Source organism: Cohnella sp. (genome assembly GCF_041640265.1).
GTDB lineage: Bacteria > Bacillota > Bacilli > Paenibacillales > Paenibacillaceae > Cohnella.
Genome location: NZ_JBEQAP010000031.1, coordinates 1 through 57,671 on the forward strand (window position 1 = coordinate 1; position 57,671 = coordinate 57,671).

48 protein-coding genes, 2 tRNA genes and 1 pseudogene (1 of these 51 running past the window's edge) are annotated in these 57,671 nt (G+C 48.0%); 11 read left to right on the forward strand and 40 right to left on the reverse strand.

The genetic code is table 11. From position 1 onward, the window contains the following. Positions 1-308: 308 nt before the first annotated feature. From ACESLK_RS19550 to hemL, 15 genes are all read right to left on the reverse strand, one after another. The gene (locus tag ACESLK_RS19550; protein ID WP_373231382.1) at positions 309-1,454 is read right to left on the reverse strand and encodes an FtsW/RodA/SpoVE family cell cycle protein; all 1,146 of its coding nucleotides are present in this window, start codon (positions 1,452-1,454) and stop codon (positions 309-311) included. 7 nt (positions 1,455-1,461) lie between these two features. Further along, on the reverse strand, positions 1,462-2,256 hold the full coding sequence (minD, locus tag ACESLK_RS19555) for a septum site-determining protein MinD (protein WP_373231383.1): 795 nt from the start codon (positions 2,254-2,256) through the stop codon (positions 1,462-1,464). Positions 2,257-2,260: 4 nt separating this feature from the next. Beyond that, on the reverse strand, positions 2,261-2,923 hold the full coding sequence (locus ACESLK_RS19560) for a septum site-determining protein MinC (protein WP_373231384.1): 663 nt from the start codon (positions 2,921-2,923) through the stop codon (positions 2,261-2,263). A 77-nt stretch (positions 2,924-3,000) separates the two neighbouring features. After that, complete coding sequence (gene mreD / locus ACESLK_RS19565) at positions 3,001-3,531, reverse strand: rod shape-determining protein MreD (RefSeq protein ID WP_373231385.1); 531 nt, start codon at positions 3,529-3,531, stop codon at positions 3,001-3,003. Further along, entirely contained in the window at positions 3,531-4,376 is an 846-nt protein-coding gene (mreC, locus tag ACESLK_RS19570; protein ID WP_373231386.1) for a rod shape-determining protein MreC, read from the reverse strand. Before mreC ends, mreD begins: the two co-directional genes overlap by 1 nt. Positions 4,377-4,432: 56 nt before the next feature. Then, positions 4,433-5,464, reverse strand: coding sequence for a rod shape-determining protein (locus tag ACESLK_RS19575; protein WP_373231387.1), 1,032 nt, complete (start codon positions 5,462-5,464; stop codon positions 4,433-4,435). Positions 5,465-5,548: 84 nt separating this feature from the next. Next, positions 5,549-6,244: a RadC family protein gene (gene radC / locus ACESLK_RS19580; RefSeq protein WP_373231388.1), complete on the reverse strand. Its 696-nt coding sequence runs from the start codon at positions 6,242-6,244 to the stop codon at positions 5,549-5,551. 44 nt (positions 6,245-6,288) lie between these two features. Further along, complete coding sequence (locus tag ACESLK_RS19585; RefSeq protein WP_373231389.1) at positions 6,289-6,900, reverse strand: Maf family protein; 612 nt, start codon at positions 6,898-6,900, stop codon at positions 6,289-6,291. Between the two features lie 21 nt (positions 6,901-6,921). Continuing rightward, complete coding sequence (locus ACESLK_RS19590) at positions 6,922-7,164, reverse strand: DUF4321 domain-containing protein (protein WP_373231390.1); 243 nt, start codon at positions 7,162-7,164, stop codon at positions 6,922-6,924. A gap of 144 nt (positions 7,165-7,308) precedes the next feature. Then, positions 7,309-8,538 (reverse strand): SPOR domain-containing protein, encoded by a 1,230-nt coding sequence (locus ACESLK_RS19595; protein WP_373231391.1) that lies wholly within the window; start codon positions 8,536-8,538, stop codon positions 7,309-7,311. A 166-nt stretch (positions 8,539-8,704) separates the two neighbouring features. Next, entirely contained in the window at positions 8,705-10,087 is a 1,383-nt protein-coding gene (gene murC, locus ACESLK_RS19600; protein WP_373231435.1) for a UDP-N-acetylmuramate--L-alanine ligase, read from the reverse strand. A gap of 7 nt (positions 10,088-10,094) precedes the next feature. Next, complete coding sequence (locus ACESLK_RS19605) at positions 10,095-11,480, reverse strand: bifunctional folylpolyglutamate synthase/dihydrofolate synthase (protein ID WP_373231392.1); 1,386 nt, start codon at positions 11,478-11,480, stop codon at positions 10,095-10,097. A 19-nt stretch (positions 11,481-11,499) separates the two neighbouring features. After that, positions 11,500-14,166 (reverse strand): valine--tRNA ligase, encoded by a 2,667-nt coding sequence (locus tag ACESLK_RS19610; protein WP_373231393.1) that lies wholly within the window; start codon positions 14,164-14,166, stop codon positions 11,500-11,502. A gap of 546 nt (positions 14,167-14,712) precedes the next feature. Next, positions 14,713-15,897 (reverse strand): LysM peptidoglycan-binding domain-containing protein, encoded by a 1,185-nt coding sequence (locus tag ACESLK_RS19615; RefSeq protein ID WP_373231394.1) that lies wholly within the window; start codon positions 15,895-15,897, stop codon positions 14,713-14,715. Between the two features lie 299 nt (positions 15,898-16,196). Further along, positions 16,197-17,498 (reverse strand): glutamate-1-semialdehyde 2,1-aminomutase, encoded by a 1,302-nt coding sequence (gene hemL / locus ACESLK_RS19620; RefSeq protein WP_373231395.1) that lies wholly within the window; start codon positions 17,496-17,498, stop codon positions 16,197-16,199. Between the two features lie 107 nt (positions 17,499-17,605). Between hemL and ACESLK_RS19625 the strand changes: the two genes are divergently transcribed. After that, positions 17,606-18,268 (forward strand): Crp/Fnr family transcriptional regulator, encoded by a 663-nt coding sequence (locus ACESLK_RS19625; protein ID WP_373231396.1) that lies wholly within the window; start codon positions 17,606-17,608, stop codon positions 18,266-18,268. Positions 18,269-18,298: 30 nt separating this feature from the next. On the opposite strand, the gene hemB is transcribed toward ACESLK_RS19625, so the two are convergent. The 17 genes from hemB to ACESLK_RS19710 all read right to left on the reverse strand — a co-directional run bounded on the left by hemB (position 18,299) and on the right by ACESLK_RS19710 (position 40,507). After that, a complete protein-coding gene (gene hemB, locus ACESLK_RS19630; protein WP_373231436.1) occupies positions 18,299-19,288 on the reverse strand; it encodes a porphobilinogen synthase in 990 nt (329 codons plus the stop codon). Positions 19,289-19,291: 3 nt separating this feature from the next. Beyond that, complete coding sequence (gene cobA / locus ACESLK_RS19635) at positions 19,292-20,845, reverse strand: uroporphyrinogen-III C-methyltransferase (RefSeq protein ID WP_373231397.1); 1,554 nt, start codon at positions 20,843-20,845, stop codon at positions 19,292-19,294. A gap of 4 nt (positions 20,846-20,849) precedes the next feature. Next, positions 20,850-21,788 carry a hydroxymethylbilane synthase gene (gene hemC, locus ACESLK_RS19640; RefSeq protein WP_373231398.1) on the reverse strand — a complete coding sequence of 313 codons (939 nt, stop codon included), beginning with the start codon at positions 21,786-21,788 and terminating at the stop codon, positions 20,850-20,852. A 4-nt stretch (positions 21,789-21,792) separates the two neighbouring features. Further along, positions 21,793-22,449 carry a precorrin-2 dehydrogenase/sirohydrochlorin ferrochelatase family protein gene (locus ACESLK_RS19645; protein ID WP_373231399.1) on the reverse strand — a complete coding sequence of 219 codons (657 nt, stop codon included), beginning with the start codon at positions 22,447-22,449 and terminating at the stop codon, positions 21,793-21,795. Positions 22,450-22,501: 52 nt separating this feature from the next. Continuing rightward, positions 22,502-23,323: a cytochrome c biogenesis protein CcsA gene (gene ccsA, locus ACESLK_RS19650; protein ID WP_373231400.1), complete on the reverse strand. Its 822-nt coding sequence runs from the start codon at positions 23,321-23,323 to the stop codon at positions 22,502-22,504. A 27-nt stretch (positions 23,324-23,350) separates the two neighbouring features. Further along, a complete protein-coding gene (hemA, locus tag ACESLK_RS19655; RefSeq protein WP_373231437.1) occupies positions 23,351-24,760 on the reverse strand; it encodes a glutamyl-tRNA reductase in 1,410 nt (469 codons plus the stop codon). A gap of 216 nt (positions 24,761-24,976) precedes the next feature. Then, a complete protein-coding gene (gene speD / locus ACESLK_RS19660; RefSeq protein WP_373231401.1) occupies positions 24,977-25,378 on the reverse strand; it encodes an adenosylmethionine decarboxylase in 402 nt (133 codons plus the stop codon). Positions 25,379-25,662: 284 nt separating this feature from the next. Continuing rightward, positions 25,663-26,253, reverse strand: coding sequence for a non-ribosomal peptide synthetase module (locus ACESLK_RS19665; protein WP_373231402.1), 591 nt, complete (start codon positions 26,251-26,253; stop codon positions 25,663-25,665). Positions 26,254-26,406: 153 nt separating this feature from the next. Further along, positions 26,407-27,051, reverse strand: coding sequence for a ribosome biogenesis GTP-binding protein YihA/YsxC (gene yihA, locus ACESLK_RS19670; protein WP_373231403.1), 645 nt, complete (start codon positions 27,049-27,051; stop codon positions 26,407-26,409). A gap of 18 nt (positions 27,052-27,069) precedes the next feature. Beyond that, entirely contained in the window at positions 27,070-29,514 is a 2,445-nt protein-coding gene (gene lon / locus ACESLK_RS19675) for an endopeptidase La (RefSeq protein WP_373231404.1), read from the reverse strand. A 122-nt stretch (positions 29,515-29,636) separates the two neighbouring features. Then, complete coding sequence (lonB, locus tag ACESLK_RS19680) at positions 29,637-31,400, reverse strand: ATP-dependent protease LonB (protein ID WP_373231405.1); 1,764 nt, start codon at positions 31,398-31,400, stop codon at positions 29,637-29,639. Positions 31,401-31,519: 119 nt separating this feature from the next. Then, positions 31,520-34,792, reverse strand: coding sequence for a DEAD/DEAH box helicase (locus ACESLK_RS19685; protein ID WP_373231406.1), 3,273 nt, complete (start codon positions 34,790-34,792; stop codon positions 31,520-31,522). A gap of 42 nt (positions 34,793-34,834) precedes the next feature. Further along, positions 34,835-35,932 carry a flavodoxin-dependent (E)-4-hydroxy-3-methylbut-2-enyl-diphosphate synthase gene (ispG, locus tag ACESLK_RS19690; protein WP_373231407.1) on the reverse strand — a complete coding sequence of 366 codons (1,098 nt, stop codon included), beginning with the start codon at positions 35,930-35,932 and terminating at the stop codon, positions 34,835-34,837. A 119-nt stretch (positions 35,933-36,051) separates the two neighbouring features. Further along, positions 36,052-37,308 carry an ATP-dependent protease ATP-binding subunit ClpX gene (gene clpX / locus ACESLK_RS19695; protein WP_373231408.1) on the reverse strand — a complete coding sequence of 419 codons (1,257 nt, stop codon included), beginning with the start codon at positions 37,306-37,308 and terminating at the stop codon, positions 36,052-36,054. Positions 37,309-37,320: 12 nt separating this feature from the next. Then, positions 37,321-37,920 (reverse strand): ATP-dependent Clp endopeptidase proteolytic subunit ClpP, encoded by a 600-nt coding sequence (gene clpP / locus ACESLK_RS19700; RefSeq protein ID WP_373231409.1) that lies wholly within the window; start codon positions 37,918-37,920, stop codon positions 37,321-37,323. A 179-nt stretch (positions 37,921-38,099) separates the two neighbouring features. Then, complete coding sequence (gene tig, locus ACESLK_RS19705; RefSeq protein WP_373231410.1) at positions 38,100-39,389, reverse strand: trigger factor; 1,290 nt, start codon at positions 39,387-39,389, stop codon at positions 38,100-38,102. 110 nt (positions 39,390-39,499) lie between these two features. Continuing rightward, positions 39,500-40,507, reverse strand: coding sequence for a hypothetical protein (locus ACESLK_RS19710; protein WP_373231411.1), 1,008 nt, complete (start codon positions 40,505-40,507; stop codon positions 39,500-39,502). A gap of 130 nt (positions 40,508-40,637) precedes the next feature. Between ACESLK_RS19710 and ACESLK_RS19715 the strand changes: the two genes are divergently transcribed. Together ACESLK_RS19715 and ACESLK_RS19720 are read left to right on the forward strand one after the other, a co-directional pair. Beyond that, positions 40,638-40,711, forward strand: a tRNA-Gly gene (locus ACESLK_RS19715). Positions 40,712-41,279: 568 nt separating this feature from the next. Continuing rightward, positions 41,280-41,356 (forward strand) — tRNA-Arg (locus ACESLK_RS19720). A 112-nt stretch (positions 41,357-41,468) separates the two neighbouring features. Here the strand turns inward: ACESLK_RS19720 and ACESLK_RS19725 are convergent. After that, positions 41,469-41,795, reverse strand: a pseudogene (locus ACESLK_RS19725) (Gfo/Idh/MocA family protein); the annotation flags it as partial. A gap of 275 nt (positions 41,796-42,070) precedes the next feature. Here ACESLK_RS19725 and ACESLK_RS19730 point away from each other — a divergent pair. Continuing rightward, entirely contained in the window at positions 42,071-42,961 is an 891-nt protein-coding gene (locus ACESLK_RS19730; protein ID WP_373231412.1) for a YihY/virulence factor BrkB family protein, read from the forward strand. 267 nt (positions 42,962-43,228) lie between these two features. On the opposite strand, the gene ACESLK_RS19735 is transcribed toward ACESLK_RS19730, so the two are convergent. Both ACESLK_RS19735 and ACESLK_RS19740 read right to left on the reverse strand, forming a co-directional pair. After that, complete coding sequence (locus ACESLK_RS19735) at positions 43,229-43,579, reverse strand: hypothetical protein (protein ID WP_373231413.1); 351 nt, start codon at positions 43,577-43,579, stop codon at positions 43,229-43,231. Between the two features lie 24 nt (positions 43,580-43,603). After that, positions 43,604-43,933: a hypothetical protein gene (locus ACESLK_RS19740; protein WP_373231414.1), complete on the reverse strand. Its 330-nt coding sequence runs from the start codon at positions 43,931-43,933 to the stop codon at positions 43,604-43,606. Positions 43,934-44,070: 137 nt separating this feature from the next. Between ACESLK_RS19740 and asnB the strand changes: the two genes are divergently transcribed. Continuing rightward, on the forward strand, positions 44,071-45,927 hold the full coding sequence (gene asnB / locus ACESLK_RS19745) for an asparagine synthase (glutamine-hydrolyzing) (RefSeq protein ID WP_373231415.1): 1,857 nt from the start codon (positions 44,071-44,073) through the stop codon (positions 45,925-45,927). Between the two features lie 60 nt (positions 45,928-45,987). Here the strand turns inward: asnB and ACESLK_RS19750 are convergent, their stop codons facing one another. From ACESLK_RS19750 to ACESLK_RS19760, 3 genes are all read right to left on the reverse strand, one after another. Continuing rightward, a complete protein-coding gene (locus tag ACESLK_RS19750; protein ID WP_373231416.1) occupies positions 45,988-46,623 on the reverse strand; it encodes an XTP/dITP diphosphatase in 636 nt (211 codons plus the stop codon). Further along, positions 46,620-47,366: a ribonuclease PH gene (gene rph, locus ACESLK_RS19755; RefSeq protein ID WP_373231417.1), complete on the reverse strand. Its 747-nt coding sequence runs from the start codon at positions 47,364-47,366 to the stop codon at positions 46,620-46,622. Before rph ends, ACESLK_RS19750 begins: the two co-directional genes overlap by 4 nt. A 136-nt stretch (positions 47,367-47,502) precedes the next feature. Next, on the reverse strand, positions 47,503-48,570 hold the full coding sequence (locus ACESLK_RS19760) for a GerMN domain-containing protein (RefSeq protein ID WP_373231418.1): 1,068 nt from the start codon (positions 48,568-48,570) through the stop codon (positions 47,503-47,505). 159 nt (positions 48,571-48,729) lie between these two features. Here ACESLK_RS19760 and ACESLK_RS19765 point away from each other — a divergent pair, with 159 nt between their 5' ends. Continuing rightward, positions 48,730-49,278: a phosphatidylglycerophosphatase A family protein gene (locus ACESLK_RS19765; protein ID WP_373231419.1), complete on the forward strand. Its 549-nt coding sequence runs from the start codon at positions 48,730-48,732 to the stop codon at positions 49,276-49,278. 381 nt (positions 49,279-49,659) lie between these two features. Here the strand turns inward: ACESLK_RS19765 and ACESLK_RS19770 are convergent, their stop codons facing one another. Continuing rightward, entirely contained in the window at positions 49,660-50,682 is a 1,023-nt protein-coding gene (locus ACESLK_RS19770; protein WP_373231420.1) for an MBL fold metallo-hydrolase, read from the reverse strand. Continuing rightward, a complete protein-coding gene (locus ACESLK_RS19775) occupies positions 50,679-51,440 on the reverse strand; it encodes a class I SAM-dependent methyltransferase (protein ID WP_373231421.1) in 762 nt (253 codons plus the stop codon). The genes ACESLK_RS19770 and ACESLK_RS19775 overlap by 4 nt, the downstream gene beginning before the upstream one ends. A gap of 197 nt (positions 51,441-51,637) precedes the next feature. Here ACESLK_RS19775 and ACESLK_RS19780 point away from each other — a divergent pair, with 197 nt between their 5' ends. The 5 genes from ACESLK_RS19780 to ACESLK_RS19800 form a co-directional block, all read left to right on the forward strand. Next, positions 51,638-53,005 carry a YheC/YheD family endospore coat-associated protein gene (locus tag ACESLK_RS19780; RefSeq protein ID WP_373231422.1) on the forward strand — a complete coding sequence of 456 codons (1,368 nt, stop codon included), beginning with the start codon at positions 51,638-51,640 and terminating at the stop codon, positions 53,003-53,005. Next, positions 52,980-54,152: a YheC/YheD family endospore coat-associated protein gene (locus ACESLK_RS19785; RefSeq protein WP_373231423.1), complete on the forward strand. Its 1,173-nt coding sequence runs from the start codon at positions 52,980-52,982 to the stop codon at positions 54,150-54,152. The genes ACESLK_RS19780 and ACESLK_RS19785 overlap by 26 nt, the downstream gene beginning before the upstream one ends. Continuing rightward, positions 54,133-55,509 (forward strand): YheC/YheD family endospore coat-associated protein, encoded by a 1,377-nt coding sequence (locus ACESLK_RS19790; protein ID WP_373231424.1) that lies wholly within the window; start codon positions 54,133-54,135, stop codon positions 55,507-55,509. Before ACESLK_RS19785 ends, ACESLK_RS19790 begins: the two co-directional genes overlap by 20 nt. Next, positions 55,509-56,678 (forward strand): YheC/YheD family endospore coat-associated protein, encoded by a 1,170-nt coding sequence (locus tag ACESLK_RS19795; RefSeq protein ID WP_373231438.1) that lies wholly within the window; start codon positions 55,509-55,511, stop codon positions 56,676-56,678. Before ACESLK_RS19790 ends, ACESLK_RS19795 begins: the two co-directional genes overlap by 1 nt. A gap of 78 nt (positions 56,679-56,756) precedes the next feature. After that, positions 56,757-57,671 carry the 5' portion of a YheC/YheD family endospore coat-associated protein gene (locus tag ACESLK_RS19800; protein WP_373231425.1) on the forward strand. It continues 273 nt past the right edge of the window, so 915 of the gene's 1,188 nt are visible here — the first part of the coding sequence; its start codon is at positions 56,757-56,759; its stop codon lies off the right edge, out of view.

Below are 57,671 nucleotides of genomic sequence, written 5' to 3' on the forward strand. Positions count from 1 at the left end.
CTCCATAGTCGCTTTTTGCGACAATGAACGGTGGTTTGCTGGTCTTTGGCTCTCCATAGTCGCTTTTTGCGACAATGAACGAAAAAGAAGCAGAACAGGTCGTTTTACTCCTGTTCTGCTTCTTTACTTCTCTACCACTAATTCGCGAATAAAGGAGTAAGGGTAAGAGAGTATCTCCTGGAAGAGTGTAACGTCCGCCTCTCGAAAACCTTTGCCACCTTTCCTCGGGTTAATCTAATCAGGCAAAGGTTTTCGTCCAGCGGCTGGAAGGAGATATCCTCGTCCCTAATCGATAATATTCGCCGAACCTAGCTATCCATCTGATACTTTTCCTGATGTGCCCGAATACTAAAGATCAATCCGATCGACATCATGTTCAGCAACAGAGAGGTCCCTCCATAACTGATAAACGGCAGAGTAATACCCGTGATGGGCATAATTCCGATCATCATCCCAATGTTCTGGAAGATTTGGAACACCATCATGGTGGCGATACCAATAATAATGAAGGAGCCTCTCAAATCGTAACACTGATAAGCGATTAAGATCATCCTATAAATAAAAAGGAAATACAGTAACAGCAACACGGCCGCGCCCTGAAACCCGAATTCTTCACCAATGACGACAAAGATGGAATCTGAATAAGCATAGGGTATGAATTTGCGGTTCTTGGATTCTCCTTGCATATATCCATCACCGGCAAGCCCGCCAGATCCAATAGCGATTTTTGCATTATCAGATTGACGCCGTTCATCGGCGGAAGCTTCCTCGGGATGAATATAAGTATTGATCCGTTCGTACCAATGACCCTTACCCTCACCATTCAGATACTCGCGTATATCCGCGTTATACGTATTAAAGAGGGTCACGAATAATATTAATCCTCCAACAACCGCAGCCATTCCAATCAGGACATACATATACCGCACATTACCGATCCACAGCATTCCGAGGACGATGAACACATATATGATGGCGTTGCCTAAATCGGGCTGAATCATGACGAGTACAAACGGCACGAAAGCAAATATGGCCACCACCAGAACGTCACTGCGCATCTTGAGCGGATCGCCCTGTCGTCTTCCAAGGATAGCCGCAATTGCAATGATGAGAAACAGCTTCATCATTTCAGCTGGCTGGAACGATAGCGGACCCAATTCAAACCAGCTACGAGCACCGTTCTTCTCCTCAGCTAGAAAGAAGACAAGTACGAGCATGATTAATCCAAGAGCATACCAAACATACCATATCTTTAAAATAAGACGATAATCCACAAGCGTAGCGATTATGATCACGAAAAACCCAAGCCCGTAGAAGATAAGCGTCATCATATCAAGATTTACATACATAGGGTTATTATACGTTGCACTTCGAACGACAATGGTGCTAATAGCCATGAACAAGCCCAGGATAATCAGCATCATCCAGTCCATCTTCTTCAATCGGTTTAACAAGCTCCGATCATCCCATTCCTAAGAACTTCTTTACTTTGCCAAACATCCCAGACTTCTCATCCAACTGTGACAAAGGAACTGTCTCTCCCAATATGCGCCTAGCAATGTTACGATATGCAATAGCAGCGCGGGAATTAACATTCATTACTGTCGGCTCACCCGTATTAGCTGCTCTTATAACGAGCTCATCATCAGGAACAATACCGATCAAATCTATTGCTAGAACCTGACAAATATCATCAATCTCAAGCATATCCCCATTCTTCATCAGGTTCGGACGAATACGGTTGATTACCAGCTTTGGCGATGGGAAATGACTCTTCTCCAGCAGGCCGATCACCCGGTCAGCGTCTCTGACTGCAGCATTCTCCGGAGTGGTAACAACAATCGCTTGATCAGCACCAGCGATGGCATTGCGAAAGCCTTGCTCGATTCCAGCAGGGCAATCAATAATAACATAGTCAAAATCCGGCTTTAAACCTTCAATGATTTGGCGAACCTGCTCAGGCGAAATGTCATTCTTGTCTTTCGTCTGTGCAGCTGGAAGCATATAGAGCTCGTCGAAGCGCTTGTCTTTAATAAGCGCCTGGTTAACTCGGCAGCGACCTTCGGCAACATCAATAAGATCATAGATGATTCTATTCTCCAGTCCCATTACGACATCCAGGTTGCGCAAGCCAATATCGGTATCAACCATGCATACCTTTTTGCCCATTATCGCCAATGCTGTGCCCAGATTGGCTGACGTTGTCGTTTTGCCGACACCGCCCTTACCCGAGGTAATAACGATCGCTTCTCCCATCATTCTACACTCCTTTGAACTGCATGACTTCCTTGCGGTAACGGCTAAGACTTGTCATTTTATCAATGGCCATTGTACCTTCACGTAGAAACGCATACTCCATCCAGGGCTCTGCAGAAGTCCACTCATCCGGTGGACGACTGATTACGTCCGCGATACGCAGCTGGGTAGGCTTCATCAACGAAGCGGCAATTATCGCGCCATGATCTCCTGCAGACCCTGCATGAACTGTTCCCCTAAGGGCACCTAGCACATATACATCTCCGGTGCATCTGATCGCTCCCCCAGGGTTTACATCGCCAAGCAGCAGAAGATGTCCCTCAAATTCCAATGTCTGCCCGGATCTCACAATACCGGACATCGTATGTAAGCTGGGAACAACCTTCTGATCGGGGCCGACTTCCGGAGGATCGCTTTCGATAGATTGGATAATCAAGTTACCTTGTCTGCGTAAGATGAGGCGAATCCGTTCCTTATCTTCTTCTTCCAGCTGCCTTGCACCGAGCTTTATAAATATGTGCACGATTGGACCCGTGAATTGCTGTACGTGCTTGTCCAGTTTCGCATTCAATTCGTCCAGCAGAGCAATGAAGTCACATTGATCGTCTAATAGAAATACAAGTCCTTCTTTAATTCCTTTTATCGTAATGTGTGATTTGCCGGTCACTTTTGTCCGCTCCTCCCTACGGTAAATGAAATTCTGCTTAATGGAGCTGAATTCCTGCCTGTCAGGTTAAACGGAAGTTATTCCGACCCTTCTTCTCCTGATGAATTCGAAGGCTTGACGAGGTATCGACGAAACGGAACATACATAAGGAGTGCGATAAAAAGCTGGAGCAGTGCGGTCGGAGCAAGCTGCCAATAAAAAACATAGCCATACTCCAGCTCCGTTAAGCGAAATAACTTGTAAATGAAAAAAACGGTTGAATCCAACATTACACTGCCGATTAAAACCATCCAAATGAAATAGCCTACCGTCATATAAAGCCGTTTTTCTGTAACCAGTCCGGCTAAATAACCTACTAGTCCCATACCAAAACCATAAGGTCCGATCAAATGGCCATAAAACAACATATCCTGAAGCAAGCCGAAGCTAAGACCGAACAGGAATGCACGATGACGACCTGCAAAGCCGGCAACCAACAAAGTCATAATAAAAGACAAATGGGGAAGCAGTCTGCCACTCCATGGAGTTGGCACTAACCAAGGAATAATGGAGCTTTCGATAATAACAAGTATTAAAGCGGCCAGGATCACACGATTAGCTCTCATCATTAAGGCCCATCCATATCAGGCACCACTATGACAAACACTTCTCTAAGGTGATCTAATTTTGCTGCAGGAGTTATAATTGCAGTATGCGTCATGAAATCCCCGACCTGTCTATCCTTCACAGTTCCGATAATAATTCCTTGCGGAAAAATACTCCCTATACCCGACGTCATGACAATATCACCCTCGGCAAGCTTGTCATTCTCATCAATCTTATTCATTTGAAGTGTTTGGGTTACTTCGTCGTATTCAATGATCCCGAATGATTCAGTTTTTCCGACTACGGTTGCGGAGACAGGTGTTCCCTTAGCGGTATCTACATCCAACTCGGTAATTAAAGTAACCGTAGAGGTGAAGGTCGAGACATGACTGACTAAACCAACCAGGCCATCAACCGTTCTAACCGCCATTTGCTCTTTAAGTCCATCATTAGACCCCAGATTGATCTTGATTGTCTTCTCATAGGGATTGGAAGTACTCCCTACTACTTGTGCAATAAGATAACGATAGTCGTCTAATTGCTTCTGTCGTTCCGTAAAATCTAGTTCTTCCTGAAGACGCTTATTATCTGCTTCTAGTCGATTAAACCGGATTTGATCCTGCGTATATTGGGCAACGGTTTGCCGAAGCTGTTCATTTTCCTTATATACGTCGGAAAGCCGGCCGAGGTCACGGAAAAAATCCGCGACTGCTCCGACCGGCCGATACAAAGCTCCTTGCGCAGTCCCAAAAGCATCGTTAATGAACTTCTCAGGCCAAGTCAGGCGAGTTCGGCCTAAGGTGAATCCCATTAGGGCTATGAAAACGATAAGCCCTATCATGAGAATGAACAGCCGTTTGTTGCGCATTATTCTAAAAATATTTACTCACCTGCTTTCCCATCCCATAACCCAAGCTTCCTTAATTAGCGACTGGACCTAGAGCCCGATCCTCTTGACTTGAATAAATGAATATTATCCAATGCTCTTCCTGTGCCGATCGCTACACAATCTAGTGGATTCTCTGCAACGATGACAGGCATTCCTGTTTCGCGTGCCAGCATCTTATCCAAATTACGAAGTAAAGCTCCTCCGCCTGTAAGTACAATCCCTCGATCCATGATATCCGCAGACAGCTCAGGCGGACATTTCTCCAATGTTACTTTGACAGCATCGATAATCGCATTGACGGTATCAGACAACGCTTCAGTCACTTCATCCGAAGTAATAGCTAAAGTCTTAGGTAAGCCGCTAACAAGATCTCGCCCGCGAATTTCGATGGATTCTACTTTGTCCAGCGGCATTGCCGAGCCAATCTCCATTTTCAGCTGCTCTGAGGTCCTCTCACCAATCATTAGATTGTACAGCCGTTTGATATAGGCCATAACGGCATCGTCCATTTCATCGCCTGCTATGCGGATTGAACGGCTCGTAACGATCCCACCGAGCGAGATGACTGCCACCTCCGTTGTACCCCCGCCAATATCGACAACCATACTTCCGGTCGGCTCCCACACAGGGAGATCCGCTCCGATCGCAGCAGCGAAAGGCTCTTCAATAATATACGCTTCCCTTGCACCGGCTTGCTTTGCCGCGTCTTCGACCGCACGCTTCTCAACAGCAGTTATTCCGGAAGGTACACAGATCATCACGTTAGGGTGGCGCGGAAACAAAGCACGCGGCTTCTGCGCCTGGCGAATGAAGTATTTAATCATCGTCGATGTCGTCTCGAAATCCGCGATAACACCGTCCTTCATAGGACGAATAGCTACAATGTTACCGGGTGTACGACCGATCATTTTTTTGGCGTCAGAGCCGACTGCTTCGATTTTTTTCGTATCGGTACGCAGGGCGACCACCGAAGGCTCCCTGACAACGATTCCTCTGCCTTTAACGTAAACAAGCGTGTTTGCGGTTCCGAGATCAATACCCAGATCGCGTGTAAATCCTCCTAGCATGTTGTTTCCTCCTGCTCTCACCGCGACTGCTAAGTTGTTACCGTCTGAGGTACATCAGTCGTCGGGACAATCCTTATTATTATATTACAAGCAGCCCATTTCCTTCAAACTAATAAAGCGGTTGTCACCAATTACCAGATGATCTAGCAATTCGATTCCAATCAGTTCACCAGCCTGCCCTAATCGCTTGGTTAATTGAATATCTTCCGCGCTTGGGGTTGGGTCCCCGCTAGGGTGGTTGTGGGCACATAGAATGGAAGCGCTGCTTCGGCGAATGGCCGCGCGGAACACTTCCCTAGGATGGACAATAGAAGCATTCAGGCTGCCGATTGATAAGGTTTGACGGCCTATGACCTGATTTTTGGTATTTAGAAACAAACAGACAAAATGCTCTTCCCGTAAATGTCGCAGCTCCTCCATGAGAATATCTGCTCCATCTTGAGGACAAGTTATTTTGACCATTTCCGGTAAACGGGAACGTGAGACACGCCGTCCAAGCTCAATGGAAGCCTGAAGCTGCAGCGCTTTAGCAGGGCCAATACCACGGATATGTATGAGCTCTTCCCAATTTCGCTCCGCCAATCTGCTAAGCCCTCCGCATTCGTTCAGAATACGCTGGGCTAGGTGAATGGAGGATTCATTCTGAGTACCCGTACGCAGCAGAATAGCGAGCAGCTCTGCATGACTTAACGCTTCTGCTCCGTGCTGTTGCATACGCTCCCGCGGTCGTTCCTCGGAGGGAAGCTCGCGCAATCGAAAGGATCTTTGCTCCAAAGCCATTACCTGCCTTCAATAGCCGCGTCGGCCGCGGGATTGGCTTAAATTTAAGGTAACATAATATCGAACTGCTCCAACTGAACCGCAAGAAGGGAGACCGGCAATCCGACCACATTGAAATAACAACCCTCAATTGATTCAACGAATAAGGAGCCAATCTCTTGAATTCCGTAGCTGCCAGCCTTATCCATCGGTTCACCAGTAGCGACATAACGTGAGATTTGATTCGGCGTTAACTTCCTCATTCGAACCTTAGTAACACGGTGTGTAGTGACGGTTTTAGCATCGGAGACTCTTATGCAAGAAATCCCTGTATATACCTCATGGACCTCTCCTGAAAGCTCCTGCAGCATCTGCTCCGCTTCTTGCACATCTCTAGGTTTACCCATCACTTTATCATTCAACACAACGATGGTATCGCTGCCAACGACAATCGAGGATAAATCTAAGGAATCGGTAAGCTCATTTTTGACCGCAAGTGCTTTACGCTCAGCGAGGCCCTCAACGATTTGTGAAGGTGTCCAATACGCTGGTGTGTCTTCTTCAACCCGACTTGGATGGATTTGGACGGGAAGCCCCAGTATAGCAATAAGCTCCTGTCTGCGAGGGGAAGCGGAGGCGAGGACGAGCTTGGGACTGTTAGGTAAGGCAGAGTGCATGAAGTAAAACTTCCTTTCGAATTACATTTTACGATACAGCCATATCGCCACAATTGCACCAATCACGCTGAGCAAGCTAAAGTTTACATTCAAATTCAGACTATAGCTTATAACCGACAAATCCGCGGCAGGCGACCAATTGAGCTTGATCGCACGTGTTAAAAAGGTGAGCCCCGGAATCTCCCGCAGCCAAATGGCTACCAAGGCACCAGCAAGCAACCCCAGAAAGATAAATAAGAAGAGAACCCATCCGTTTTTCTTCATAATTCCTCGTCTCCCACCATTTTTTGACACCCGTCTACCTATTATACGTTTCCAAGACAAGTCACACAATGTATAAAACAAAGACAGCCCCTTGGAAGCAGGCTGCCTCATTCAAAAGTCCTAATATCTTTTTATCTATTTGTATTATCCATTATTTGCTGACTGTATAATCGAGCGCAGGTTACGATCAGCGAGCATTGCTTTCATGGTTTGCGATTGAATGCTCCATAGGTGAAAGCGTGAGGGATTACGGTTATATTCCGTTAGCGAGAGAACTGCCGAATTTAAGGCTTGCACAATCCTCTCCCCCTCTCCAAGAGTATCATTGCTAAACGTATCCACCCCTGCTGTCTTACTCAGCCACGTGCGATGAGCTTCCTGCAGCGCGGAAAGATCAGCCTTGTTCATCACTTGCGGCAAGCTCTCTAGTAAGTAGCTGCCGGAATATTGAGTCAGCTTTCGGATCAGCTCCGCGCTAGCGGTCATAAATTCTATCTCGCCTGCGGGCATTGATCCGGAACGAATGATCAAGGGATCTCCATCCAATGGTCTAATGTATAATTCAATATCGGACATTTGGGCTGCCAGCAGCTCCGCTTCATTACGAGTTACGGCTGCTCCTATATAAACTCGGTAACCATCCTGCGCCTCCACTGTTGAATCAAGACCGATCTCCTGCAAATGCTCCACTGCCGCTTTCATACTTTCTTCACTCTGGAAAACGCCGTATTGAAGCATATAATAAACATCTGCCGGAATTTGCGTAAGTTCGCTCTGTACTCCTGGCTGCACAGACGTTTCGTTGTCTTCGAATATCTTCAATGGCTCTGTCGAAGAAGCCGCAGATTGTTCTGGCGGGGCTTGTACATTTACTTGCGCACTCCCATCCGATTTCCCTGGAAACAAGGGTTCTCCAGTAAATAAGCTTAAAACCAAGTAACCGAATAGAGCTCCCGTTGCTACCGCTGCGGTAACGGATAAGAAAACCCGTCCCCAGGCAGGAGTATCGTGAAGGGGCTGCGATTGATTTAACCAGCTTGTTTGCGACTCGCCTTCCAGCTCTATCGAAGGTCCGCTCCAGTTCGCCTCAAGCTCATCGTGAGGAATAATCTTTATAGCAGGATAAGGTGCATAAATAGACTCCTCTACTTTCTTAGCATCAGAACTTCTTATGACTTCCTCCAGAGCATGGATGTCATCTTGATATGGACTATCCCAAGAGGAGAAGCTTTGACCGATGACGGCCTCTTCCTTCTCAAGATTATCCTCTGTCAATGGCTGTTGCCCTGCCTTAAGAGGTTGTCTTATGGGCTTTTTTGATTGGGCAGGCTTCGGCGGTTCGAAACGGAAGGTCATTCTTGCTTTATGCTGCATACTGCGTCTCTCCTTGTCCCTCAATCTAGTAATTAGATTATGAGAGTCGAGAGAGAAATATGATGAGAATAAAGAAAACGACTTCTCCGTCCTTAATACGACTAAAAGCAGCCTTCAGGTTTCCCTATCAGCTGCTTCTTGTTGTTAAAATAATGGTGATAAATGTTCACGCTCGATCACGCAGTATTCGTGCCAGCTCTTCAGCCGCTTTCCAGATATCCCCTGCACCCATTGTGAGCACAAGATCTCCAGGAGCGATACGCTCTGCTAATATATCCCGAACCTCTTCCTTAGTAGGAACGTAGGTTACGTTCGAGTTGCTGTTCTGAGAAATAAGCTCTACGAGCTTACGCGAATTGACGCCTTCAATTCTTTGCTCGCCAGCTGGAGAGTATATGTCGGTGATAATGACTTCATCGGCATCCTCGAAAGCGCGACTAAATGCATCGAGTAAAAAGAAGGTTCTCGTATAACGCTGTGGTTGGAAAACGGCGATTATTCTTTTTCCCGTTGCTTTCGCCGCTTGTATCGTCGCCTGAATTTCCGTGGGGTGATGGGCATAATCGTCAATGACCAGCATGTCCTTCACTTCGCCAAGCACTTGGAAACGGCGCTTAGCTCCGCGGAATTCTTGAATCGACTTTGCAATCGCTTCGAACGAGGCTCCTGCCTCTAAGCAAACGATAATCGTCGCGAGAGCGTTGTATACATTATGTCTTCCGGGCACTGATAGCGTAACGACACCTAGCGCCTGTTCACGGTGACGTACTGTAAATGTTGCGCAGCGGTCCCCAAGCTTAATGTCCGCAGCCGTATAATCTGCATCCTTAGTCTCTACTCCGTAGGTAATGACTCGAGAATCCTTTACCTTGGGGAGTATCTCCTGGATATTCTCGTCATCCGCACAAACTACCGCACATCCATCTGCTTTAATATTTTGAAGGAACGAGACATAAGCTTCCTTAAGCTTATTGAAGTCTCCCTCGTAGTTTTCCAGGTGATCCGCTTCGATGTTCGTAACGACACCGATAGCAGATTCATACTGAAGGAACGAGCCGTCGCTTTCGTCAGCTTCCGCTACGACGAATGGACTTTTGCCCGCTTTGGCATTCGTGCCGACATTAACGATTTCCCCGCCAATAATATAGGTAGGATCCAATCCGCTGAGCTCCATGACGAGAGCAATCATGGAGGAGGTAGTCGTTTTTCCATGTGCGCCGGCAACTGCTATTCCCGTACGGGCATTCAGAAGCCGGGCTAACATCTGTGCGCGGTGCAATATGGGTATGTTTAATTGTTCAGCTTTTTGACGTTCTACGTTATCTTTAGCTAGCGCCGTAGAATAAACAACAAGATCAGCACCCCGAACGTGTTCGGGCTCATGACCAATAAAGATTTGTGCTCCATTGGCGGCCAGTTTGTCAGTTAATTCCTGGCGCACCACATCGGAACCGGATACTTGATAACCCATCTCCAGCATTACCCTGGCGATGGCACTCATGCCATATCCTCCGATACCGATAAAATGTACATGTTCAGCGGTCCGCAACAACGCTTCACCACCCTTTTTCAGATTTCGTTCCATGGAGCAACCACGACCTTACATCGGCAATCAGATAAAGAGTGCCTGTAATCACACTTAAAGTGTTCACGTGCTCGGAGGCGTGTGTTGACGCTTCCCGAAGAAGCTCCAAGGCACGTCTCCAATCCGGCTCCACGACAACGTTCCGCGGCCGTCCGAGCTCCTCACCCAGTCGATTAGCGACGGCGGCCAGGTCGGCGGCGTTCATTTTCTTATGAAAGTCAGGCTCCGTGATCACAAGCGTATCCACCATTGGTAGTATATGCCGCAAGGAATGTTCATGATTCTTATTCGGCATCATCGCCATCATCACATTTAACTTATCGAACTTATAAATATCGCGAAGCGCATTCGCTAAGGCTTCCATACCCTCCGGGTTGTGGGCGCCGTCCAGCAATATCCTTGGTTCCCGCGATACCATCTCCAGCCTGCCCGGCCAAGTGGTGTTACGCATGCCTATTGCTAAGTCCTCGTCTTCCACAATTAAAGCATAATACTGCCGAAGGACTTCAATAGTCATTATAGCAACTGCGGCATTCATAATCTGATGAGCACCATTCAAAGTTACCGTTAACGATTGTAAAACACGGAACGGTCCTTGAAAAGAAAACTTTTGCTCATCTTCGGCCATATTTATCGGTTTATACGTATAATGATCGCCCAGAAGGTACAGCGCAGCATTTTTGGCTAATGCCGTTTCCTTCATGATCGCCACCGCATCCGGTTGGCTAACCGCTGTAATAACGGGCACTCCCGGTTTAATAATGCCTGCTTTTTCTTTTGTAATATCGGAAATCGTAGGGCCTAGTACATCCATATGGTCGTGGCCAACATTAGTGATGATGCTGACAACCGGAGTAACGATATTAGTGACGTCAAGACGACCTCCAAGTCCTGTTTCCCACACGACGTAATCCGGATACGCTACGGTCCCGTAATAGAGCAAGGCAAGAGCAGTCGTTACCTCGAACATCGTCGGGCTGCCCCATTCACTTCTCGCCATTTCTTCTGCTGCAGGCTTTAATAGATTGACGAGCCGAACAAGCACCTCATCATCTATATCTTGCCCATTATACTGGAGTCTATTGGAATAGGAGGTGAGGTAAGGAGAAGTAAATGTCCCTACATCATACCCGCTCTGTCTCAATACGCTTGTTAAATAGGCGCAAACTGAGCCTTTTCCGTTCGTTCCGGCCACATGAATAAATTTTAATCTTCTCTGCGGATGACCGAAGCGTTCCATTAAACGGTTGATCCGTTCTAAACCCGGGCGAATACCGAAGGAGGTCAGCCCAGTAATCCAAGCCATCGCTTCCGCAGCCCCATGGAAAGAAAGCTCTTGGGAGGAATCCTTATTCATGGTGTTATTCTTCCTCCCATCATCCCTGCAGCTCGGCAATCCGCGCTAATACTTTATCCCGCTTCTCTCGGTAATCCTCACCTTTAAGCTTTTCCTGCTCGACAACGTGGGCCGGAGCCTTAGCGATGTATCCTTCATTGGAGAGCTTCTTCTCCACGCGTTCTACTTCCGTATTCAACGTATCAACTTCCTTGGTCAGACGAGCAATTTCCTGACTAATGTCAATCAAGCCCGCAAGCGGAAAATAAAGCTCAGCTCCCGTGATAATGGCTGTCATCGCTTTGTCCGGAGGCGTTAAAGCTCGATCCAGCGTGTAGGATGACGTATTGCAAAAGCGCTGCACATATATTTCATTTCGGCTGAAAATACCTTCTTCCGCTTCCCCGGTCGGCTTCAGGAGCAATTCAATTTTCTTGCCGGGCGATACGTTCACTTCTGCACGGACGTTACGTACAGCGCGGATGGCTTCCATCAAAAGCTCCATTTCTTTAAGCGAGCCTGCGGCTTCGAAATCAGCGCGATATTCTGGCCAAGCAGCCAAAGTAATCGTCTCGCCAGGCTCATGAGGCAAATGCTGCCAAATTTCTTCCGAAAGAAACGGCATGAATGGATGCAGAAGACGTAAGGTACGGTCCAAGACGTAAGCTAGTACTGATTGCGTGCTCTTCTTAGCCGCCGCGTCTTCACCGTACAGCGTAAGCTTAGCAAACTCAATATACCAGTCACACAGGTCATCCCATATGAAGTTATACAGCAATCGGCCGGTTTCCCCGAACTCGTAACTCTCCATAAGGCGAGTAATGTCTCGAGCGCTCTCATTCAACCGATGTAAAATCCAGCGGTCGGCTGTTGACAGCTTCCCGCTGAGGTCGATATCCGCAAAAGTAAAGCCTTCTAGATTCATTAGAGCAAATCTCGAAGCGTTCCAGATCTTGTTAGCGAAATTACGCGCTTGCTCGACCTTCTCGAAGCGGAAACGCAAGTCCTGCCCCGGGGTACTGCTAGTTGAAATCATATATCGCATGGCGTCTGCGCCATATTGTTCGATAACATCGAGCGGATTAACCCCGTTGCCAAGCGACTTAGACATCTTTCGACCTTCCGCATCGCGAACAAGTCCATGGATAAGAACGTCCTTAAATGGAATTTGCTCAGTGAATTCAATGGCTGTGAATATCATACGTGCAACCCAGAAATAAATAATGTCATATCCGGTTACAAGTACTCCTGTCGGATAATAATCCTTTAGATCCTGGCTATCATCGGGCCATCCTAATGTAGAAAATGGCCACAGCGCAGAGCTGAACCAAGTATCAAGCACATCATTGTCTTGCTTCCAAGGAGAGTCAGGTTGATCCGCTCCTTCAGGCGCTTCAAGACCCACATAAATTTCGCCAGTCGTATCGTGGTACCACGCTGGAATCCGATGTCCCCACCAAAGCTGACGGGAAATACACCAATCGCGAACGTTCTCGATCCAGTGCAGATAGATTTTCTCGAAGCGATCAGGAACGAACTTTACACCTTGGCCCGACTTCTGCGAATCAATCGCCTTCTCGGCTAACGGCTTCATCCCAACGAACCACTGTGTAGACAAGTATGGCTCAACGATTGCGCCAGAGCGTTCGCTATGCCCTACTTGATGTACATGATCCTCAATCTGAATGCAGACTCCTTGCTCTTGCAAGTCTTTGACGATTGCTTTGCGGCAATCCGTACGATCCATCCCTTGATAAGGGCCGGCATTCTCATTCATTTTGCCGCCTTCATCCATGACCGTGATCTGCGCCAGCTCGTGACGAGAACCTACTTCGAAATCGTTCGGATCATGCGCGGGCGTAATTTTTACCGCGCCGCTTCCGAATTCCTTATCTACGTATTCGTCCGCGATAATCGGAATTTCCCGATTTACGATAGGGAGAAGCAGCATTTTTCCGATCAGGTGTTTATATCGATCGTCCTTAGGATGAACCGCAACAGCCGTATCGCCAAGCATGGTTTCCGGTCGGGTTGTAGCTACGGTTAAATGACCGCTGCCATCCGATAATGGATAACGAAGATGGTACAGATGTCCGTTCACTTCTTTATATTCAACTTCAATATCGGAAAGTGCCGTGCGAGCTGCGGGATCCCAGTTAATAATTCTTTTGCCGCGATAGATCAAGCCTTTGTCATAAAGACGTACGAATACTTCCCGGACCGCGCGCGAAAGGCCATCATCTAGGGTAAAACGTTCACGGGAATAGTCAAGGCTGAGGCCCATCTTGGACCATTGCTGCCGAATTGTTCCCGCATAATGCTCCTTCCATTCCCATACTTTCTCCAGAAACGCCTCGCGACCGAGATCATACCGGCTTAAGCCTTCCTCGCGAAGCTTCTGCTCCACTTTCGTTTGGGTGGCAATTCCAGCATGATCCGTTCCCGGCAGCCATAAGGCATCAAAGCCTTGCATGCGCTTGAACCGAATTAAAATATCCTGCAAAGTAAAATCAAGCGCATGGCCGATATGAAGCATTCCAGTCACATTAGGCGGTGGAATGACAATTGTATATTTAGGCGCGTCGGGAAGACGTCCCGCTTGAAAATAACCGCCTTTTATCCATGCATCATACCATTTGTTTTCGGCGCTTTTGGGATCATAGGTTGTCGGCATTTCGACATTGAGCTTCCCTTTGGTTTCGGACATAAGTTACACGACCTCCATATGACACAAATTCAACAACATGCAAAAAAAACACAAAAACCTCCCGTCGCAAAGGACGAAAGGTAAACTTCCGTGGTACCACCTTCGTTCCGCCGGGCATCATTTCACCAAAGCGGCACTCGTTGCAAGATAACGGCTGCTGCCGTCCTGTTCTACCAGCTCGCCCCGAATGGACGTTAGCTTCAAACAGGAAACTCCAGGGCGACTTGTAGCAGCTTGTTTCCTGCGGGACCTCTCAGCGCTACTCGGGTAGCGGCTCCGCTCTCTGAAGGCTTGATCTGCTTACTCTTCCCTATCCGTGTCTTTCTCTCCTATTCTACTCGCCGTCACATTTAGAGTCAATACAGACGAAAACTCCTGCTGTAAACAACGACAATCAAGTAAAACGGCTTTGCCGTCCTTAGACGGCGGAACATGTTTGTATCATACTATCAGATGAGTATTAGAAGTAGAAAGGTTATACTCATCTGATAGTATGAAAAAAGGCTGCTTCTCGTCGATAAAATCCGAGAAGCAGCCTTTAAGCTGTTATGGAATATAGAGCACTTGGCCTTCCGATAAGTAGGGATCATGCAGCCGATTATATAGCTGGAGCTCTCGGGACTGAACATTGTATCTATTTGCAATCAGCTCAAGTGTTTCTTCACGTTGAACGATACACATCTTTACTTTTCGGAAGGAATGGGCTTCACCGCCGTTGTTTAAGAACAGGCTGGTCCATTCTAATTCATCCTCTGCGCTAAGAGCTATATTGTTCATAGCTTGAGCCTTCTCCTCTGCTTGAGCGGCTTCCATCAGCTTCAAATCCGCTTCTCGCTTTGCTCCCTTTTCTCCCAATTGAGACAAAAGACCGACTCCGAATTGCTGTTGTTGTACGGACTCTAGCGGCTTACCACCCAGAGCGACTCTTAAGTCGGGCTTCTCCTCGATTGCTTCTTCAACATAGGGCTGCGGGTCCGACTCTGCGGGAGCTTCGTTCGTCAAGTCTCCCCATAACGAGGCTGTTATGGGCTTCTCCTCTTCAGGCTCCGCATAGACTCTCGTGTCTTTCCTAGACTCCTCTAAGTTTTGAAACATCGCAAGCCAGCTGCTTTCTTTAGATGCTTCTAGCGGCAATTCCTCCGTCTCCGCTTGCAAGCTCCAATCGTCAACACGTTCCTTCTCATCCAAATCCGCATTTACGGCAGAAACATAGTCGTCCGACGCAAGAGAATCCGACTCATTCAAAGCAAGCTCATCATGACTCCTCTCGGAGTTCGGAAGCTGATCTTCTGGCCGAGTCTCTAGCTCCGGCTCCGCCTGATGCACAACCGTAAAGCTATCGTCGCGCCATATTGGCGTTTGCGGAGCTTGAGCCTGCAGTCCCCGCAATGCTAATACCCCCGTTACATTCAAGGAACGGTTCGATATCAAATCCACATCGAAATTATCAATTTCCACAGCTAATTCTTCTACGCTCTGAATCCGATTAAGCGGGAGCGAGATTTCTACCGGTATCCAATGCTCTAACTGAGATACTTCAGACAATTCTTGTGACCGGTAAACTCCATTCAACAGCAAATGTCCTCTTAGAAGCACTTGATCATCCTGCGGCAGCACCTGCATATGAGGCACCAATTCAATTTCTTCCAATTCTTCAATAGCGGCCACATCGTCAGGCAGATGCACACGTTCATAAATATCAAATCGTAAACCGTTCAGCTGGTCCGTCACGACGAAGTCCTCCTTTCGACATGGACGCCTTATTGACTGGCGTCTTTACAATTCACTAATTATCTATATGCTGCTGTAAGTCGGGCATGCCTGCCAATGTGGAGAAAAAACAAACAACCCCCTCTTGGGCTAAGGGGGTTGTTTGCAGCTGCAGGTCAAAATCTGTACGCCGGATCGAGAAGCAAAGTGTCTGCAGATACAAAATTGAACCTACAGCATCGCATTGTGCTCAAAAAAAAAAAAAAAAAAAAAAAATCAGGCTCCCCAAGAGAGGGCAGCCTGGTTGAAAACACACTTAACTATAGTACAAGTAATGCTTCTTTGTGAGCTGCAATGGTCAGATCGATGTCATTGTCTGTGTGGGCGGTGGATACGAACATACCTTCGAACGGAGAAGGAGCGATATTTACGCCGTTATTTAGAAGCCCGCTGAATACAGTACGGAAATGCTCTGAATTCCCTAGCTTAGCCACTTCGTAATTGATGACATGTTTATCAGTAAAGAAAGGACAAACCATGGAACCAACGCGGTTGATTGTCATTGGAACGCCAGCTTCCTGTGCATTCTTCTCCAAACCTGAATGCAGACGGTTCGAAAGTCGCTCCAATAGCTGGTACGCTTCCTCGGTCATGAGCTTGAGTGTTGTATAACCCGCAGCCATAGCCAGAGGATTACCGGACAATGTCCCCGCCTGATAGATCGGACCAACGGGTGCCATCTGCTCCATGATCTCTCTTCGACCGCCGTAAGCTCCGACAGGCAGCCCTCCGCCTATAACCTTGCCTAAGCAGGTCAAATCCGGCGTAATGCCATATAAGCCCTGCGCACAATTGCGATGTACGCGGAAACCCGTCATAACCTCATCAAAGATCAATAAGCTTCCATAGGAGAGGGTCACATCACGTAATCCGGATAGAAATCCCGGAAGTGGAGGAACAACCCCCATGTTACCCGCTACAGGCTCTACGATAATCGCTGCAATCTCCTCGCCATAACGTTCGAACGCCAGCTTAACAGCCGTTAGGTCGTTATATGGGACCGTTAGCGTATGAGCGGCAACGCTTTCTGGAACCCCAGGGCTATCCGGCAGCCCAAGAGTAGCCACGCCAGAGCCTGCTTTAATCAGCAAGCTGTCCGCATGCCCATGATAGGAGCCTTCGAACTTCAGGATTTTACTCCTTTTCGTATAACCGCGAGCCAATCTTAATGCACTCATTGTGGCTTCTGTTCCGGAATTAACCATTCGCACGACATCTATCGAAGGGACACGCTCACAGACAAGCTCCGCCATCAACGTTTCCAGCTCAGTTGGAGCTCCGAAGCTCGTGCCTTTCTCAGCTGTACGCTTGATCGCATCCACAACTTCCGGGTGCGCATGTCCTGCAATCAACGGCCCCCAGGAAAGCACATAGTCAATATAAGTCTGTCCATCAATATCCGTGATCCGGCTGCCTTCCCCTCGTTCAATGACAAGAGGAGTCAGTCCTACGGATTTAAAAGCCCTAACCGGACTATTTACCCCGCCTGGAATAACCTGTTTTGCTCGTTCAAAGGCTGCTTTGGACAGGGAGTCAACTCTTGTTCGATGTTTTTCGCTCATATTCGACACATCCTACTATCTGAATTGGAAAAGGCTGTGGTAAACTTAAAGAAAACAAGCACTTTTCATCTTACATACTTTATCCCATTGGAATAGGAGAGTAGATCATGATTGAATGGCTGAAAAAAGTTTCGCTTTTCGATAACCTCGACGATGATCAATTGACTCATATTCTAACAATTGCCCATCGGCGATCGATTTCTCCTGGCTCGATTCTTTTTCACGAGAAAGATATGGGAACGACCTTCTATGTGGTATTATCAGGCTCCATTAAGCTCTTCACCAAAAGCAATACTGGAGAAGAGAAAGTACTATCCCTCGTAAATAGCGGTGAGAGCTTCGGTGAATTATCGCTGCTCGATGGCCGTCCACGTTCAGCCACAGCTCAAACGCTAGAAATGACAAACGTGTTAGAGCTCTCCTCAGATCAATTCATGGATTTATTGCAAACCCATTTCGATATCACTCGGGGCATATTGGCCGAGCTTTGCCGGCGTTTACGTCAAACGAACGACCACGTGAACGATCTTACTTTCTTGGATGGACGTACCCGAGTTCTCAAGAACCTGATTACCCTCGCTAACAAAAACGGCAAACGGGATGGAAACCTAATCTCCATTCACATGTCCCTAAATTACGACGAGCTAGCTCAGATGGCCGGCGTAACCAAAGCAGTACTCACCGAAGTCATTCGGGAATTGGAAACTCGAGGCGTCCTTCAATTCGGTATTAATGAGTATAAACTGAATCTGTTAAAGCTTCGCGGGTAGCTGAAGGCTGCCCCTCATCGATTAAACCTATTACTCCTCTTGCAGCCAACGCGCCGCGTCTTTGGCGTGGTAAGTAATAATCAAATCCGCACCTGCTCGTTTCATGCCGATTAATGTCTCCAGCACGATAGCCCGCTCGTCGATCCAACCTTGCATAGCCGCAGCTTTAACCATAGAATACTCCGCGCTAACGTTATAAATAACGATTGGCACCTCATACCTATCCCTTAGCATTCTAACGATATCCAGATATGCAAGTCCCGGTTTCACCATTAGAAAATCTGCGCCTTCCTCAACGTCGGATTGCGCCTCCCTCAGCGCTTCACGAGCGTTGGCAGGGTCCATTTGATAGGTTTTCCTATCGCCGAATTGGGGCGAGGAATGTGCAGCCTCGCGGAATGGCCCGTAATAAGCCGAAGAATATTTGACGGCATAGGACATGATTGGCGTGTTTGTAAATCCTGCTTCATCTAGACCTTGGCGAATGGCGGTAACAAACCCGTCCATCATATTGGAGGGAGCAATAATATCTGCCCCCGCGCTAGCCTGTGAAACCGCAGCTTTGGCAAGAAGCTCCAGAGAATCGTCATTCCCGATTTCGGCTCCGCATTCCGTTGTATGGACAACTCCGCAATGGCCATGGTCCGTAAACTGACACAAGCAGGTGTCCGCAATGACGACAATTCCTGGATGTAATGCTTTTATTTTACGAATCGCCCTTTGTACAATGCCATTCTCTTCGATAGCGGATGTTCCTGCAGCGTCCTTATGATCTGGCACTCCGAATACGAGGACGGCATGAATACCTAAAGCTTCGATCTCGTCTAGTTCCTGCTCCAAGGTATCAAGCGACCAATGGAACACACCTGGCATAGAAGGAATTTCTTTCTTTACGCCTTCACCTTCCGTTACGAAGATTGGCGCAATGAAGTCACTGATTCCAATAGTTGTTTCTCTGACCAAGCTTCGCAAGCCTGCCGAGCTTCGCAAGCGACGATGTCTAACATGGGGAAAAGTCATCAATCAATTTTCTCCTTTCAAAGCGCTGCGTTTATCCACCAATGCTTTTACTAATCCATCAATTGTATAATTCTCGGGAACAATCGTTACTTTCAGGCCATTCTCTTCAGCCGTGCGGGCCGTCACCGGACCTATACAGGCTATCTCGATTTTTTGCAGTGCTTCAGCGGGATTCTGCACGCCTAACTGACGTAACGCTTCAAGCAGATTAATAACCGTTGAGGAGCTTGTAAAGGTAATAACATGGATTTCTCCATTCTCAAGCATCTCGGGAAGCCACAGATCTTTTGGTGCAGATAGCTTCGTCTCGTAGACATCGATCTCAACAGCTTCGACTCCACGTTGTTTAAGCTCCTGAGGCAATGTTTCTCTTGCCAAATCCCCCCGCGGAAGCAGCGCCTTCTGACCTGGCTTTATCATGCTGTCTATACTTTGCAGCAAGCCCTCCGCTCGAAAGCTCTCGGGTAATAGATCCGCACGTATGCCGCGCTTAGCGAGTACTTCTGCCGTCTTAGGTCCCACTGCGGCGAATTTAGCACGGGCAAACGATCGAATATCCAACCCGAGATGATCAAGCCAATGATAGAAAAACTCCACTCCATTGACACTAGTCAAAATGACCCAATCATAGGATTCCGCTTGCAGTAAAGCCTGTTTAATCGTTTCCTGCTTTGCCAGAGATTGAGGCAACCGTGTTTCAATGACAGGGAACTCATACGTTTCTCCGCCTAAATCATCGATTTTTGACACAAGTTCACTCGCTTGCGAACGGGCTCTTGTTACGAGTATTCTTTGACCGAATAATGGCTTCTTCTCCACCCACGCCAACGTCTGACGTTGGTGAACGACTTCTCCGACGATAATGACGGCAGGGGGCTGTATATTCGCTACTTTTACCTTCTCATCGATATCGGCTAACGTGCCAACGAGGGTTCTTTGCTCTGCCCGGGTTCCCCACTGCACAAGCGCAACAGGGGTTTCCGGAGATCGTCCGTGCTTCATTAGTTGCTCGCTTATATAACCGATTTTGGCGACTCCCATGAGAAATACTAGAGTGCCCGTCGCATTCGTAACCTTATCCCAATAGATGGAGAGGTCTAACTTGTCCGGACTTTCATGACCTGTTATAACAGAAAAGGATGAGGCCAAATCTCGATGAGTCACAGGTATTCCAGCATAAGCGGGAACGGATATGGCAGAAGTAATGCCTGGAATAATCTCATAAATAATATCGTTTTTCTGGAGTAAGTCCGCTTCTTCCCCTACTCGTCCAAAAACAGTCGGATCGCCGCCCTTCAAGCGAGCAACGGTTTTTCCCTGAAGAGCCAAATCGACCAGCAGTTGATTAATCTCCTCTTGCTTCATAGTGTGGCGGTCGGGCAGCTTTCCGACATAAATACGCTCCGCGTCGGGCCTTGCATGGTTTAGGAGCTGCGGACCTGCCAGTCGGTCGAACACCACAACATCTGAACGTTGCAGCGCTTCAAGTCCACGAACGGTAATCAGCTTCGGATCCCCCGGTCCTGCACCAATCAAATAAACTTTTCCTTTGGACATCCGGTTATTCCCTCACTTCCGACAATATGGTATCCGCTCCGCGGCGAAGCAGCGCTTGCGCCGCTTCTAAGCCTACCTCACGAGGATCAGAGCCGGTAACTGTTTCTTTTAACATTCGTTCTCCATCCGGTGATGCTACCATTCCTGTCATCATGATAAGAGCGTCTGCAGCATCGGATTGAACTTGCGCATAGGCTCCAATTGGGACTTGGCAGCCACCATTTAACAAGCCAAGCAAACGTCTCTCAGCTGCCACTGTCCGCTCGGTAACAGGATCGTTTAGCAGGCTCAATAGCTCAAGCACGCCTTCATCATCCTTTCGGCATTCAATCGCAAGGGCACCCTGACCGACGGCGGGCAAACAAATCTCTGGAGGAAGGTATGCTGTAATCCGATCCTTCCACCCCATCCTGTGCAACCCCGCTGCCGCAAGCAAAATGGCGTCAAAGCCTTCTTCCTTAAGCTTACGCAGTCGGGTATCTATATTGCCTCGTATGGACTCGATGCGAAGATCCGGGCGGTAAGCTTGCAGCTGGGCGCCCCGCCTTAAGCTGCTTGTTCCTACTTTGGCTCCTTTGGGCAGATCATCTAGGCTAAGGTTATCCTTGCTTATCAGACAATCCCGGGGATCCTCTCTTTTGGGTACCGCCCCAATCATTAGACCTTCCGGAAGCTCAAAAGGCATATCCTTCATGCTATGTATAGCCAAGTCGATTTCTTGATCCATGAGCGCTTGTTCAATCTCTTTAACGAAAAGTCCTTTACCCCCTACCTTAGACAACGTGACATCCAAGATACGATCTCCACGAGTGATAATGGGCTTTACTTCGAACGTGCAGGAAAAACCTGCACCGGCACACAGTTCTTGGAGCAGCTGTATCGTTTGATTCGTTTGTGTCAGTGCTAACGTACTTTGTCTTGATCCGACAATGATGTTGCGCATTTTGTCACTTTCCCTTCCGGTCATTTACACGTTGGCGTAATCGGGCTAGAAGCTTTTCTTTGTCTTGAAGCCATGCCGCGGATCGCCATTCCTCTAACGCCTCAGCTGTAACTGCAGCTTGAAGAAGATCGCGTCGTTCAGCCAAATCCAATACCTCATCTTTTACAACTGCGCGGATTGTTCTTATGGTTTCTATATGCTCTTGGTACTCCGGACCATATTGTTCCGAGAGCTCTCGAATAATTCTGGCTGCCATAGCAGGGCCTGCACCGGATGCGCTTGCCGTTAATACTAATCCCCCCCGTCTAACAACTGCGGGAGTGAGGAAGTCTCCTTGTTCACCAGCATCTGCTATGTTAACGGGAATCCCGCTTTTTCGAGCTAATTCCGCTATCCAATTATTTATCTCCAGACGATCCGTTGCCGCGAATACGAGCACGGCACCCTCAAGATCCTCTTGCACCGCTTCACGCTGGGTGAATTGCAAGCGTCCTGCCTCTGCCCATGATTGCAACGTTGGGGTAGCCTGAGGGCTGACAATATAAACATCCGCTTTGGCTTGCAGGAGCCCATCGATTTTCCGCTCAGCCACGGCACCCCCGCCGAAGACAACGCATTTTCGCCCTTCTACCTTCAGCATAACAGGATACCACTCAGTCATCGGATTGGCTCCTCTCGAGAATAGGTCGGGTTGTTAACCTGTCTTGCAGCTGCTATATCCAGCGATGAAACGAGGACACTGAACTCGCAAAGAAGCCCACAACCAATAAAGCATAACCCAGTAAATTCCACATAGCCAGCTTTGCCCCATCATCTCGGGAAACGATTCTTCGAATAATATAAAACACGTATAAAATCCCTGCGGCAAAAGATAATACGACTCTCTCATCTAATAGCTGAGCTGGGCTATCCTTAATCAGCAAAGCGACTGTACCCGTAGACAAAGACAACAGCAAGAGCGGAATCCCTATTAGTCCTGCACGATAAGCAAATCGATCCAACCATTCCAAACTAGGCATTCTGCTCATTACATGTGTCCATTTCTTAGCCTTCAGCCCTCTATGCAAAATGAGATACATCACCCCAAGAAGCGCTGTAATTGTAAGCACCGCGAAGGCTAATGTAATTAGACTGACATGGACAATCAACAGCCGTCTTGCAACCTCCCAAGGCTCGAGCTCAAGATTCTGCTTTTTTAGTCCAATTAAATTCAGTGCCAGCACCGCGAATCCAACGACGTTAACGAGAAGCACCAGCAGCTCAGCCCGGAGCAGGCGATTCAGTATGAAGGACGCCGAGACAAGCAACCATGACACGAAGAACAAATAATCTCTCAAGGTTAAGGCCGCAGATGAGAAGCGCTCCAGCAAGAGGAACAGCAGAAAAATGGTTTGTACAACCCAAACAAAAACAAGCAGCCCTGTTCCTACCTTTCTCGCGCTCCGGTTGCCGGAAGCGGCATCGGACACGAAAAATAAGAGGCTCAGGGCATAAATATAAAGTACTGCGTCAGTTAACCAATCTTGCGTTATCATGGGGGCAACGCCTCCCGCATTCCTTGCTTATCTCAGTGCGCTTACCAGCTGGGACAGCAAATTCTGAGCATCTAATACAGAGTTTGAGGCAGTATCCGTTTCTTTGGTCGAAGCCGCATGTTCCTTACGAGAGATCTTCTCGGCTTTTTCTTCCGCCTTTAGATGTGCCACTTCGTTCTCCAAAGCGAACAGCTGAACGAATAGCTTCAACGCTTCGTCGCTTCGCTTCTCGGCAGCCAGCTCTTTAATGCGCAATATCGGATCATGAATAACTTGATTAACTATGCTTTTGGTTAGCTTGCGTATAACCTTGACCTGCCGTTCATCCAGCTCCGGCAGCTTTCTGAGAAGATTGTCTAACGTCGTTTCTTGAATGGCTGCTGCTTTTTCTTGGAGCGCACGGATCACAGGGCTGACACCTAAGGTCGAATACCATAGCTGATAGATCTCCTGTTCTTCGGCAATCATGTCCTCGATAATGGCGGCTTCCTTGCGACGCTTAGCCATATTCGTTTCTACAATCCCTTCCAAATCGTCAATATCATACAAAAAGACGTTTGGAATATCTCCGCAAGAGGGTTCAATATCACGCGGCACGGCAATATCAATAAGGAACAATGGCTTTTTCTTACGGCCAGCCATTGCAGCTTCAATGTGCTTACGCGTTAAAATGAATTTATCAGCGCCTGTGCTGCTGATTACGATATCGGTATCCTTCAAACGGTCGATCGCTTCGTCCATAGCCATTGCAGAGCCCTTAAACTTCTCGGCTAACTCCTGTGCCTTTTCCAACGTGCGGTTAACCACGAATACTTCTTTTGCGCCATTGCTATGAAGATGCTGTGCGGTTAGCTCACTCATCTTGCCTGCACCGACGATCATAACCTTCTTGTCGTCAAAACGTCCGAATATCCTTTTGCCCAGCTCTACGGCCGCATAACTGACAGAAACCGCACTCTCTCCGATCGACGTTTCCGTATGCGCGCGTTTAGCCATGGTAATAGCTTGCTTGAACAAGCGATTAAACAAGGTTCCTGTCGCTTTCTGCTCTTGCGCTAGGAAGAAAGCATCCCGCACCTGTCCTAATATTTGGGTTTCGCCGATAATCATAGAATCCAATCCGCTGGTAACGCGGAACAGGTGCTCAATGGCCTGATCATCTTCATACATATAGAGATGAGAGTTGAACTCCTTACGTGAAATCTTGAACCATTGCTCCATGAAAGCGCGAATGTAGTGTCCGCACAATTGCGCGCGGTCCACGACCGCATATAATTCCGTTCGGTTGCAGGTTGCCACAATAACTCCCTCGAGAATACCCGTTGTTTGCTTCAAGGCTTCTAAGGCAAGCGGCATCTCCTGTTCCGACAACGCAAAGCGTTCCCGCACTTCAACGGGGGCCGTACGATAGTTCAGTCCAACGACAATAAGATGCACGAGCATTCACCTGCCTTTCTGTTTGGGAGTATAGGACTAACCTGATTGCTAACGATTATTATAGCATATTATGAAAGCCTCGTTATTCGCAAATATGAAAACTTTATGAAAACATTCACTCTATTCTAATCTATTGTCGGCGTCTTGGGACTTGAATATTCCTACAAAGTTGAAAAAAGCTATGAGGCGTCTGCCTCATAGCTTTCAATTCCATCGTTATTTAACGAGTTCGACCTGCTTCATCACCGGCTCTTCGACTTGCATTTCACCGATGCCACGGATCAATTTCTTCGCATAAGTTTTTTCCGGTTTAAGGACATTGACCAGATAGTCAATTGCCGCTTGCGGATCCACGGTATCACCACAAGTATAACAATCAATTGCGGCAAAACCTTTCTCAGGATACGTGTGAATGGAGATGTGACTCTCCGACAGCAATACCAATACCGTTGCGCCTTGTGGTTCGAATTGTTTCGCTTGAACCGAGAGAACTGTTGCGCCGCATGCCTCGGCTGCTTCAACCATGTGCGATTGGAGAAGTTCTGCACTATTCAATAATTCAATGTTTCCTCCCCATGTATCAACCGCAACGTGCCGTCCGAAAGTTGAGTATTCCATCTTTCGGTTCCCCCTTCCTAGGAATAAAATGTGTAACTGATTTCATCCGCTAGGACCTACGTCATTCACTTGGAGGGAATTTGCTCTCACCGCATTCCTTGAGTGAATCCTGGTTCCTATTGTGTTGTCAACGAATCTAAAAATAACATCTATCAGCATGAAATGCAATACTTTTTTTTATTGATCCAATTCTGCGCTTACCCTGCGTCCAACCAACCCATTCCGAAATAAAGAGCATAAAGAAAAGAGCCGTTAGACGGCTCTTCGGTATCTCATTTCACTTATTAAGCCTCGAGCGTGAACAATAAGCGACTGTGGTATTTCAAACTTAAATCTATCTCAGCGATTTGCTCCGGATCCTTAAGCTGGTTGCGAATATCAAGCAACTCGTTCACAGAACCGCGTAAACGGTTAATCTCTTCTTCAACCGAACAAAGATTGAATTGGCTTTCCATTCTGCCCAGTGTATCCTTGTGTTCAAATACCGTTCTTGTTTGAGTTCCGTTATTCTCTACTATGAGGACGACAGCCCCCCGAATGTAGTGGTACACCATCGTATAAGAAGGATAAATCCGATTTACAATTGCATCGCCCTTGAAGAAAGATACCAGCTTACGTAAAGTATTCGTTAGTTTAGGTTGAACGACGCGACAAGTGAGTGTGCAACGGTATTCTTCGTTTATGCGCTCAAAGGTCAGGCGAATAGATTCTCCGCCAGCGTCTTCTTCCAATACGACCTCCTGATTGCCGTTATCCAGAACAAAAACTTGCAGCTTAAGCTGCTGGATCTCGCAAAGGGTGATCAAACGCGGCATTTCGGCTTCCGTCAGTGTCAGACTGGCATTGACATACTCCGTGGCTACCCTATGAGCCATAAAATCTCCTCAATTCCATTTGTCTTGCAAATTGTAATTCTTAATATCTAAACTTATTATACGATACTTCAAACAACGTTTCCTCTCGCCCGAACGTGATTTTTCCGGAAAAAACACGCAAAAAACGATTCCTGCCTCGATCCTGCATAACTTTTAACCGTTATCCTCTGTTTCCTGCATGATGTTAGCAGGTTCTGTGGGAGTATTAAGCGGTATTTCTGCCACTTGCTCAATTAAGCTCCATAATTCATCTCTTCCTTGTCCAGTCTCGGAGGAAAACAAATTAAGCGGAACATGACCAGGCATACCCAAGGTTTGACGAATCACCTTGGAGTGTTTGATCCACTGCGAACGAGAAACTTTATCTGCTTTAGTTGCAACGACACACATTGGAATGTCGTAGTGAGATAACCAAGCGTACATCTTCACGTCTTCAGCAGATGGTGCGTGACGCAAATCAACGAGCTGAAGCACGAGCTTTAACGGCTCGCGCTCCTGCAAGTATAGTTCGATCATTTTGCCCCATGACAGCCTCTGTGTTTTAGCAACCCGGGCATACCCATAACCGGGAAAATCCACAAAATATAAATCCTCATTGATCTTGTAGTAGTTTAGAGTCTGGGTTTTCCCAGGCTGACCGCTTGTACGAGCCAAATTGCGGCGAAGAAGCATCTTGTTGATCAGCGAGGATTTCCCCACATTGGAACGGCCGCACAGGGCCACCTCCGGTAAACCATCCTCCGGGTACTGGCTCGGTCCAACCGCGCTTATTACAAATTCACTTTGCTTGATTTTCATAATACAAGACGTCTCCCATCAATGTGTGCCAAGCGGCGGAGTTTCTTCCGATTCATCGGATGCGGAAGGTCGGATCGCCGGGTTCTCGGCCTGCAGTTCATTCTCTTCCGATCCTGAAGATGCCTTGGGTTGCGCAAGAGGTTCGGACAATGCATGCTGCAGTACTTCATCCATATGCGCTACGGGTACAAAGGTCATATCCGCGCGTACGCTTTCGGGTATGTCTCGTAAATCTCTTTCGTTGTCTTGAGGTATCAACACCTTGGTAATGCCCGCCCGATGTGCGGCAAGTGACTTCTCCTTAAGTCCTCCGATCGGGAGAACGCGGCCTCTTAACGTAATTTCTCCGGTCATCGCAACCTCGCGAGATACCTTCCGGTTCGTTAACGCGGATATTAAAGCAGTTGCCATTGTAATGCCTGCCGATGGTCCATCCTTGGGGATTGCACCTTCGGGAATATGCACATGAATATCAAGCTTCTCATGGAAAAGAGGATCGATCCCCAACTCTTTCACGCGGCTTCGAGTATAGCTGTAGGCGGCCTGAGCCGACTCTTTCATGACATCCCCCAGTTGACCGGTTAATGTCAGTTTTCCGCTGCCTGGCATGAGTGTGACTTCAATGACAAGAGTATCCCCGCCAACCTCTGTCCATGCCAATCCCGTAACCGCGCCGATCTGATCCTCAAGCTCCGCCATTCCATGCCGGAACCTGAAAGGTCCAAGCAAATCCTTCAGCTTCGCTGTATCTACAACAAACGGAGAAGCTTCACTATCCGCAACAATCGCCTTAGCCGCTTTCCGGCAGATCGAAGCTAATTGCTGCTCCATGTTACGTACGCCCGACTCCCGTGTGTAATGACGGATCATGGCTAGAAGCGCATCGCTATCGAGAACCAGCTGATTCTCTTCTAAGCCGTGGTCGCGCTTCTGCTTTGGCAATAAGTGTCTTTCGGCGATCTGCAGCTTCTCAAGCTCGGTATAGCCTGGTATTTGAAGAAGCTCCATCCGGTCCAGCAGAGGACGCGGTATGTTGTGCAACACATTAGCAGTCGTGACGAACATCACATTAGAAAGATCGAACGGCATTTCGACATAATGATCGCTAAAGGTAGCGTTCTGCTCCGGGTCAAGCACCTCAAGCAATGCCGAGGAAGGATCGCCCCTGAAATCCATAGCCATTTTATCAATTTCATCCAAGAGGAACACCGGGTTTGCAGAACCAGCGTTGCGCATGCCTTGAAGAATACGCCCAGGCATTGCCCCTACGTAGGTGCGGCGGTGACCGCGGATTTCCGCTTCGTCTCGCACCCCGCCTAATGAGATACGGACAAATTCACGGCCCAACGATTTGGCTATGGATCTAGCCAAGGAGGTTTTCCCGACCCCTGGAGGTCCTACTAAACAGAGAATCGGCCCCTTAAGCTTCTTGACAAGCTTCTGAACGGCCAAGTATTCCAATACACGTTCTTTAGGTTTCTCTAAGCCGTAGTGCTCATCATCCAAAATTTTCTCGGCTTTAATGATGTCCAGATCATCTTCCGTTTGCTTGCTCCATGGCAAAGCGAGCAGCCATTCCACATAAGTACGAATAACGGCCCCTTCGGCCGATGTAGCAGGCATTTTCTCTAAACGGTCGATTTCCTTTTCGACTTTGGCTGTGATTTTCTCGGGAAGCTCGGCTTCCGCCAGCTGGGCTCTCAGCTCTTCCACTTCTCCCGCACGGCCTTCTTTATCCCCGAGCTCCTTCTGAATGGCTTTCATCTGCTCTCGAAGGTAATATTCCTTCTGCGTCTTCTCCATTTGCTTCTTCACTCGCTGGCTGATCTTACGCTCCAGCTCGAGCACTTCCCGCTCATTGTTAAGAAAGTCGAGGAGCTTCTCCAGACGCGGGCGAACTTCGACGGTTTCTAAAATTTCTTGCTTATCTTTGATTTTCAGTGACAGGTGACTCGTAATGACGTCCGCCAGACGGCCAGGATGATCAATGTCCGATACCGCAGCCAGCGTCTCCGGCGTCACCTTCTTGGAAAGGTTGATGTAATGCTCGAATTGACTGAGCACGGCACGCATAAGCGCATCCAACTCGGAGTCGTTTGTCTGTCCTTCGTGAAGCTCTTTGGCCAGTACCTCGTAGTAATTCTCATTCGGCAAATACTGCTCGATCTCAGCCCTGCTCACGCCCTCCACCAGTACACGAATCGTACCGTTGGGCAGCTTCAACATTTGACGAACCTTGGCAATCGTACCTACTTGATAAATATCCTCTTGAGTAGGCTCTTCAATGTTGATTTCCGATTGGGAGCAGAGAAGTATCATATGATCGTCGATCATCGCTTGCTCCAACGCCTTGATGGACTTCTCGCGACCTACATCCAGATGAAGCACCATACTTGGATAAACGAGCAGCCCTCTAAGGGGCAGCAAGGGAATTGAACGGCTTTTCTGTTTGCTCGAACCCATGATTGACGCACCTCGCAATTCTGGAACGATATTCAAACACTCCAGTCATTGTATCAAATGTATTCGCTCGCCGCAAAAAAGAGGCCGCCTGAATGGGCGGCTATCTCCCTAATCTATTGTTTTTATCCTTCGATTTGGTGCATCGTACCATCTCTTGCCGAAGATTCCTTACGAATGGTTTCAGCTTGCATGACTGATCCAGCGGAAGCAGCAGCGAAGGTGTCCGACAAAGTCGGGAGCTCTGCCAGCTGGTGCTCCCGCTCCGTCCAGATCATATGCTCACCGAATACATGGCGGAATACATCTTCCATTCGATCAACCGGAATAACCCTGACTCCTTCAAGCCCTTCAAAGATCGCTTGCCAATTTTCTTTGGGAATCAGTACAGTGTCCGCGCCTGATTGGAATGCGGCCTCAACTTTGGCAATGACTCCCCCAACCGGTTTAACTCCCCCATGAATACTTACTTCTCCGGTCATTGCAAGTTTATTGTCAACGGGCTGCTTGGTCATCGCTGAGGCGATAGCTACGGCCATTGCTACGCCGGCAGATGGACCATCGACTGGCGTACCACCCGGGAAATTGATATGCAAATCGAAGTTCTCCGGTTGAAAGCCATTGCGCCTAAGTACCGTCAGTACGTTATCAAGCGAGCCCTTCGCCATGCTTTTCCTTCGTACTGACCTGCCGCCTCCGCCCAGCTCCTCTTCCTCTACGATACCCGTGATATTGAACAGCCCTTTCCCGGTTGCAGCAGGAATTGCGGTAACTTCAATTTCTAGGAGCGCCCCCATGCTGGGACCATAAACTGCTAAGCCATTAACAAGGCCGACTTGCGGCATAGATGGCACTTTGCGGTCTGGACGAGGAGGAAGCTGGCTGCTATTCACAACCCACTCCACATCGGCAGCGCTTAAATCCTCACGGTTCTCCGAAAGGGCCAGCCCTGCAGCCAATTGAATGATATTGACGGCTTCCCGGCCATTCGTAGCATATCGTTTCAAAACCTCTAGCGTAGCCGGTAGTGGGTGAAAGCCTATCTTGTTAATGGCATTTTCTGCGATTTGACCAATTTCATTAGGAAGAAGGGGGCGAAAATACACCTCCATGCATCGGCTGCGAAGTGCAGGCGGAAGATCGCCTGGTGAACGGGTTGTTGCGCCTACGAGCCTGAAGTCCGCGGGAAGTCCATTCTGAAAAATATCATGAATGTACATCGGAATATTGGTATCCTCGGCATGATAATAGGCACTCTCAAGGAATACCTTTCGATCCTCCAACACTTTTAGCAGCTTATTAAGTTGAATGGGATGCAGTTCGCCAATCTCATCGATAAACAAAATGCCCCCGTGGGCTTTCGTAACTGCACCGGGCTTGGGCTGCGGAATTCCTGCAACTCCCATTGCTCCCGCACCCTGATAAATCGGATCGTGAACCGAACCGATTAGAGGATCGGCAATTCCTCGCTCGTCAAATCGTGCTGTAGTCGCATCAATCTCCGTAAACTTGGCCTCCTGGCGGAACGGCGAAAGCTTATTCTTCTTCGCTTCCTCCAAGATGACCCGCGCTGCAGCTGTTTTTCCTACACCCGGCGGTCCGTATACAAGCACATGCTGAGGATTACTGCTGCATAGCGCTGCTTTAAGCGCACGTAAGCCTTCCTTCTGACCTACAATATCCATTATCGTCGCAGGTCTTGTTTTCTCCGAGAGCGGCTTGGTTAATGAAATTGAACGAAGCTTCCGCAGCTTGTCCATTTCCTTGCGCGATTCCCGATCTACTGCGCTGCGGTTCGTCTTCTGGTTGCGCAGCAAATTCCAAAAATAAATGCCGATAACAACGGCGAAAAACACTTGGACCAGCATAAGAATGGTGCTTATAGTCATCTGATTCATCCTCCCCGTTCACGCCTTCGGCAAGCACAGCCTTTCCTACGCAAAAAACAAAAAACCGGCATCCGGGCTATACTTGGTAGTATTGCCCGAATGCCGGAATATATAGTCACTCAGATTTCCAACAGCTCGCGAATATCGTCTTCAGTCAAGGTTGACAATGCCGCATCGCCTGATTGGATCACTTCGTCTATTAAATCTTTCTTTCGTTGCTGAAGCTCGAGCATTTTCTCTTCAATCGTTCCTTGAGCGACCAATTTAATAACTTGAACGACTTTCTTCTGTCCAATCCGGTGGGCTCTGTCTGCTGCCTGCTGCTCCACGGCGGGATTCCACCATAGATCGAATAGTACTACAGTATCGGCCCCGGTTAAATTCAATCCAGTGCCGCCCGCCTTTAAGGAGATCAGGAAGATATCCCTCGCGCCGCCGTTAAACTCATCACACATTTCAAGCCGTTTGGCGGATGGCGTCGAGCCGTCCAAATAAAAATATGGTAATTCCCTTTCATCCAGTTCCCGCTTAATAATGTCCAGCATCGAAGTAAACTGGGAGAAGATTAACATCCGCTTGCTGCTGCCTTGGCACTCCTCGATAATTTCCAAGAGCTGCTCCAGCTTGCCGGAGGTTCCCTCGTACCCGCTTACGAATAAAGCAGGGTGACAGCATAGCTGTCTTAAGCGAGTCAAGCCTGCTAAAATTTTCATCCGGTTTTTCTGGAAACCATCCGCAGCTAGATCTTTAACGATGTCGTTCTGCAATTTCTCCAGGTATGCCAAGTAAAGCTGCTTCTGCTCTGTAGAGAGCTCGGAGGGCTGGACACTCTCAATCTTGTCCGGCAATTCCTTCAGCACTTCGCTCTTCAGCCGGCGTAATATGAATGGTTTAACCATTCTTGCAACCTTCTCCCTAGTGAGATCGGAGAATGCCTTTCTACCGCTGAACAAGCCAGGGAATATCGCTTCGAATATAGACCACAGTTCCTCGAGAGAGTTCTCGATCGGGGTTCCCGTCAGAGCGAACCGTTGCCCCGCTTGCAATCTACGAACGGCATGCGAAGTTAGTGAGGCATGATTTTTAATCGCTTGCGCTTCGTCCAGGAACAAGGTCCGGAAGCTCTGCTTCTCGTACCACTCAATGTCTCTGCGCAGCAAAGGGTACGAGGTAATCCATACATCGACATCTCTCATGTCCGACATCAGCTCGCTGCGCTCCTGTCTATCTCCAGCCGCTACAACCGTTCTCAGCTGCGGAGCGAACTTCTTGCATTCACGCTCCCAGTTGTAAATGAGCGAGGCAGGAGAAACAATGAGCACAGGAGAAGGCGTAACACCCTCTTCTATTTGTTTAGCCGTCTCCGAAACGATATAAGCGATACTTTGTATCGTTTTCCCAAGTCCCATATCATCCGCGAGAATACCGCCTAGACGATACTCGGATAACGTCTTCAGCCACTGGAACCCATATTTCTGATAATCTCTAAGCACAGGGTCGAGAAAAGGCGGAATTTCGAAATCCAAATTATCCGGATTTCGAAGATTATCCCATAGCCTTCTTAAAGCCTTGCCTAGTTGAACTCCGGGTGTCTTGCCGAACTGATCCATCAATTGAAACCCGCGAAGAGCCGGCATCCGTATTCGATTACCATTCAATTCAGGTCTCTTCAGGTCCAGCTCTTCAAACAACCGATGGATTTCCTTAAAGCTCTCCTGCTCCAAAGACAGGAAAGCTCCACCCGGCATCCGGTAATATTTCTTCTTCTCCACTAGGTTGCGAAGAAGATTCTGAATTTCCTGTTCGTCCATACCCTCCATGTCAAAGGACACTTCAAGCCAATTCGTTCCTACATCCACGTCCAAGCGCGCTCTAGGCTGGTACTGGACTACTCTCATGACCTCTTTAACAGAGTTGGTGGCATAGATCTCGACATCACTGTCTAGTTGAGGCAATATGCCGTACAAGAAATCATAAATGTCGTCTTCCTGGTCCAGATATACTTCTTTCCCGTTGAATTTAAAGGAAGATCTTTCAATTAAGCTCATTATTCGGTTTTCCCGGTCAAGATCACGCATCAGGATAACGTCTTCTCTTGCATTTTTCATCGCTTTCTGCGGCAAGGGAGTTATGATCATATCATCATAAACGTACTCCAGTCTTGCGAGCAGCCTATCATCCTCGAAATCGAGGTGCAGCTTAGCTTCTAAGGGGGGATTCACGATTCTGTCTGCGATTTGCGGAGAGATCTCTACATTCACGAACTGTTTCAAGCCGCGTACAACCCGATCAATGAAAGCTTCAATTTGCTCCGGGGCGATAAGTAACCGAGTATTTTTCTCATAATGAAACATCTTCTTCAGATCCGATATCCGCTTAAGCTGGTCAGGATCAGACTTGAAAAAAAGGCCATTAACAATCGCGATACCATAATTATCAAGGAACGTGGAATTTTTGAGTCCCTCAATTTCGAGCTGATAACCTTCTCCTAGAGCTTTGTTTAGTTGAACGGAAATCGGAAGAGGCCCCTCCATCATTTCCATTCGATGATTACCGCTTTTTTCTTCGAAGCTGATGTTCACATGCGCAAGCAAAGGCAGCAGCCTTTCCCAGATCGCAGGGGGGATTACCAAAATCCGTTCTTCTCTAAGCGAGTATGAGGAAAAGGAGTGGAATAGATCCTTGTATATTTCCTCGGCATTCATCGCTTCGATTAGCAGCTGAATAACCTGATTGTCATGCGCCCTAAAAAAATGCTCGGAAGGATCGAAGGTGAAGTGTTTGGCAAACATCATCGGTGTGCCGGCATCGGCATGCTTCAGAAAATCTTTTATTCGCTGCACGATGTAAAGCCGGGATACTCCGACCTTCATCGAAATCGCAAACATCGGCTTATTAGTAAAGCTTTTAACGACTTTACAAAAGAATTCGACCTCTAGTGGCTGTGAGTCTGTGAAATCAATATCTTCCTGCGATAGCTCGGATTGCCTAGTTAATGTACGGTCGAACAGAAAAATAACCTGTCGGGTAAGATGTGAATCCTTCTCGGAGATTTCTTCGTCCGGCCGCGAGATTTCCTCTGGCTTTTCGTCCATTAACGTCATAAGAACAGCGGCAATATGCTTGCAGTAAGATAAAGGGGAATAGGCCGTGCACTCACAGGAAGCGCCAACCTCCCCATTTTCAGCGATCTCGATTTCTACGTTGTAACGGCTTTGTTCATTTCCTTTTACGAGAGCCCGGTAACCTAATCCATCCGCTTCTTGCTTGACGGAAATAACTTGACCGGAGCGGAAATAAGCTTCACCCCGCATATAGGAAGCTGCATCGCATAGCTCTTGTATACTCTGCTTAGTAAGAGAAAGCTTAGCTACTTCCCTGCCCAGTACCATTATGCATCAACCCGCATTTCCCAGTATTTCTTCAATATTTCTTCAATGCTTCCGACCTGGAATGACTCCCGTTTCATTGTAGGAGCTTACGATTTGGTCAATTTCCTTCTTCAGTTCACTCACTAAATCGGCTTCTGGTACTTTACGTATCATTTCACCATAACGGAAGAGCATACCCTCGCCGCGTGCTCCAGCAATCCCGATATCCGCCTCACGAGCTTCACCGGGACCATTAACCGCACAACCGAGTACAGATACTTTAATAGGCACCTTCAGCTTGGATAAATACTCCTCAACCTCATTAGCAACTGCGAACAGATCGATATCTAGGCGGCCGCATGTCGGACAAGAAACAAGTGTCGGCGCATCCGTAATCAGTCCAAAAACCTTCAGCATCTCACGAGCAACCTTGATTTCTTCAACGGGGTCTGCGCTTAAGGATATACGCATGGTATTCCCGATGCCCGCATTCAGTAATACGCCAAGCCCTGCAGCACTCTTAATTGTACCTGAGAACAGAGTGCCCGCCTCTGTAATGCCCAAGTGGAGCGGATAGCGAATGACTTGAGCAGCTTTAGTATACGCGTCGATTGCCATAGGAACGTCAGAAGCTTTAAGAGAGACAATAATGTCGTGAAAATCGAGTTCTTCGAGAATGCCGATGTGGAATAAAGCACTCTCCACCATTGCTTCAGGTGTCGGATATCCGTATTTCTCCAGCAAGTGATTTTCCAGAGAACCCGCATTAACGCCGATCCGAATCGGAATTCCCCGCTCCTTGCAAGCCTTGACGACAGCTTCGACTTTTTCCCGCCGTCCAATATTACCTGGATTGATCCGGACCTTATCTATACCGTTCTCGATAGCTAGAAGCGCCAATCGATGGTCGAAATGAATATCCGCAACCAAAGGAATATTGATCTCTCTTTTAATCGATTTGATCGCTTCTGCAGCTTCTTTATTGTTAACAGTGACGCGAACGATCTGACAGCCCGCTTCCTCTAACCGTTTGATCTCAGCAACAGTTGCAGCTACATCAGCCGTCTTCGTTGTGCACATGCTCTGCAGGATAACTTCGTTACTCCCGCCAATGGTCAAATTACCAACTCGCACGGGTACGGTATCTGTACGTTTGAACATAAGGTTTCTCCCCTGTATACGCCAAAGTCCACCCCGCATGATAGGCAGGGTGGAACCGGCAAATCTAGGCGAACTCCGCATGGCCGAAAGGCCTTAATGCGGCTTTCGTCCTGCTCCCGTTACGCGCTCTCTTCTTTTTTCTTGCCCTTCTTAGTCGTAAGCTCTGGGATAATCTTCTCCTTGATAACCTTCTCGGTTACCAAGCAAGTAACGACGTCATCACGGGAAGGTACTTCATACATCACGTCGAGCATGATACCCTCAATGATTGCCCGTAATCCCCGTGCTCCCGTATTCCGTTTGATCGCTTCACGAGCGATTTCATCAAGCGCGCCGCTCTCGAACTCGAGCTTCACATTGTCCATTTCAAGCAGCTTCTGATACTGCTTCACAAGTGCGTTCTTCGGTTCCGACAGGATGCGTACAAGAGCTTCCTCATCAAGCGGCTCAAGTGTGGAAATGACTGGAAGACGGCCTACAAACTCAGGGATAAGCCCGAACTTGAGCAGATCTTCCGGCTGAGCCAATGACAAGTATTCTCCAGGCTTCATTTCCTTCTGGCCCTCGAGTGCGGAGCTGAACCCAATGACCTTCTTGCCGATCCGGCGTTTGATTAACTGCTCTAGTCCGTCGAAAGCACCGCCGCAAATGAACAGGATGTTCGTAGTATCAATCTGGATAAACTCTTGATGAGGATGCTTACGTCCACCCTGAGGAGGAACGGAAGCGACAGTGCCTTCGAGAATCTTGAGCAGCGCTTGCTGCACGCCTTCACCGGAGACATCCCTCGTAATGGAAGGGTTCTCGGATTTGCGTGCTACTTTATCGATTTCGTCGATGTAAATAATTCCGCGTTCGGCCTTCTCTACATCGTAATCTGCTGCTTGAATGAGTTTAAGCAATATATTCTCGACGTCTTCGCCGACATAACCAGCTTCAGTCAATGAAGTTGCATCAGCGATCGCGAATGGAACGTTAATGATCTTCGCCATCGTCTGAGCGAGCAAGGTTTTACCAGATCCGGTAGGTCCGACTAACATGATATTACTCTTCTGAAGTTCAACATCCTCTAGCTTCGCTTGCGAGTTGATCCGCTTGTAGTGGTTGTATACCGCTACAGACAATGATTTCTTCGCTTGATCTTGTCCGATTACATATTGATCCAGAATATTGCGAATATCCTTTGGCTTCGGAATATCCTTCATATCGAGCTCTTCTTCGTGGCCGAGCTCCTCTTCTACGATTTCCGTGCAAAGTTCAATGCATTCATCGCATATATAGACGCCAGGACCAGCAACAAGTTTGCGAACCTGATCCTGTGACTTACCGCAGAATGAACATTTTAACTGGCCTTTTTCGTCGCTAAATTTAAACATAGTAACCCTCCTTTAGGATACAGTCGGTGCGGGAATCGGTGATGTAATTACCCTATCGACTAATCCGTATTGCATTGCATCTTCCGCACTCATGAAATTATCACGATCCGTATCCCGGTCAATCTTCTCATAAGTCTGTCCGGTACGTTCAACGTAAATCTTGTTCAGCTTTTCTTTCGTCTTGATGATCCATTCCGCATGAATCTTAATATCGGATGCCTGACCTCTTACCCCGCCTAGCGGTTGATGAATCATAATCTCGCTATTAGGCAATGCAAAACGTTTACCTGCAGCTCCGGCAGTAAGCAGTAAAGAACCCATGCTCGCGGCCATCCCCACACAAATCGTAGAGACGTCAGGCTTAATGAATTGCATCGTATCATAGATTCCCATACCGGCAGTGACTGAGCCGCCAGGAGAGTTAATATAAAGGTGGATATCCTTCTCTGGATCCTCTGCTGCCAAGAAAAGCAGTTGGGCTATGACGAGATTGGCGACGTCGTCATCAATCGCGCTTCCGAGAAAAATGATCCGGTCCTTCAAAAGCCTAGAATAGATGTCGTACGACCGTTCTCCACGATTCGTTTGTTCGACGACCATTGGTATCAACATGCATCCAACCCCTTTTCCCTTTTGGACTTCAAATCTCGGTAATATTTTAACACGTTCAAAACGGAATGTCATGTTGACGAGTTGTAACCAATCGAACAAGCTAACTTCCGGTAATACGAATATGTATTCGGGGTGAAAAATAAGGCACGCGAGTTACACGTGCCTTATCGTAATATTGCTTAAGCTGATTTGCTGTTTTCTACTAGGAACTTCACTGCTTTGCGTACTTTCAGGTCTGACCCTAGGTTTTCTAGGTAGCCGTTCGCAGCAAAAATATCACGAAGCTCTTGTGATGGTCGATTATATAGCTTGGAAAGATTCTCTAGCTCTTCATCGATATCGGCATCGGATACTTCCAGCTTCTCCGCTTTTGCAATTTCTTCAAGAACAAGATTGTTGCGAACGCGCTTCTCAGCATCGCCCTTCATTTGCTCTTTGAGCGCAGCTTCATCTTGACCGCTGAACTGGAAGTACAATTCCAAGTTCATGCCTTGCTGACGCAAGCGGTTCTCGAAGTCCTTCATCATGTCCGTGATTTCGTTATCGACCATTACTTGTGGAATTTCCAGCTCGGCAGCTTCTGTCGCCTTGTCAACGATAGCTGTTTCACGGGCGACTTCCGCATCCTTGGCTTTGCGTTCTGCTAGCTTGCTCGACAAATCGGCTTTGTACTCATCCAATGTATCGAACTCGCTGACGTCCTTAGCGAATTCATCGTCGAGAGCAGGAAGGTTTTTGCGTTTAATTTCGTGCAGTGTCACTTTGAAAACAACCGGTTTGCCCGCAAGATTCTCGGCTTGATAGTTTTCCGGGAAAGTGACGTTAATTTCTTTCTCTTCAGCGATGTTAAGACCCACAACCTGCTCCTCGAAGCCAGGGATGAAAGAACCGGAGCCTAGCTCAAGCGCATACCGCTCGCCTTTGCCGCCCTCGAACGGTTCGCCGTCCAAGAAGCCTTCGAAGTCAATGACCGTATGATCTCCAGCTTGTGCTGGACCTTCTTCCATCACAACCAGCTCAGCATGTCGCTGTTGCAGACGTTCGAGTTCAGCAGCAATCTCTTCGTCCGAGACAGTTGCTTCTTGGGCAGGAACTTCCAAGCCTTTGTAAGCGCCAAGCTTAACTTCAGGTTTAACCGTTACTTTAGCTTTGAATTTGAAGGATTGGCCCTTACCAAATTGTTCTACGTCTACATCCGGACGATCGATTGGTTCAACGCCTGTTTCCTCAATCGCTTTCGTGTAAGCTTCAGGAAGCAGAATATCAATCGCATCTTGGTAGAGGCTCTCAATTCCGAAACGAGCTTCGAATATACCGCGCGGCACTTTACCTTTGCGAAATCCTGGTACATTTACTTTCTGAACGACTTTGCGAAATGCCTTGTCCAATGCTAGAGATACTTGCTCCGCATCAATTTCAACGTTTAGAACCCCAACGTTCTTCTCTATCTTTTCCCAGTTTGCTATCATATTATGCTTTCCCCTCCGTAACATCTTACCGCTTCGATGCGGTCATTCACCTAAACCAAACCACTCTATTATAGAACAACATCACGCCTCATTCAAGGCGGTAATTCCAATCAATGAGGAGTCGAGCGCGGCTCAATGGAATATTGACGCAGTGAACGAAGCGCTTGCTCATATCGAAACCGCAATTCACCCGTAATTCCATATTGCTCCCTGATCCACTCGTCCCCTTGTTTGCCATGCAATTTCTCCATCAGCACTTGATGTAAAGCCGCCCCCCAAAGATCGCTTACGCTATCCTCATCTTCAATCATGCTTCTGTATATCTGGGTTCCATAAGCGACTTCGACGAATTCCTTCCACATCTCATCTGCAAAGTAAGAAAGCGTTGGGTCGGACACCTCAGTCGCTTGATGAACCCTCTCGAGCACTTGATGAATGCCTTGCGGAAAATCGGTGAAAGAAATCGGTGTATCCTCTGCCTCAATACTAAGGCTTTCTCCGTTTCTCCAGAAGGCAACCTGTCCAGTTACGCCTTGCTTACGTAAAACCTGAAGGGCTCGGAATTGTACAGGCGGGATATATTCTTCTCTCGCCAGCCATTGGCGCAAGGAAATCTCAATGTCCGGATGGGTCAAATGCATCAATTGACCCAGAACCAAAAGCTGCTGCTCTGGGTCGTCTCCGTTATAGAGAGTTGCTAATAACTGAGGAATATACTCGGGATCCGTTAATGAGCGGTCAGTCACCCGCTGCCTGATCCAGTCTTCTTCTTCCTGCGACTCTTCTCCATCCTCTATACCCAAAGCTTCCGATATCGAACCGCTCTCAACCTCGGGGAACGCCGCTTCTAACCAGCCCAGCAGCGCCTGCCATTCTGTATGATAGCGCTCAGCGTTTCCATGACATTGCAGGAGGAAATGGAGTAGTGCTTTAGAATCACCGTAACGTTCCGTCTCTAACATCTTGGTCAATTGAATTTGATAATAATCCAATGTCTTTGGAAATAATACCAAGTTATCCTTGGCGTGATCCGTCATGAGATACTCCCCTTCCATGTAAAACGGCTTCGCCGTCATTAGGATGGCGGTATGTATTCGCTTGGCTCGATTCTTTCGCATTATATCATGAACGCCAGGCAAAATGAAAAAGTGAAGAAGGTTATGAAATGATGATTAACTGCATCAAGCTTTCCATCTATTGAAATTGGTCTTCCAGATATGCTATGATACGTCATGTTTCAGTTGACATGCGGGTGTAGTTCAGTGGCAGAACGCCAGCTTCCCAAGCTTGAGGCGAGGGTTCGATTCCCTTCACCCGCTCCATAATGAATTTACTTCCCCGGAAGGGAAACGGACCCTCAGCGGTTCGACCGTCCGTAAAAGCTTCCTTGAATAATCCCAGTAGGACGCGCGTCGACTTCATCTTCCACTCGTTCCCGAACGGGAACCTTTTAATCCGAGATGTCGAGTATTCCCTTCACCCGCTCCATAATTAACTTACTAAAGCCCTGCCTAGCACGGCTTTTTTTAACAGGGTGAATAGATATCGAACTGTAAAAACTACAGGTCTTTAGAGATTATACCACCGCTCCAATTTACAACCTGTATTATGTGCAGGAGAAATCAAGCAAAAACCTTGGAATTGCGATAAATCACCTAAAACAACTGTACTAAATACAGCTTATTTATCCCTGAACCCCCGATTCAAGTAAAACAACTGCACTAAATGCAGGTTAGGCGAAAAAATAGGCGCATCACTCTCCTAAGCTAATGGACTTTAAATGGCGGGTGCTGCCGCGAAACTGTATTAAAGATGCTTCAAGAGTTCAGGACAAGGAATTAATTAGACCTTGCATAACGATGAAGTATTGTGCTATGATAGTTCTCGCGTGTCTCAGTAGCTCAGCTGGATAGAGCAACGCCCTTCTAAGGCGTCGGTCGGGGGTTCGAATCCCTCCTGGGACGCCATTCCATATTCAATTATAATAAAGCTCGTTATTGTGGCGTCATTCATGCCCAGTAATGGGCTTTTTTTGAACTCTAGATCGGTCCATATTCGCTTTATTCAAACGGATAACGCAAATTCCATTGTTTCTTCACCCTTCACATGCAAGCTCGCAGATCGACCAAACAAGAACATAGGGATATGGATATAGCCCTTTGTGCCTGAACGGCTCCATTTAGAATAGCTGTCTGTCTTGCCCCCTTCGTATTCCATCGGCAGAGAGAACTGCTCATCGACTCCAGTCGCTCCAATTCTTGCGCTGCTTTTGATGGTTACCGGCTGAGTACCGAAGACCATGGAAGCAAATGATACAGGATAAATACCGGCATCCAGTAATGCCCCGCCGCCAAGATCGGGATCCAGCAGACGACTCTCAGGCTGCCAACCGATATCGAAGCCGAAGGCAACTGCATCTAACTGCGCTCCTTCTGCGAACCCCAGATCCTTTACGAAAAGCTTGGAAATACCTCCAGGCCCTGCAATACCCCATTTGATTGGCGTACCGTCATCGTTTCAACTACTCCTTCTATATTCTTCTTCACTCTTCAGATAAACCCATTATCTCATATTGATTTTTTTTTGCAGGTTTGTTTTGCACCAAAAACATGTTTAACTGCTACCCCCTTTTCGTTTAATAGGTGATATTGAATCCAACATGGGCAAAAGGAGGCACTCAAATGAAAATAAAAGAAAAAGTGATCGAATTCGTACTCTGTTTAGTTTCCCGCTTCCGAGAAGACGATGTTCCTTCTCTGGGTGCCCAATTGACTTATTATTTAATTCTTGCTTTTTTCCCCTTTTTGATTTTCCTAGTGAGTATAATCGGTTTCGCCCATCTTTCAGCAGATGCGTTAATTGCCGAGTTTATTCGCGTAATGCCTTCCGATACGGGAACAACGGTTAGAGAGATCATAATTGAAGTTACTGAGAATCGTAATGGCGCTTTGCTTTCCTTAGGTATGCTGGCAACGATCTGGGCCTCCTCTAATGGCGTGAACGCTATAATTAAAGGGTTGAATAAGGCCTACGACGAGGAAGAAGACAGACCCTTCTGGAAGGTCCGCGGAATGTCAGTGCTCGCGACGTTTGTTCTCGCTATCGTTATCCTCATAAGTATGGTGATGCTTGTCTTCGGCAGAAGGATCGGAGAATACTTCTTTCAGTGGATGAACTATCCCGCAGGCTTCAAGCTTATATGGGGTGTATTAAAGCTTGTGATTCCAGTAATCGCCCTCTTCTCTGTCTTTATGCTTCTTTACCGGGTGACACCAAACCGAAGGCTAACGTGGAGAGCGGTAATTCCGGGCTCTATCTTTACAACGATCGGTTGGATTGTGACTTCCTTGCTATTCTCCTTCTACGTCAATCAGTTCGGTAACTATACAAAAACATACGGCAGTCTTGGCGGGATTATCGTGCTCTTGGTTTGGCTGTATTGGAGCTCCATTATCGTACTGCTTGGCGGTGAGGTTAACGCGGCATTAGTTTTCAGTAAGGAAGGAAAGATCAAATGCGAAACGAAGCAATTTGGGTTATACCTGCCTTGGATGAAGCGGAAATCGAAATAATCGTTTCCATCGGGGAGATAATCACGCGACTCACCTTTCCAAAAATAAAAATGGGCCGTATCTGAGGCGATTACCTTCAGATACAGCCCGTTCTCATAAAGACTTGAGTATAATTAGCGATTATGGGGTTTAGCCGGACTATTTTCCCCAGGGTGAAAAGTGTTGATCTTTAGCTTTTCTTCCACGAATTCTCCCCTTTTTTGGCAATTTGGTTGCCTGTGTTTTTCTTGAATTTTTCTGCCATGTCATTCTTCACCTCCCAGTTAATTAGTGCTTAAAGGTTAAATTTCTTTCAAGCTCTTCGCTAATTCCATCGACAGCCAATATTTGCTCTGCAAAATCGTCTCTGTCATTAGCCGCCAAATGGTCAGGAGATGAGAACATCGACGCAGTCAATTCTTCGAAAGCGGAATGCAGATTATTATCAAACCAATCAATCTCTTGATCCGCATCATTGCCTATCAGCCTTACAAGCTGATACGAACCATTCTGACCAACTCGGAAATAGGCGAGCATCTGCGGATTCCGCCCATGGTCGGTTAACACTTCCACTTCCGCATAAGACTGCCCTCCCCGGTATAATACCCGGCGAAAGCGAGCCTCTTTAACCTTCATCATAAGCAACCTCCCTCCCAGCGGGGCTCAATGCAAAATATTCATGGATTCAATATGCCGCTTCGTTTCTTCATTTCCGAGCTTGTAAAGCTGCTTGTAAATATCTTTGAACAGCGCATTATAAGTCGGATCTTCCGGATTATCGCTGACCGATGGCCAACCGCTGAAGCGAAACGCGTTATCTTCATCCGCGTCTTGCAATTCCTCGAACAATTCCTGCAGCTTAGTGAGCTCATCTTCATTCGCGCGAATGGCGAATTCGAAGGCGGCCGCCTCCCGATCTTCTAAAATTTGGCCAGCTCCGACGGCTACGTAATACGTTTTTCTATTCGACTCGAGAGATGAGGTATCATTCATTTGTTAATAGGTCTCCTTCCCCCTGTTATTGAACTGTATGTCCTCTGTATTTTCTCCATGAGGACATACATTTTATGCCTTTTTTCGCATATCCATCTTATGATCGGTTGTTAAGCATAGAGGAGGGTTGAGGACATATGTGTGGAATCACCGGATGGGTTGATTGGAATCAAGATTTGACAACAAAGGCGGATACTATTGAGAAAATGACCGAAACTCTTGAGCTGCGAGGGCCTGATGCGTCCGGAACCTGGCTCTCTCGTCATTGCGCCTTTGGACATCGACGCTTGTCTGTCATGGACCCTGCGAATGGCGCTCAGCCCATGGTATGCCCCGTTAAAACGGCAGAGCAGCATGACTGCGTGCTTATTTATAACGGTGAGCTCTATAATGCTCCTGAGCTTCGCAAAGAATTAGAGGGACTGGGATATCGCTTCCGTACAACCTGTGATACGGAAGCTTTGCTGTTGTCCTATGTAGAGTGGGGACCGGAATGTGTTGAGAAGTTTAACGGCATCTTCGCCTTTGCGATCTGGCAAACCGATGAGGAGAAATTGTTCATGGCACGAGATCGATTAGGCGTTAAACCTCTTTTTTATCGTCGAGAGGAGGGAAGGCTCTTATTCGGATCAGAGCCCAAAGCGATATTGGCACATCCAGACGTGCCTGCAGAAATTGATGCGGAGGGACTTGCGGAATTATTCGTCATCGGTCCTGCGCGCACACCTGGACATGGGGTATGGCGGAACTTCTTTGAGCTTAAGCCAGGACACTGCATGATCTATGACCGTAATGGAATGAGGATAACGACTTATTGGCAGCTTGAGAGCAAGGAGCATGAAGAGAATGAATCCGAAACTGCTGATAGAGTCGGCGCTCTGCTTGCCGATACGGTTGAGCGACAGCTTGTATCAGACGTTCCCGTATGTACTCTTCTCTCCGGTGGTCTTGATTCAAGCGCACTAACCGCAATTGCCGTCGAATATTATAAGCAAACGCAGCAAGGAGAGGTGCATACCTACTCCGTTGATTATGTAGACAACGATAAACATTTTCAAGCTCACGAATTCCAGCCGAATTCCGATGCACCATGGATCACACGGATGACCCAGCACTTATCCACCGTTCATCATCCGATACAATTCGATACTCCGGAGCTTGTGAATGCACTCGAAGCGGCTGTGCTGGCCAAGGATATGCCGGGGATGGCAGATATCGACGCTTCCCTTTATTTATTTTGCCGGGAGATTAAGAAGGAAGCTACTGTAGCCATATCGGGTGAAGCAGCGGACGAAATTTTCGGAGGGTACCCTTGGTTTCACCGGGAGGATGCTCTGCAAGCGGAAACCTTCCCTTGGTCATTGGCTACGGACATGCGTGCCGGACTTTTATCCTCAGAACTTAAAGAACAGCTGCGTCCAAAAGAATACTTAGCCGATCGGTATGCTCAGGCGGTTGCCGAGGTTCCTAAGCTGCCTGGAGAAGACTTAAGCCATGAACGGATGCGAAAGATGTCTTATTTGAATATTACCCGATTTATGCCTACTTTACTTGACCGCAAGGATCGGATGAGCATGGCGGTAGGGCTTGAGGTCCGCGTTCCCTATTGCGATCATCGCTTAGTCGAATATGTATGGAACATCCCATGGGAAATTAAAACAGCGGGGGATCGCGAGAAGGGTATTCTGAGAAAATCATTGGAGGGCGTTCTTCCGCATGACGTACTGTATCGTAAGAAAAGTCCTTACCCTAAGACCCATAACCCGAATTATTTGACCGCTGTCCGCACTCGCCTGCAGGAGAGACTGGAAGATCCGAGCTCCCCGCTTCTTCCGCTTATCAACGTATCCAGAATACGGGAGCTGATAGCTTCTTCCGATGTAAACTCTCATTTTCCCTGGTTCGGTCAGCTAATGTCGGGTCCACAGTTATTCGCTTATTTACTGCAAATGGACTACTGGTTAAGACATTACAAGGTCAAGATTATACTTTAATGGGTCGACCAAAAAAGCTGCCCGTCAATGGGCAGCTTCTTTCAAACATTCAATTGCCTTCTAGCCTTCCATCATCTCAATTAAACGCCGCAAAGCCTGTCCTCGATGACTGATTATGTTTTTCTCCTCTACCGTAAGCTCAGCCATACTCCGATTATATGAGGGAAGCCAGAAAAGGGGATCATACCCGAAGCCATCCGCACCACGGGCATGGCGAAGGATAAAACCTTCAACAGTGCCTTCGACTTGCACCTTATTGCCATCTTGCGGCTCATAGAGAGCCAGCGAGCACACAAACCGAGCAGAGCTGTGCAGCTCAGGCGATGAACGACTGCTCTCTTGAGCCTCTGCTCCCAAGGCTCTTAGCTCCCGCAGCAGCTTTGCGTTATTGGCTTTATCCGTTGCAGCCTCTCCCGCATAACGAGCCGAATAGACACCGGGCGCACCATCAAGAGCATCTACGCACAAGCCTGAATCGTCAGCTAATACTGGCAATCCCGTGGCATCCGCTGCGATCTTCGCTTTTATAAAAGCATTATCCGCGAACGTTTTTCCAGTTTCTTCAATCACGGGGATTCCCTCAACTTCATGAAGGTCCTTTACGTTGATCCCAAGATGCTGAAGGGCTTCGCGAAACTCCTTCGTCTTTCCTTTGTTTCGCGTGGCCAGCAGTATTGTGCTGCCCTCCACGATCATGCTTTACCCCCGCCAATCCGTTCGCCAGCGATACCCAGAGTATCCTTCTGCAGCTGAACAAGCTTCAGAATTCCTTCCTCAGCAAGAGTAAGCATGCTATCGAGCTCCTTACGAGTAAATGGAGCTTCCTCCCCCGTACCCTGAACCTCCACGAACGTACCTGCGCCAGTCATAACGACATTCATATCGACCTTGGCCTTCGAGTCTTCTTCATAGTTCAAATCAACGGCTGGTTGCTCTTGGATAACACCCACGCTAATGGATGCCAAATAATCCGTGAGCGGATATTTATCGAAATTCACCGTGCCGGCAAGCTTATGAATGGCAAGCGCTAAAGCAATATATGCTCCCGTTATCGAGGTTGTCCGTGTCCCTCCATCTGCTTGAAGCACGTCACAATCGAGCGTAATCGTTCTTTCACCTAGCGCATGCAGGTTAACAACCGATCGGAGTGCGCGGCCAATTAAACGCTGGATTTCCATTGTTCTTCCGGTCAGCTTGCCTTTAACGGCTTCTCTTTGATTACGGGTATGCGTAGCTCGGGGCAGCATGGAATATTCCGCTGTTACCCATCCTTTGCCTTGCCCTTTGAGAAAAGGGGGAATTCTTTCTTCCACAGAAGCTGTACAAAGCACTTTGGTATTCCCAGCTTCGATCAGGACAGAGCCCTCTGCATATTTATTCGGATGTAACGTAACCGTGAAAGGTCTCAGGTCACGAAATTGTCTGCCATCGGATCTCATTTCTTTTCCTCCTAAGTAAAACGGCTTCGTCGTCTTTCGGACAACCCCGCACGTTTGTATCGAGCGATCATATACTGAATCTCCCCCATTTTACCAAAGGTTTGCCGATAAAGCATCTTATCTTACATCCGCAGCCTCAACGTTGATAAACGTTAATCGGAGTCGGACGGGTTACAGGATATTCGTACGAGTTTTTGTCCGAATCCACTAATGAGTCATCACCGTTCAGAACGACTCTTACTTGCGGAGTATCTGTCGCCTCAGTCAAGGTGAGGACAAGTGCTTCCATCATTTCCGCTGGAACCGCTGCTTCCGGTTTCCTTTGGGTATCACGCAATGAAACGTTTATAGTGTCCGCCATCTGTGAAAGCTGTTCAATAGACATCCCTTTAGAAAGGACAGAACTTAGCTTGGAATTTTGCGGCCCTAGTATAAGCTGCTCTAGTGCAGCTTTGGCTATATCTGCTTGCCGGTTAATAAGACGGGTTACCGGCACGAAATATCCCTCTCCATCTGAGGATTGAGCTGAGAAGTATAGCGTTACTGCCATGGAACGATTAATTTGAACGCCTTTCTCGGCCTCAAGGTTGATGCCCACACCGCGGGTTAGCACTTGATCAACAGGCAATCCTGAGGCTGGAAAAGAGCGTAAGGGTTGTCCTGCGACGGATAACTTCACCTTATTGATTCCCGGAAGCTCGGTTAAGGTCCAGACAAGCGCCTCAAGTACCTTCTGTTCTTGAGAGGCAAGAATAGCAGGGAGCGGCGTGGCAAAATCAACAGCGATTGTTTGCTCGGCTTTATTCTCGCTTACGGAAGCCAGCTTCGTTCCTTCTGGCAATATCGCCTTGAAGCCCGGGGGCAATTGATCCGCTTGCTTATTGTTAACAGTCATCCAATGAATCGCTTTTTCGGCTGTTGCTTGAGTAGATGTTTGATCCCCTTCCACCCTTAATGACATGGGAGCCAAGTACCCATTGCGGTCTAGCAGATAGACGGTTATCATGTCACTTCCATCCGACATCGCCGTTGATAGGGTACCCTCGATCATCGCTTGCTCCAAGGCGGAAGGGGGCGGATCTATCTGTAATGATCCTTTCTGGCTAGGGTTGGGCACCTCGCTGCACGCGGATAACAAAGGCAGAAGCAGCAGCAAGGCCCCCCATCTGTTTGATTTTTTGTTTCTATAAGTCCCGCTTCTCATTCGCAAATCCTCCCATCTAAATATTTCCATCAGGGCGGGCTGCCGTTCCACCAACACCCTATTTGTAGTACTATGTATACGAGCCCTTGGAACAATTATGTATGTTTGTCCGTTCAAGTTCATGACGGAAGCCACTAGCTTCGGAAAGAGGTGTTGTAGATGTCTCGGCCTAACACGTACCGTCTTAACAGCAAGGAAGTCTCTAAAGCAACGGAAGAATGGTTAACGAAGCGCGGTGTTACCAAAGAGCAGATCGGGCAATTGGTTATGCTGTTGCAGAAGGATTATTATCCTGAGCTGACGCTTGCAGAGTGCGTGATTAACGTAGAATCTGTATTGTCCAAGCGGGAAGTGCAGAATGCTGTGCTAACCGGCATCCAGCTTGATATACTCGCGGAGGAAGGAAAGCTTCTTCCACCTTTGCAGGACATGATCGCATACGATGAAGGCCTTTACGGTTGCGACGAGATTTTAGCGTTAAGCATCGTGAATGTATACGGCAGTATTGGGTTTACGAACTTCGGTTACGTGGATAAACTCAAGCCTGGCGTTCTTAAAAAACTAAACGACAAAAATAGCGGAGAAATCCATACGTTCCTTGATGATATCGTAGGAGCTATCGCAGCAGCAGCATCCAGCCGAATTGCCCACCGTAAGCAAGCGGAGCGAGAAGCGATAGCTGAGGCTTTAGAAGAAGGCAAGCAATAGCGGATTCTAAACCGCATACTCGATCTTTGATGGCCTGAAGGTAACGGTGGAACCAATCGCGATCTTCTGAGCGCCTCTAACACGCTGGGAGCGTGTTAGAGGTGCGATAGCAGCCAGTTTTGACGGATTAAAACGCCGGGAGCGTGTTAGAGGTTCGATAGCGGCCAGTTTTGACGGATTAACGCTGGGAGCGTGTTAGAGGTGCGTTAGCAGCCAGTTTTGACGGATTAACACGCCGGGAGCGTGTTAGAGGTGTGATAGTAGCTAGTTGAGTTGGTTTTATAGGATGAGCATCCTCTTCACGGATTCCCTTAACAACTAAAAAACCCGTCTGCATGTTTTAATTGCTGTCACAGCAATTAAAACATGCAGACGGGTTTTTCACTTCCGACGATAGCGAATCAGGAATCGTCCGCCAAGTCCCTCCATCGCAAACCCCGTATCCGATCTAACGACGATTCCACGATTCTCCAATTGGATGATATGAGCGATCGTCTCCGCAAGCGCGAATCTCAACTGATGAGCATTACTTCTAAGGCGAGTGCTGAATAGCAGCTCACACACCTCAAATGCTGATATGTCATGATCACCGAAGAGCTCAAGCATCTTCAATAGCCGTCTCTCATGATGCTCGAGAAGCTCTTCAATCCGTTGCGTAAATTGCTGAAAAGGATTCCTATGCCCAGGATAGGCCATAGTCACCTCCAGCGGCAGCATTCCCCGCAAGCTGTACAAGTAAGAGCCAAGCGGATCCGGATCGCCTTCCGGCATCCAACCGATATTCGGTGAAATATCCGGAAGCACCTGGTCCCCGCATATCAACTTGCCGCTATCGCGATTATAGAACGATAGGTGACCCGGAGCGTGACCTTCTCCCCCAATAATCTCCCAAGGCAGACCACCCATTCGAAAAACCTGACCAGCATGCAAAATGTTCATTGCCTGAGGTTGAGGAGATACTTTAGTACGGAACCCTTGCATGTGCTCACTCATGTCACCTAGCAATTCGGGAACCATTCCGTGCTGAAGGAATGCCTCTGTCAGCTCCTGCGAGAACGTTTCACGCTCCGCCCATAGTCTCACGGCGCAATCAAGGGCAACCTGAGAGAGATAGACGGGTGCTCCCGTTCGCTGCTGGAACCAGCCTGCCAACCCATAATGGTCGGGATGATGATGAGTGAGCACGATGGACTTGATTTGACCCCACTCTATCTTGTTCGCAGTCAACGTTTCCATCCAGAAAGCAATCGTCTCATCCGTTCTGAGTCCCGGATCAATGAGTGTCCAGCCATGTTCATCTGCCAACAAATACGAGTTCACCCATTTCAGGGAGAAAGGTAATGGTACCTTCACCTGTAACCAGCCATCTTCAAGCGAAGTAACGGAAATAGAAAGTTCTTTCATCCAGGACGTCTCCCCAGGAGAATAAGACGTTTGGAGCTATCTGCCGTATATGCGCTTCCTTCATAGCCGCCATAAACCGAATCTAGAACAAGCCCTGTTTGCTCCAGCATAGCTTTGAACTGCTCCAAGCTGATCAGACGAACGCGTTCCTCATAATGACGGCTTGGACCAGTATGTCCTGTCTGATCCGCCTGCGGCTTTACTTCAATCCTTTTGACCACAAATTCGCCCTCAATCGAACGCTTCTCTGAAATATGCAGCCCGGTGAGTTCATCCACCCGTACAGATGCAGATACCAGAGTGTTTTTGAGAAACGTTGGATTCAAGAAGTCAATTAGAAAACGACCCTCCGGCTTCAACACGCGTTTAATCTCTGCCAAAACCCTAATATTGTCTTTAAATTCATCGAAGTAGCCGAAGGAAGTGAACAGGTTAACGGTTGCATCAAAGGAGTCATTCTCTAGAGGAAGCTTCCTCATATCTCCTTTGATCCAAACCAAATGGCCTTCATCATCCCGTTGACGCGCCTCAGACAGCAAAACCTCAGACAAATCCAATCCCGTCACCCGATAGCCGAGCGATTTCAGCGCATGTGCATGACGCCCCGTTCCGCAGCCAATATCCAAAACTGCTGCATTTGTCTCCAAATCCATCCATTTCATCATTGAACCGATTTCTAGCTCCGCATTTTCAAGATTCCGATGACGATAGACAACCATATAATCTTCACCAAAGCTTTCGGTAAACCAATCTCCCATATGACTTTACTCCTTTTTGATACCAAATCCGCAATATTTTCCATCATAACATCAATCCTTCATCAAGTCCCACTCCAATAAGGGTATCACCGATAGATAGATGTCCTCATATGATGGAGTATTCTCGCTAGCCCCCGGGAAGGAAGCCTACGAGAGCCTTCACCACGACCAACACAAAGGTGGAAGGAGTACGAAACATGTCCACCCCGAAAGTCAACGTCCAGGTCATCAGCTCCGGCATATTGTCCGATGACGTCCTGATGCTGGGGGAATCCCTCATGAAGCAGTGGAAAATTCCTGCCCAGCAGCATCTTGCTTTACAGTTCGGTTCATTCCGCCATTCAGTCACCGTCGTCCCTGTAGCTCGTTATGATGGGCTGCGCATCAGTCAGACGCTCGCTCGGAGAATAGGCATTTTTTCCGGTACTCCTCTTCGGCTCCAATACCAGATCACGACTAGAACACTTGCCCTAGGTCCGCTAATCGGAGTGCTTATTAGTCGGGATAATCCAGAACATTCGGATAAGCCGTTCGGGGATATTACGATGTTCTGCCGGGAATTAACCGACGCTTGCCGAAGCCAAGGCGCCTATGTATATTTTTTCACTCCTAGCGCGATCGGGTCAAGTCTCTCTTCAGTGGATGGTTGGGTTTATACCAAAGGCTGGCACAAAATGATGCTTCCCTCTCCCGATGTCGTGAACAATCGCTTGACTTCCCGCAAGCTTGAAAATCTTCCGGCCGTGCAGCAATTCATGAACGAAATCAAACGCCGCTACGGCGCACAAGTGTTCAACGAGAAGTTTCTCGACAAATCCGAAGTGTTCGATGCGTTAAAGAAAGATGCTTCCCTGCAAAAGTATTTACCCGAATCCCACACCCTTCACAACTATGCAATGTTCAAAACCATGTGCTCTAGATACAGCTCCGTTTTTCTAAAGCCGGTTAGAGGTAGCTTAGGCAAAGGAATTATTCGCTTGTCCCGCATCGCTCCTGAGAGCTGGCAGGCATCATACGCTACCGTTAATGGGACTAAAAGACAAACATTCAGCAGCCTTGTGAAGCTATTCTCTACCCTTGCAGGCAAGATGAAGACAGTGAGATACCTGATTCAACAGGGACTTACCCTGATCGAAGTCAGCGGACGTCCCGTAGATTTCCGTGCGTTAACGCAAAAAAATGCCAGCGGAAAATGGACGATCACCTCCATTGTCAGCCGAACAGCCGGAACCCATCATTTTGTGTCCAATCTTGCTAGAGGCGGCACACTCTCGACGGTCAAGGAATCCGTCGCGAAATCCAATCTTCCTGTAATGTTCCGGGGAGACGCCTCCGTACAGCTGCAGAAAGCAGCATTAGAAATTGCACGGGGTGTTGATGCCTATATTCCCGCTCATTTCGGGGAGCTAGGAATCGACCTCGCACTTGATACCTCAGGGCGTATCTGGCTGCTCGAGGTTAATTCTAAGCCTTCCAAGAACGATAACACACCACTCAATGAGGGGAAAATCCGTCCTTCGGTGCGGATGATGATTCAATATGCCCGCTATATTTCCGGATTTTAGTGCGCCTACAAGCGCTTCAACAAGCCGCGCGCTTGGTATTCTTGTGTGCGAACGCGATGGTAATCCTCCTTTTGCAGAAAGCTCGTTCATCAAGCGTCTCAGCTTGATTGGCGCAGGGAGTGGGCTTGAGCTTTTTGCCTTCGCACCATGGTCGTGGGAGGAGCAAAGCAATCTCGTCAAAGGGTGGGTATGGAACAAACAGAAGCAGCGTTGGGATGCCGCCCGGTATACACTCCCAGCTGTCGTTTACGATCGCTCTTGGCCCGTGAACAAGGATGAGAAAATACGTTTTCAGCAAGCTATACAACGGCTGCAAGAGGCTAAGCGTATCACTTATTTGAACAATCGTATGCCCCACAAGGGTAAAATATACGAGATCTTGTCGAAGGACCCGAGTTTTCAATCCATCCTTCCGCCTACCGCTGTCTATGATGGTCCCTCTTCTCTCGCTTTATGGCTAAGCAGGCACAACTATGCTGCATTTCTTAAACCGATTGCCGGCAGTCAAGGTAAGAGAGTGGTTGCTGTAGTCCGCAAGGAGGATGGAACTGTTAATATTAGGGGTCGTCAAAGCGATAACCGGCCTCTTTCAATAAACTGCGTTAATGAACAGGCAGCGCTAAGGCTTCTGCAACGTTGGATTGGCCAAAGAGCTTATCTTATGCAGCCTCTATTAGATTTACGGGGACCTGAGGGTGAACCGTTGGATTTACGCGCTCTCATGCAGAAGAACAACAACGGCCATTGGACATTAACGGGAATTGCCGCAAGGTGCGGGATGCCCGGAACAGTCACCTCTAACCTGCACGGAGGCGGAAAGGCGTCGTCAGCCAAGGAAGTATTGGTTTCCCTTTTCGGAGAACTACGCGGAATCGAGCTGCTTCAGGAAATACGAAGAATTTCCTTCCAACTCGTCAATCGACTGGAGGAAACATTGGGGCGATTCGCTGAAATCGGTATGGACTACGGGATTGACCGCAGCGGCAGGATTTGGTTTCTGGAAGCCAACTCCAAGCCTGGGCGTGCTGCTATGGAATCTGTGGGCAAAGCTGCAGCGAAATTAGCCGCAGAGCAACCTCTGTCCTATGCCAGATCTATCCTGCTTCGACCACCTGGGAGGGTAATTCATGAGTTTGACCATCTGTAACGTGCATTTCACCGGGCAACCGGAACGTATCGTTTGGTTTTCCAGCCCGCTTGCGAAGATGCTCAAGCTGGGTGGACGCAAATCTGTCAATGTCAAGCTGGGCAAAGACACAGTGCCCGCCAGAGTAAAGACTGTTAAACGGAAGGGCCATCATGTTTATATGTCGGCAGGACTCCGTCGTTCCGTTCGTGTTCCTAAATCCGGGAATGTTTATTTAGCAAATGATGAGGGAGAGGACATTCAACTCGGGCCTCTCATCGGTGTATTAACAGATAGCAACGCACGATCTTCAGGTGCACCTTTCGGAGAGCGCACCGGATTCGTCAAGCAGCTTCTTTATTTGGGCCAAAAAAAAGCTTATTTCTTCGCTTTCACGCCGAGAGATATTAACTGGCAGCAGGAGACGATACATGCCTGGTTTATAGATGGCGGGGGCGGCTGGATAAGGCGCATCGTTCCGCTTCCAGATGTCGTTTACAATCGGCTTCCTAGTCGCCGTGCTGAAACGAGCACTTCCATCTCTACGCTGCGAGAAAGATTCATCAAAAAAAATATACCTTTCTTTAACTGGAGCTTCTTCAACAAGTCAGACGTATACAGCTTGCTTGATAATGATCCAGAGGCCTTGCAACACTTACCGGAATCCATAAATAACCCTTCCTCAGAGAAAATTAAAGAGCTTCTGGAGAAGCATCAGTTTCTGTATTATAAACCGACGGCTGGCAGCCTTGGCAACGGGATTTATCGTCTTACCTACCACCCCCGCAAAGGTTATTTCATCCGTTATCGTCGCAGCGGCGGCAACGTCCTCCTGCGGTTTAATAACTTCAACAGCTTGATGAAGATGCTGCGCGCTCGCCATGGCAGTGGCTTAAATCTCTACGTCGTGCAGCAAGGAATCCGGTTGGTCGAAATCGATAACTGCCCGATTGATTTCAGGTTCCATATGCATAAGGACGGGAGAAATGAATGGGTTGTTGCTGGAATTGGCGCTAAGAAGGCCGGTCGAGGCAGTGTAACAACCCACATCAAAAACGGGGGCTCCCTCATGACCCCGGAGCAAGCTCTTAACAGGACCTTTGGAGCCAAAGCGGATGAAGTGCTTAAGGAAGCCAAGGAAATTGCGATCAAGCTGTCCGAAGCGATAGAACGCAATTATACGCATACTCTCGGTGAACTAGGACTTGATATCGGCATTGATCGGGACGGCGCAGTATGGATGTTCGAGGCGAATGCTAAGCCAGGCAGATCCATCTTCAAGCATCCGGCTTTGAAAGAGCAGGGGAAAGCATCGCTTCAATACATTCTTGACCACTGCTTATATTTGAGTAAATTCAGCAAAGGGGATGAATCTTGATGATCCCTAAAGTTCCCTTGGATAATTCCTTCACAGTGGAGGCGACGATCGATAAACCGGTCGTCGCGATCCTTACGATTGAGGATGACCTGCAATTGTTTCGCGGCAACCGGAATAATTTCGTTGATTTAATCCGTACCGGCCAAACAATGGGAATTATCACCTATGTTGTTACCGTGAAAGATCTGAAGCTCCACACTCCTAGTGTACTCGGATTTACTTATCGAAAGGATGATGAGACATGGGTCCGGGGCTCGTTTCCTCGTCCTAATATCATATATAACCGAATTCCTCAAAGGGAGGATGAGAGGCTGCCGCGAGTGAAACGCAAGCTCGCGGCGTTGTCGAAGCAGCCGGGGGTTCGTCTATTTAACCGCCGCTTTTTCAACAAATGGTCTTTATTTCAATGGCTGAACGAGAACAAGGCCACCAAGCCTTTCATTCCCGAAACCAAAAAATTAACCAACCCAGCGGTTCTCGGCAATCTGCTTAAAAGGCATCGATTACTTTATTTGAAACCCGTTCGCGGCAAAGCAGGTGTTGGCATCATGACAGTTAAGGTTCAGCCAGAGAAACAATTGCCCTTCCGGCTTCAGATTCAAGAGGAGATAGGCAGTCGAACCTATCGGTGCTCTACGATGAATCGTCTTTGGAATAGAGTGATCAAGCAGTCAGCCGTCCTCGGAGAGCCTTATATTGCTCAGCAAGGCATTACGCTCGCCGTGGTGAATAGACGCCCATTCGATTTAAGGGCTCTTGTGCAGAAAAACGGGGCCGGTCATTGGGAACTATCCGGCATTGGAGCAAGAGTGGCCGGCGATTCCAGCATCACTACTCATGTACCCCGCGGCGGTTATATTGATGATCCGGAGAAGCTTCTCGTATCGGTTTTCGGCCAGGAAAAAACCGAGAAGGTTCTTAGCAAAGTACGGAAAACGACGATTACACTAGCTAGGCAAATCGAGCGCTCCGCGCATTACCGATTGTGTGAAATGTCTATGGATCTCGGAGTGGATGAGAAGGGGCATGTATGGTTTTTCGAAGCCAACTCTAAGCCCATGAAATTCGACGAGCCTCATATACGGAACAAGTCACTCGAGCGAATTTTCCAATATAGCTTATACTTGCATCGGTTGAACACAGACTCTAAGGGAGGCACGATCTCGTGAAAGTTATCCAGGCTTCCCGAAGTCTAGGTTTCCCTTCCTCCATGCCGGCAGCAACGCCGGCCGGGAGGTGATTCGTTCATGTCTAAACCCGTGCTCGGAATCCTAACCCTCTATCTCAACGAGAGAAAAGCGCTGGAAGAACGGCCCATCTACGAGAAAATGATTGCAGCGGGTAAACGGCTTGGTATATCCGTCTTCGTGTTTACTCCTCAAGACGTGGATGACAGCGGGAGCGTTAAAATCCATGCGATGATTTATAACCCGGAAACGAAAACCTGGAGCAGACGCTGGGTACGCCTCCCGCACGTTATCTACGATCGCTGCCGTATTCAAAAAAGCACACGTTTTCAGCAGCTCCTAGCTTTTCGCAAACGCTACTCCCATTTAACGTTTCTAAATCGGCCGTTGCGCAATAAATGGACCATCTATCGAACGCTTGGAAATATATCCGCGTTTCGTAATCATCTTCCGACCACAAAGCTGTATCAATCCTCGGATGATGTCACCTCACTGCTTAGGAAGTTTCAAACCGTTTACTTAAAGCCGATTAATGGAACTGGGGGACGCGGAATACTCCGAATTGACCGTAAGAGTGATGGAACTTTTTTACTTCAAGGCCGCAATCATTCACGAAGTATAGTAAAGCCGACGCGGGCATCAAGAAATCGCTTGGCCTTGGCTCTCGCGAGCTGGGATAAGCGTGGCGATCGTTATATTGCCCAGCAAGGTCTAGATATCAAGCTGCCGAACGGCAGAGTTCATGACTACCGAATGCTTGTGCAGAAAAATAGCGTTGGCGTATGGGAAGTAACGGGCTGTGCAGGACGCATCGGACCTCAGCGCAGTATCACCTCTAACCTGCATGGCGGCGGCGAGGCTGCATCCATGAATTCCTTGCTGCGGCAATGGATCGGCAGCGCTGCTGAAATTGCGAAAATCCGTGAAACCGCCGAAAACCTCGGAATTAGCGTCGCTCGCCATCTTGAGGTCACT

Coding starts and splice junctions, on each gene's coding strand:
- speD (WP_373231401.1), bottom strand. CDS start 25,378: ATGGAATACTCAACTTTCGGACGGCACGTTGCGGTTGATACATGGGGA.
- ACESLK_RS19610 (WP_373231393.1), bottom strand. CDS start 14,166: ATGTCCGAAACCAAAGGGAAGCTCAATGTCGAAATGCCGACAACCTAT.
- ACESLK_RS19595 (WP_373231391.1), bottom strand. CDS start 8,538: ATGCAGCATAAAGCAAGAATGACCTTCCGTTTCGAACCGCCGAAGCCT.
- ACESLK_RS19780 (WP_373231422.1), top strand. CDS start 51,638: ATGTCCACCCCGAAAGTCAACGTCCAGGTCATCAGCTCCGGCATATTG.
- mreC (WP_373231386.1), bottom strand. CDS start 4,376: ATGCGCAACAAACGGCTGTTCATTCTCATGATAGGGCTTATCGTTTTC.
- clpX (WP_373231408.1), bottom strand. CDS start 37,308: ATGTTTAAATTTAGCGACGAAAAAGGCCAGTTAAAATGTTCATTCTGC.
- hemC (WP_373231398.1), bottom strand. CDS start 21,788: ATGCGCAACATCATTGTCGGATCAAGACAAAGTACGTTAGCACTGACA.
- tig (WP_373231410.1), bottom strand. CDS start 39,389: ATGATAGCAAACTGGGAAAAGATAGAGAAGAACGTTGGGGTTCTAAAC.
- yihA (WP_373231403.1), bottom strand. CDS start 27,051: ATGAAAATCAAGCAAAGTGAATTTGTAATAAGCGCGGTTGGACCGAGC.
- ACESLK_RS19765 (WP_373231419.1), top strand. CDS start 48,730: ATGTCTCGGCCTAACACGTACCGTCTTAACAGCAAGGAAGTCTCTAAA.
- ACESLK_RS19625 (WP_373231396.1), top strand. CDS start 17,606: ATGATTGAATGGCTGAAAAAAGTTTCGCTTTTCGATAACCTCGACGAT.
- ispG (WP_373231407.1), bottom strand. CDS start 35,932: ATGTTCAAACGTACAGATACCGTACCCGTGCGAGTTGGTAATTTGACC.
- radC (WP_373231388.1), bottom strand. CDS start 6,244: ATGGCTTTGGAGCAAAGATCCTTTCGATTGCGCGAGCTTCCCTCCGAG.
- cobA (WP_373231397.1), bottom strand. CDS start 20,845: ATGTCCAAAGGAAAAGTTTATTTGATTGGTGCAGGACCGGGGGATCCG.
- hemB (WP_373231436.1), bottom strand. CDS start 19,288: ATGACTTTTCCCCATGTTAGACATCGTCGCTTGCGAAGCTCGGCAGGC.
- ACESLK_RS19775 (WP_373231421.1), bottom strand. CDS start 51,440: ATGGGAGATTGGTTTACCGAAAGCTTTGGTGAAGATTATATGGTTGTC.
- ACESLK_RS19645 (WP_373231399.1), bottom strand. CDS start 22,449: ATGACTGAGTGGTATCCTGTTATGCTGAAGGTAGAAGGGCGAAAATGC.
- ACESLK_RS19735 (WP_373231413.1), bottom strand. CDS start 43,579: ATGATGAAGGTTAAAGAGGCTCGCTTTCGCCGGGTATTATACCGGGGA.
- ACESLK_RS19740 (WP_373231414.1), bottom strand. CDS start 43,933: ATGAATGATACCTCATCTCTCGAGTCGAATAGAAAAACGTATTACGTA.
- hemL (WP_373231395.1), bottom strand. CDS start 17,498: ATGAGCGAAAAACATCGAACAAGAGTTGACTCCCTGTCCAAAGCAGCC.
- ACESLK_RS19785 (WP_373231423.1), top strand. CDS start 52,980: ATGCCCGCTATATTTCCGGATTTTAGTGCGCCTACAAGCGCTTCAACA.
- lonB (WP_373231405.1), bottom strand. CDS start 31,400: ATGACTATAAGCACCATTCTTATGCTGGTCCAAGTGTTTTTCGCCGTT.
- ACESLK_RS19665 (WP_373231402.1), bottom strand. CDS start 26,253: ATGGCTCATAGGGTAGCCACGGAGTATGTCAATGCCAGTCTGACACTG.
- ACESLK_RS19795 (WP_373231438.1), top strand. CDS start 55,509: ATGATCCCTAAAGTTCCCTTGGATAATTCCTTCACAGTGGAGGCGACG.
- ACESLK_RS19760 (WP_373231418.1), bottom strand. CDS start 48,570: ATGAGAAGCGGGACTTATAGAAACAAAAAATCAAACAGATGGGGGGCC.
- ACESLK_RS19575 (WP_373231387.1), bottom strand. CDS start 5,464: ATGCTAGGAGGATTTACACGCGATCTGGGTATTGATCTCGGAACCGCA.
- ACESLK_RS19685 (WP_373231406.1), bottom strand. CDS start 34,792: ATGGTACTGGGCAGGGAAGTAGCTAAGCTTTCTCTTACTAAGCAGAGT.
- clpP (WP_373231409.1), bottom strand. CDS start 37,920: ATGTTGATACCAATGGTCGTCGAACAAACGAATCGTGGAGAACGGTCG.
- ACESLK_RS19770 (WP_373231420.1), bottom strand. CDS start 50,682: ATGAAAGAACTTTCTATTTCCGTTACTTCGCTTGAAGATGGCTGGTTA.
- lon (WP_373231404.1), bottom strand. CDS start 29,514: ATGGGTTCGAGCAAACAGAAAAGCCGTTCAATTCCCTTGCTGCCCCTT.
- ACESLK_RS19790 (WP_373231424.1), top strand. CDS start 54,133: ATGAGTTTGACCATCTGTAACGTGCATTTCACCGGGCAACCGGAACGT.
- asnB (WP_373231415.1), top strand. CDS start 44,071: ATGTGTGGAATCACCGGATGGGTTGATTGGAATCAAGATTTGACAACA.
- rph (WP_373231417.1), bottom strand. CDS start 47,366: ATGAGATCCGATGGCAGACAATTTCGTGACCTGAGACCTTTCACGGTT.
- ACESLK_RS19710 (WP_373231411.1), bottom strand. CDS start 40,507: ATGCGAAAGAATCGAGCCAAGCGAATACATACCGCCATCCTAATGACG.
- ACESLK_RS19730 (WP_373231412.1), top strand. CDS start 42,071: ATGAAAATAAAAGAAAAAGTGATCGAATTCGTACTCTGTTTAGTTTCC.
- ACESLK_RS19605 (WP_373231392.1), bottom strand. CDS start 11,480: ATGAATAAGGATTCCTCCCAAGAGCTTTCTTTCCATGGGGCTGCGGAA.
- ACESLK_RS19750 (WP_373231416.1), bottom strand. CDS start 46,623: ATGATCGTGGAGGGCAGCACAATACTGCTGGCCACGCGAAACAAAGGA.
- ACESLK_RS19590 (WP_373231390.1), bottom strand. CDS start 7,164: ATGAAGAAAAACGGATGGGTTCTCTTCTTATTTATCTTTCTGGGGTTG.
- ccsA (WP_373231400.1), bottom strand. CDS start 23,323: ATGATAACGCAAGATTGGTTAACTGACGCAGTACTTTATATTTATGCC.
- mreD (WP_373231385.1), bottom strand. CDS start 3,531: ATGATGAGAGCTAATCGTGTGATCCTGGCCGCTTTAATACTTGTTATT.
- ACESLK_RS19585 (WP_373231389.1), bottom strand. CDS start 6,900: ATGCACTCTGCCTTACCTAACAGTCCCAAGCTCGTCCTCGCCTCCGCT.
- minD (WP_373231383.1), bottom strand. CDS start 2,256: ATGGGAGAAGCGATCGTTATTACCTCGGGTAAGGGCGGTGTCGGCAAA.